The organism is Cupriavidus sp. 2TAF22, assembly GCF_052115045.1.
GTDB lineage: Bacteria > Pseudomonadota > Gammaproteobacteria > Burkholderiales > Burkholderiaceae > Cupriavidus.
Genome location: NZ_JBFRFX010000026.1, coordinates 1 through 56,665, shown reverse-complemented (window position 1 = coordinate 56,665; position 56,665 = coordinate 1). Strand labels below are relative to the sequence as shown.

Below are 56,665 nucleotides of genomic sequence, written 5' to 3'. Positions count from 1 at the left end.
GATGCGGGAAATGCACGCGTCCAGCAATTCAACCGGCGAGATTTCCTTGGTGCCGATCAGGCGGCGAAGTTCGACTGCGGAAGCCGAGGTCAGCTTGTCTTGCTCGTTCATGAAGTAGGGTCTCCTCGGGCCGTTTCGTCCTGGAACCGGCGGCCCGCGTCTGGAAGGTCAATCGAGCTTGATATTGGCGCGTTGCGCGATGGCGCGCATCTGCGGCATTTCCTTTTCGATCATGCTGGTGACTTGCTTGCCCGGCGCGTAGGAGGGCTCGATGCCGTTGTCAGCCAGTTTCTTGCGCGTAGCCGGATCGGCGATGGCCTCGGCCAGCGCCTTCTCCAGCTTTGCCTTGACTTCGGGCGGCAGGCCTCGCGGCGCGACGAGCGCGATCCAGGTGCTGGCGTCCATGCCGGGATAGCCGCTTTCCGCCACGGTCGGCACGTTCGGCAGCAGCGACGAGCGCTTTGCCGTGGTGACCGCGATAGCCTTGATCTTGCCGGACTTGAGTTGCGGGATGGCCGCGGCCACGGTGTCCACGCTGAAGGGGATCTGGCCGCCGATCAGGTCGGTCATGGCCGGAGAGCTGCCCTTGTAGGGCACATGGAGCATCTTGATGCCGGTGAGGTTCAGGAGCGCTTCGCCGGCGAAATGGGCGGTCGTGCCGGCGCCGAACGAGCCGTAGGAGTACTTGCCGGGGTCTGCCTTTGCCGCGGCGACGAACTCCTTGAGGTTGTTGACGGGAACGTCGTGGTTCGCGAGCAGTATCAGGCCGGTCGAGCCGATCAGGCCGATCGGCTCGAAGCTCTTCTGCGGGTCATAGGGGAGCCGCGGGTAGACAGCGGGGTTGACCGTGAACGTGGTGCCGGACGTCGCCATCAGCGTGTAGCCGTCCGGCGCGGACTTCGCGACATAACTCGCGCCGACAACGGTGCCGGCGCCGGGACGGTTGTCGACTATCACGGTCTGGCCAAGCCGTTCTCCCAGTTTCTGGCCGACCAAGCGGCCAACGACATCGGTGGCGCCGCCTGGCGGAAACGGCAGGACAAGCTGGATCGGTTTCGACGGGTAGCTTCCCTGCGCGGCGGCGAGGGCTGGCGCCAGGCCGGCCCCGGCGGCAAGGCCGCAAGCCATGAGGAGGGACAAGACGGGGCGGGCAGGGGATCGCATATTGATGCTCCGGCAGGATGGGTAAGCGACGCGCGACAGCGGTGCGCCGGGTAACACCATCATCGTACGATCAAGTTGGAATGAAATCGTAGCAATGTTTAGAACTATTGATTGCCAAATCGGCAATCCGTAGAATTGACCGCATCCCTGTTCATTTGCGCCGAGGCGCCCCCATGTCCTACCGCATCCTGCAGGAAACCGCCGTGCGCTACTTTCTCGAGGTGGTGCGCACCGGCACGGTCAAGGACGCTGCCCTGAAGCTGAACGTCGCGCCGTCGGCGGTGAGCCGGCAGATCGCCAAGCTGGAAAGCGAGCTCGATACCCTGTTGTTCGACCGGCGGGCGAGGGGGCTGGTCCCCAATGCGGCAGGAGAGTTGCTGGCGGCACACGCCAAGCGCACGCAACAGGACATCGACCGCGTGGCGGGCGATATCCAGGCGCTGCGCGGCTTGCGCGTGGGGCGGGTGCGGCTGGCGAGCGTGGAGGGCATCGCGCACGAATTCATTCCGTTGCTGGCGGCGAGCTTCAGGGAAAAGTACGTCGGGATCCGCTTCGACCTCGACGTCTGCCCGCAAGGCGACATTGCCCGGCGCATCCGCGATGGCGAGGCCGACGTGGGCATCACGCTGAGCGGGCTTCCCGAGCCGGAGATCGAAGTGGAGCTGCGTCATCCGGCCCCCGTGCTCGCCATCATGGCGCCCGGCCATCCGCTGGCTGGACAGCGCCAGATTTCACTGTCGCAGGTCGTCGAATATCCGCTCGCGCTGCCGCCCAAGGACAGCTCGCTGCGGCAGTTGCTCGACACCAGCTGCAGTCGCCAGGGCCTGCGCTACCAGACCGTCTTTTCCAGCAACCATCTGGACTCGCTGGCCGGATTCGCGGCAGCGGGGGGCGATGTCATCACTTTCTACGGCGAGCTTTCCGTGCGGGGCCGCCTGAAGGCCGGCACCGTCGCCGCCGTGCCGTTGCGCGACCGGGAGCTGAACGAGCGCTATATCGAGATCCAGACCCTGGCCAAGCGAAACCTGCCGCCCGCGGGGCGGGCCTTCGTCCAGCACCTGACGGAGGCCATCACGGCGTGAGCGGTGAATGATTGCCTTATCGGCAATCATTTATTCGATTAATTGCTCGCGACGCATATTCCGTTTAGCCGGGCCAGCGTGGAGAATCGGGGCACGGATTCTCTCCCTCCTGCTACCCCTACGGCTCGCCATGACCCAGATCGCAAATCTGCCCTTTTCCAAGATCCGCATCGCCAACGGCCTCGCCTTCCTCTCCGGCGAGTTGCCGCTCGAGGCCAACGGCAGCATTCCCGAGGGCATCGAGGCCCAGACGCACCTGGTGCTCGCGCGGATCGCGGCTACGCTTGAAGAGGCCGGCCTGACGCTCGGCGATGTGGTCTCGGCAACGGTCTATCTCACCGACAAGACGGATTTCGCGGGGTTCAACCAGGCGTATCGCGAGCATTTCCAGGATCCGCTGCCGGTCCGCACCACGGTCTGCTGCGACCTGGTGCTGCCGGCCCGCCTCGAAATCTCGGTGGTCGCCGCGACCCGCTCCTGAAACACGGACTACCGGCATGACAACGGACATCGTGGTACTTGGCGCCGGCATGGTCGGCGTGTGCACGGCAGTCGCGCTGCGCCAGCGCGGGCATGCGGTCGTGCTGGTCGACCGGCAGGCGCCCGGCAGGGAAACGTCATATGGCAACGCGGGCATCATCCAGCGCGAAGCGGTTCAACCCTATGCTTTTCCGCGCGAATGGATGGCCGTCCTTCGCGTGATCACCCGCCAGGGCAACGATGTCCACTACCACCCCGGCGCGCTCGCGGGCCTGCTGCCGACGCTGGCCCGCTACTGGCGCGAGTCCGCGCCCAAGCGGTATGCGGGCACGGTGACAGCCTACAGCGCGCTGATTCGCCACTGCCTCACCGAGCACGACAGGCTCATCGCGCTGGCCGGCGCGCAGGACCTTGTGCGCAAGTCAGGGTGGCTGCAGGCTTATCGCAGCAACTCGCCATTCGACCATGCGGCGCGCGCCGCGAGCGCGGTCGCGCGCGAGCACGGGCTCGATTGCCGCATCCTCGACCGGGCCGGGCTTGCCGCTGCCGAGCCGGCGCTGCACGGGACGATGGCCGGCGCGATCCACTGGCGCGATCCCTGGACCATCGCCGACCCCGGCGAGCTGGTCAGCCGCTACGTCACACTGTTCGAGAAAGAGGGCGGCATCGTCCGCCGCGGCGACGCCACCACGCTGAAGCCGGCCGGCACCGGCTGGACCGTGGCAACCGAAGACGGCCCCCTCACGGCGGCGCATGCCGTGATCACGCTAGGCCCTTGGGCGCCAGCCTTGACCAGGCCTCTCGGCTATCGTTTTCCGCTGTTCGTGAAGCGCGGATATCACCGCCACTATGCGGTCGAATCGATGCCGGAGCTGCCGCTGCTCGATGCCGAGCATGGCCTGATGCTGGCGCCGATGCAGCGCGGCTTGCGCCTGACCACGGGGGCTGAGTTCGCCCACCACGAAGCGCCGCCGACCCCCGTCCAGTTGCAGCGCGCCGAGCGCTACGCCCGCGAGCTGGTCCGGCTCGGCGCGCCGGTAGAGGACACGCCCTGGCTCGGCGCCCGGCCGTGCGTTGCCGACATGAAGCCCGTCGTGGGCAGGGCGCCACGCCATCGTGGGTTGTGGTTCAATTTCGGGCACGCCCATCAGGGCTTCACGCTGGGCCCGGTCACGGCGCGCCTGATCGCCGAACTGCTCGACGGCGTGCCACCCTATATCGATCCCCGCCCGTACGACCCGATCCGCTTCGGGGGCTGACGTCTGCAGACGGTGCGCCGCCCGCACCGGGAGCCAGTGCCAGGACTCGTCCGCGCATCGACGCTGTCGGCGCCAGAGAACGCAATTAACGCCCCAGAGAATTACCCACTGACAACACGCGCACGTTGTGCGCGGGCTTGCAACCGTCCTGGCTCTGCCTGGTGCCGGGGGCTGCCCAGGCGCATGTGGCACGGCAGCAAGCAGGCGAGCACGAGACAGTTGGCGACGGTCGTTTGCGTGATGCGAATGATTATGACAATCATCAGTAATTGACGGCGCCATCAACTAGACTTAGCCGCATGTATCGCCTGCCGAGCATCCGCGAGCTGGGAGGAGCCAATGCCCGCCTTCGCCGTTCCTGTTCTCGCCCCCCGCTTGCTCCCGAAGACGCGCGCACAACGCATCACCATTGTCGTGCGTATCGGAAGCGCCGCCCCTGTTGCGTACGCCCAGCCGGCAGAGGCCACGGAGCCATCCGGTACGCCATCCGCGCCGGCATCGGCGGCCATGCTGCCTCAGGTCACCGTGCGTGGCGACACTTCGCCCGACGTATCGCCGCCGCCTCATGCCACCAGGAATCACCATGCAGAACGTTGGAATCTTCCACCTCTGGTCGCAAGGCGACTTCGTCATACGCGCGGCCGCCATTGTTCTGCTCGCAATGTCACTGCTGTCGTGGATCGTGATTCTCAGCAAGGCGTGCGATCTGGTTCGCCTCAGGAAGAATGTGCATGACGCAGAAGGGCGCTTCTGGCACGCGGACGATTTCGACCACGCGCTGGACACGCTGGGCGCCGGCCAAGTCAATCCCTTCCGCGCGCTCGCCCTGGCCGGCAAGGACGCCATGCAGCGCCACCACGCACACCAGCCGCAACTGCATGCCCAACTGGATATCTCGGACTGGCTGACCCGCTCGCTGAAGATGTCGATCGAAGAAGCCGTGGCCCGTATGCAGGCGGGCCTTGCCATCCTGGCATCGGTAGGCTCCACCGCACCGTTCGTGGGTCTGTTCGGCACCGTATGGGGGATCTATCACGCGCTGATCGGCATTGGTGCGTCGGGCATCCCGACGGTAGACAAGGTGGCCGGCCCCGTTGGCGAGGCCTTGATCATGACCGCATTCGGCCTGGCCGTGGCCATTCCCGCCGTGCTGGGCTACAACGCGCTGAGCCGTGGCAACAAAGGCGTGATCAGCAAGCTCAACCGTTTTGCGCACGATCTGCACGGCTACTTCGTGACCGGAACACGCCTGCACCCCAGCGCTTCCCGCCGGGCCGAGGACGGGCCGGTGCGGCTGGCTGTCAGGAACTAAGCGGGTTTGGCGGTACCAGAGGGACACCCATGCAATCTGGCACGCTCCACGCCATATCCATGGCGCCGGTGCCTGCCGCCGCGCCGTGGTCTATCCTGAAGGCAGCCCGGCCTCGCCGGCTGGACGCCGGGCGCAGGATGGCCGTCATCTGTTCGGTATTGCCAGCCGTGCTGACCAGAAGCGAGGCAGGTGCCATGCTCAGGAACACCGTTTCAGCGCTGGCCGCGATCTTGGCGCTGGGGCTGCCGGCGTTCGCCGGCGCCGCCGCTCATCCGTCCGGCACGCTGGCCGTGACGTTCATCCATCCCGAGACCTATACCGATGCCTCATGGTCGCAGGGATACGGCAGCGACCGCCAGGTGCTTGAGGAAATCAACCAGCATCTGGCCCGGCTCGCCGCCCGCTCGCTTCCCGAAGGCTACGCGCTCACGATCGAGGTGCTCGACATCGACCTGGCCGGCTATGTCGACTGGCGCTACGCGTCGCAGATCCGGGTGATTCGCGACGCCACATGGCCGCGCATGAAGGTCAGGTATGTGCTCAAGCATGGCGACGAGGTCGTCGCCAGCGGCGAGGAGCGCATGTCCAACATGAACTTCAACTGGGGCGTCAATCTGTACGGCTACTCGGACCGGCTGCGCTACGAGAAAGCCATGCTCGACGACTGGTTCGAGCGGAGGATTGCCAAGGTCACTGGCCACGCCTGACCGGCCAGGGCAGGGCGTTCCAGGCCGGACGCGCGGCGGTCCCGGCACCGCGCGCAAGCGGATGCGCCATCCCTGGCGTCCCGGGCTGCGCACATGCCCTGGCCCGCACGACTATGCCTCGTCGATCTCGCCGAAGCGGGCGGCGAGGAAGTCGATCAGTGCTCGTACTGACGGCAGGAGGCCGCGGCGCGACGGATACACGGCATGAATGACACCGCCCCGCGGCTGCCAGGCGGGTACGAGGTGGACCAGGTGTCCTTGTCTGAGCTGATCCGTGATCAACATGGACGGCAAGCACACAACCCCGATCCCCGCCGTTGCCGCGCGAAGAAGCGTGAGCATGTCGTCTGTCACGAGCCTGGGTACATGCCGCACTTCGGCGAAGGCGCCTTCCGGGCCTTCCAGGCGCCATACGTGGCTGGACTGGGCCGGGCCCAGGTCAAGCGTGGGAAGGTGCGCCAGATCCGCGGGAGACCGCGGCTCGGCCTGGCCCGCCAGGAGCCGGGGACCCGCCACCACGCACCATGCACGCCCGGCCAGCACCTTCATCACGAGATCGCTGTCGTCTAGCGGCGGTACCCGTACCCGGATGGCAACATCAACGCGCTCTGCAATCACGTCCACGCGCCGGTTGGTGGCCTCGAGATGCACGGTTACCTTGGGGCACGCAGCCATGAACTCTGCCACCATCTCGCCAACTCTGGCGTGAAGCAGGGCCACCGGGCAGGTGACGCGGACAATGCCCTGGGGCTCCGAGCGGGTCAGGTCGATCGCCTGCTGTGCCGCTTCAGCCTCCACCAGCACCGCCTTGCAATGCCCGTAGTAACTGTGTCCGATCTCGGTCACCGAAAAGCGCCGCGTGGAGCGCTGGATCAGGCGCACGGCGAGTCGCTCCTCCAGCAAGGCAATGCGACGGCTGAGCTTGGACTTCGGGATCCCGAGTGCGCGACTGGCGGGCGCGAAACCTTGATGGTCCACCACCTGGGCAAAGTAGAAGAGATCGTTCAGGTCCTGTTGCATCGCGGCATCATCATCGTCCTATGGATAGAACACAGAGGATAAACGACGCTGCCTACCGGTATGCGAGCGGCATGCCTATGCTTCCTATCACCGCAGCCGGACAACCGGCCGACGAATCAGGAGCATCGGATGAAGAAGGTTCTGGGTATATATGGCAGTCCACAAGGCCACTGGGTCGGCGATGGCTTCCCCGTGCGCACGCTCTTTTCGCAGGCGAACCTTGGCAATCGCGCGAGCCCTTTCCTCATGCTCGACTACGCGGGCCCGGCTCACTTTGCGCCGACCTTCGGGCGCCGCGGTGTGGGCGAGCATCCGCATCGCGGGTTCGAAACGGTCACCATTGTCTATCAAGGTGAACTGGAGCACCGCGATTCAACTGGGCAGGGCGGAAAGATCGGCCCGGGCGATGTGCAATGGATGACTGCCGCAGCGGGGATCCTCCACGAGGAGTACCACTCGGAGGCGTTCGCCAGGCAGGGTGGCACGCTTGAGATGGTGCAACTCTGGGTCAACCTGCCAGCGCGCGAAAAAATGAGCGAGCCGGGCTACCAGACGCTGCTTGACGCAAATATCCCGCAAGTTGCGCTACCTCGAGGCGCTGGATCGGTGCGCGTGATTGCAGGGGAATTTGGTGGCGCCCTCGGGCCGGCGCGTACGTTCACGCCGATCGACGTCTGGGATGTACGCCTGCTGCAAGGGCATGGTGCCGAGTTCACGGTCCCCTCAGGGCGGAACGTGCTGATGATCGCGCTGCATGGCAACGTAACGGTCAACGGAACGCAGTCGGCGCACGAAGCCCAGCTGGTCGTCCTCGAACAGGCGGGCACCGGCTTCACGCTCGAAGCCGACAGCGACGCCACGATCCTGCTGCTCTCCGGCGAGCCGCTGGACGAACCGGTGGTGAGCTACGGGCCGTTTGTCATGAACACGCAGCGGGAGATCGAACAGGCTCTGTCGGACTATCGCAGCGGTCAGTTCGGGCGGATTCCCGCCAGCGTCGACTGATACCGCCGCCGATGTAACCCCGTTCCTGGCGTGTGGCAGGTCGTCACGCGCCATCGCCCGGCAGCCGGGCCGTTTCCGGCATGCCCAAACAACACTGTTCCAGGAGATTTACCATGAGCGCTCCCGTCAACTTCAACGGCAGGGCTCCGAAGATCGACCCTTCGGATACCGCCATGCTGTTGATCGACCACCAGAGTGGTTTGTTCCAGACCGTGGGCGATATGCCCATGCCCGAGTTGCGCGCACGCGCCGCGGCACTGGCCAAGATGGCCACCCTGGCCAAACTGCCGGTCATCACCACGGCGTCGGTGCCGCAAGGGCCCAATGGTCCGCTGATTCCGGAGATCCACGAAAACGCACCCCACGCGCGCTACGTCGCGCGCAAGGGCGAGATCAATGCCTGGGATAACCCGGAGTTCGTCGCGGCGGTGCGAGAGACCGGTCGCAAGTCGCTGATCATCGCCGGCACGATCACCAGTGTCTGCATGGCGTTCCCCTCCATCAGCGCGGTCGCGGATGGCTACAGGGTCTTCGCCGTGGTGGATGCCTCCGGCACTTACTCGAAGATGGCGCAGGAAATCACGCTGGCCCGCGTGGTACAGGCGGGGGTAGTACCGATGGATACCGCCGCGGTCGCCTCCGAACTGCAGCAGACCTGGAACCGGCCGGACGCGCAGGAATGGGCGGATGTCTATACCCGGATCTTCCCCGCCTATCAGTTGCTGATCGAAAGTTACACGAAGGCGCAGGACGTCCTGGCGCACCACGAAACTCTCGATTCTCAACGTTGATCCGAACACTTTCCTCCAGGAGTTGAAGATGACCAAGACCTACAAGCGGCTGGACAAGAACGACGTCGCCGTTCTGATGGTGGATCACCAGGCTGGGCTGCTCTCACTGGTGCGTGATATCGAGCCGGACAAGTTCAAGAACAACGTGCTGGCACTGGCCGACCTGGCCAAGTACTTCAAGCTTCCCACTGTGCTGACCACCAGTTTCGAGGACGGTCCGAACGGTCCCCTGGTGCCGGAGCTGAAGGCGATGTTTCCGGATGCGCCGTTTATTCCCCGGCCTGGCCAGATCAATGCGTGGGACAACGAGGATTTCGTCAAGGCGGTCAAGGCCACGGGCAAGAAGCAGTTGCTGATCGCTGGCGTGGTGACCGAGGTATGCGTTGCGTTTCCTGCGCTGTCAGCCATCGCGGAAGGCTACGACGTGTTCGTGGTCACCGACGCATCCGGTACGTTCAATGAAGTGACGCGACATTCCGCATGGAACCGCATGGCCGAAGCCGGTGCGCAACTGATGACCTGGTTCGGCGTCGCGTGCGAACTGCATCGCGATTGGCGTAACGATATCGAAGGGCTGGGCACGCTGTTCTCGAACCATATCCCGGACTACCGGAACCTGATAACGGCCTACACCACGGCGAAGGCATCCAGATAGACTCCGCCGATCGCTCAGAAACTGGCGATCTGCGGCGGGAATGGGGCCGCGCCCCGATCGGCCGACCGGGGCAGCAAGTTGCCCCGGGGCCGCGACTGCAAAGGAGGAAATCAAAGGAGGAAGTACTTCCAGGGTGCGCTACTTGCCTGCCGGTACGGCCGGCGCCTCCTCCGTGCGCGGTTGGTCAGCTACGATTCTGGCGCCGACATCGTTCAGCAGTCGCTGGAAATCGGGCGACGTCATGATGATCTTCCCGGCGGCGGCACGCAGGCGGTCGACGGCCTCGGCCGGCAGCGAGAACGACGTCGGGAGTTCATTCAGGTAGGCCAGTTCCTCCTTGTCGGCCAGCTGCGCGAACGATACGTCGATTGCATAGATTGTCGCGTCTGGCGTGCGTAAGGCGGTGGTTACCGCGGCGTCCTTGTTGGCGGCAAAGGCACGGGACTCGCGCACCCGGCGCATGGATTGCCACCGCGCCTGGTTGTCCTTCAACAACTCGGTCGCCTCGTAGGAATAATGGTCAATCGGAACGCCGGTGGCTTTCACCAGGATCTCCAGCGTGCCCGGCGGGGATTCCGATTTGTCCCATGCTGTTTTGGGCGTGGACAGGGAGTTGACGACAAAGACGACGATTCTTCGCGTATGGTCGAGCGGCGAAGGCTGGCGGATCAGATGCAGCGCCTCCATAATCTCCAGCGAATCCAGCACGCTACGCATGCCGAGGTTGTCTGAAACGCCGCCATCCACGATATGGATGTAGGGCCGGTCGGCGCTGTCTCCGAATTCCGCCTCCTCCCTCAGATGGCGGGTCGCGCGCGCAGCCGGCCTGGGCGGGTCGCTGGCGTCGAGAAACGGCTTGATCCAGCCGGGAGGGGCGTAGCCGCAATGGCCGCCATAGTTGTTGAGCGTGATCGGCGTGAGCACCACCGGCACTGCCGACGACGCCGCTGCGGCGCGGGAAAGCCGGATCGCACTCAGATCGGAACAGAGCACGTCGAATGTGGTCTGTGTAAAGGGCAGGCGGGCTCCTGTGGAAATGTCCGTGGCCGAGGCGATGATGAACGGACCGTTTCCGCGATTGAGGTCGCCGAACGTCGCGCCATGGAACAGGATCTCGTCATACAGGTCTGCCGCCAGTTCCGAGCGGCCCCAGCCGCTCGACCACAGGGACGGCCAGTAGGCAGGATTGAACGTGCGCAACGTAATCGTGCCTTGCACATCGCGCTTGAGGAAACGTTGTTCGTAGTCATCAAAGAGTTTGTCACCGTAGAGCCCATAGGCGAGCGCCGTGAAGCTTCCGCCCGACACACCGGTGATGACGGCGACATGGTCAAGCAGGCGAGACTTGTTCCCCTTCGGGCCGACAACTTCCGTATTGCGCAGGAACTCGAGGACGCCGTACGAAAAGGCGGCCGCACGTGTTCCCCCGCCAGAGAAGGCCAGGATTACCAGGTTTTCGTTGTCCGTTGAGTGTTGCGGGCGGGTAAGGAAGCGATAGCCGGTGTTTGGGTCGGCGTTGGCGATCGGCGGGTTGACCGGCCGGCTGGCGCAGCCGCCAAGCAGGAGCAACAACGCAAGCATCAGCACTGCAGGCGTCGGCAATCGTGTCATGGATCCTCCGAATCAGACGATGCAAGCCTCGCTATCTCGAGGGAGTGTGCAAACCGGGCTTTCTGGAAATCGGTTGATACCAGCAATTAGCATAGTCGGAAAAAACCGTGCGACCGCCACAGCGGGCGAAGAATGGTGGCGCAACCGCATGGAGAATCCGACGCTAACCTGGTTGGCGTCCCTCGGTTATCGGAACAATATGTCGTTATCCGCACTCCTTCGGCTTGTTCCGGGCTACCCTGCGGCAATGCCGGGCCGTCATCTTGCCTGTTACCGGCTTCCCGATGCGGACAGCGAATCGTAGTCCGGTGAGCGCATCAAGTCGTGCAACTGGCGGCGCCGCACGCCCATATTGCCGCCATCGAACAACGGGAAGGCCAGCGCATCCTGCAACATGCCAGCCAGGGGAAGGGCATGGTCATAGCTGTCGATGCCCACGACCCGCATCAGGTCGGTGATCACGCGGACTGCCATTTCCGAGCAGAAGACCTTGGCGTGCAACGCGAGTTCAAGCGCGCCGGGAGCGCCTGCGTCTATCGCGCTGCAGGCGCGCAAGCTCAGCGCACGGCACGCCTCGATGGCCATCTTTGCATCTGCCAGCGCATAGCCGACCGCCTGGTGCTCGATGATGTTGGCAACTCCCGCTCGCTTCTCTGTCCTCGCAAAGTGCAAGGCAAAGTCAAACGCTCCCCGCATTACCCCGACTGACATGATCCCGACCAACGCTGCCGTGCCGGAGAAGCTTGCCTCGACCAGGTCCTTGCCACCACCGACGGTGCCGATCACGCTGTCCTTCGGCACGCGGACATTGTCCAGGCGGAACTGCGGCGTATAGTGCGCCCGGTGTCCCATGGACTCGGTGCAGCCGTCGGGCACGATGCCCTCTCCCGGTTTCGCCACCGCCAGGATGCTGATTGCATGGTCAGGATCGGCTTGTGGATCCGTCCGGCATACCACGCACAGCAGGTCCGCGCCCTTGTTATCCCAGCCCGTCGCCGACGATACCCACTTCTTGGTGCCGTTGATGACCCACTCGTCGCCTTCCATGCGCGCCGTCGTGCGCACGCCCGCGCCGGGGGCGGGAGAGGAGAAATTGGCGCTGCCGCCGGGTTCGGAGTTCGCAAGTGCGGCCAGCGGGGCGCCTTTCCGTGCGAGGAATGGCGCGAAATAGCGCTCGTGTTGTTCAGGCGTGCCGGCTAGCACCAGCGGGAACAGGCCGAGCAGTGTGGCAAACATGGTGAGCGGCACGTTGACATCCACCGCGTAGAACTCCTCGGCAACGATTGCCATGTCCAGCATGCCGGCCCCTTCGCCACCGAATGGCTTGGGAATGATGCGCCGCAGGAAGCCCGCCTCGATCAACTGCGCATACATAGGCCTGGTTGCGGAGAATCGCGCCTCGGGTGTGTGCAGGTGGTGCGTGGCCGGCGCCACCTCGGACAGGACCTGCTGCGCAAAGCGCCTGGCGGATCGCCTGAGGTCGCATTGCTCGGCGGTGGGCGTGAAATCAATCGGCATGGCGGCTCCTTGTGACGGCAGGACGTGGCAGGACGTGGCAGGACGTCTATCGATTCGTAGTATCAGGCCGCCACGAAGGCAACGCTGGCGCCCGCGCATGCGTCTGACAGAAGTTGTCAGGGGCCCTCGCGTCGAGATCCTCCGCGGGACTGGCCGCGCGGCAGGTCAACGGTCTGCCTTGGTCCTGACAGAATCATTCTGCGGCGAAATCGGAGCGAACCATACTGCGCGGTTTCGCAGCCGGGTCTTCCCCGATCGCCAAAGTGTTGTCGGCGAGTTATTGCGCTGGTGTTGGCCAGCATGGAACCGCGGTACAGCGCTATCCGGCCCGTCCTTTGTGCTGGCCACGCGAGAGGATGGCGAGCGCGGTCGTGTCAAAAAAATCCCCGGTCGATGCCGGGGCGCAATGCACTGTCGCGAGTGGGCGGCGACAGGGCTGGAGATACCGATGATTCAGGTCAGAAGACGTGGCGGACGCCGACGGCGACGCCGAACATGCCTTTCTGCCCGGGCGTCTGGAAGTAGCCAGTGGCGAAGCTATCCTGGGTGCCGTCGAAGTTCAGGCCGGCATTGTGCGAGTAGGCCGTAGTCAGGTAGACGTCGGTACGCTTTGACAGGGCGTAGTCGGCGATGAAGTTGACCTGCCATGGATTGGCCGGATTCGTGGGGAGTGCCGTCGCCGTCGGCGTCACCGTCTTGACGTCGGCGTAAGCGTAGCCAAGCGTGAAGCCGAGGGCTGTCGTAGCCTGGTAGTTCGCGCCGATCCAGTAGTAGTCGTCACGCAGGAAGGTGGCGCCATTGCCGAAGTCCATCTTCGCCCATCGGTATCCGGCCATCACCTTCAGCGCGCCGGTAGCGTAGCTGGCGGCCGCGCCCGCCTTGCGGCTGCGTCCCGCTTGCCCGGACACGAGCGCAGGGTTCCACTGGTCATAGAAGGCCGTGAGGCCCAGCGTGCCGTCGAGATACGTCACCGACGCGCCGTAGCCGGCGTTGTCGCTGGCGTGGCCCGGCGTTTCGGTGGGCAGCGCGATGGGCGTGAGGCCGATCGCCGGTGCGCCGACGCCGAACGAATAGTGTGCCGCCATGCTGACCGGGCCCCACGCGTTGGTGTACTTCACCACATTGTCTTCGCGGTAGTTCAGGCCGGCCATGAAGACGTCGGGTTCGTAGAGGGTCGCGAAGCGGGTCGGGCTGAAGTTGACTGCGCCCTCGAACATGCTCGTGTACTGGCGGCCGAAGGTTACCTTGCCATACTGGCTGCCGATGCCCACATAGGCCTGGCGGTTGAACGCGCGGCTCTGTGCGGCAATGCCGGTGTCGATGCCGAAGCCGCTTTCCAGCACGAACAGCGCCTGCATGCCGCCGCCAAGATCCTCGGTGCCGCGCATGCCCCAGCGAGAGCCCGAGAGGCCGCCGTTGGTTGGCATCGAAAGGCGGCTGCCGCCCTGTTGCTGCGGCCCGGCAGCCACCCGGTTGACATATTCGATCGGGGCGTCAATGACGCCGTACAGCGTGACACTCGTTTGCGCTGCAGCGTGGCCGCTAAGCAGCGCCGCGGCAGCCGCCAGGGAAATGGCCGTTCTTTTCATTGCAGATGGTCTCCGTCCAATTTGTTTATTGCGCTTCCGGCTCTCCTCCGACCCGCCGGAAGTCATGTGACCGCACTCTTCATCGCTGGCACGGCGCCGGCGCTAAATCAGGCGGCTCTTCGCATTGGAGCGCGACAGCGGGGGGGCGCATGCCACCGAAATCGGGGGGGAGGGTTTTTACGGCCGCTGGCGATCCGGTTTCATGCGCAACAAGACGTTCGAGCTGACGCAGGGTCAGGCCGAACTGTTCGAAGACCGCGTCCTCGAGTTGGCAGCGATCGGAGAAGCCATAGCGGGTGACCATGGCATGGGAGGGCCGCCCCAGGCCAGGGAGGTCGAGCAGCAGGCGGAGGAGGCGGTGCGCGCGGACGGCTTCGCGGAAGCTGGAGCCTTCGGCGAACAGACGTCGTGACAGGGATGCCTTTGAAATGCCGGCAATGCCGGCAAACCAGTCCAGGTTCCAGTCTTCGAGTGGTTCGGTGAGGACCAGGCTGGCTAGCCAGCGCGTCAGCGGTCGGGATGCGGACGACCCTGGCCCGGGGTGGGCAAGAGCGTCCATCGCGACATCGATGCAGGCGGCGCCCTCATGGCCCAGTTCGATCGCGATCGGCGTGAAGGGCCGCAGCGTCAGGCGCTGGGTCGGCCGCAGCAGCCGGCTCCGGGCGCCGTGGCTGCAGCGGATCGTGCCCGCATCGGCGGAGATGATCGCCGTGGATGGGAACGCGAGGTTACGGATGGTGGTGCGCACGGACGTGTGCGCGCGGAGGAGCAACTGCATTGGAATCTGCTGGCATGTGCGCCGCACGGCGCGTGTCGGGGCAGCGCCTCGCGAAGCCGGGCGCCGTCGTCATCGGTCCATGACCTTGCCGGTGACCTTACCGGCTGCGTGGGCCTGCGTTCCAACCGCCTTCGGGGGGGCGCGCGACGGGCAGTGCCGCCCGTGTTGGATGAACCCGATCCACGCTGTAGAATCCAGCGTACACAAGCATCCTTCCCCGACCTCCCATCCGGGGCATCAATCGAGCATGCCAGAGACTCCCGCGAAGCCCGGGCCGCCATCGCCAAGGGCGACGCTCAGGCCAGTTATCGCCAGCAAGCTGGTGCCTCCGCACATTGGCCGCAAGACCGTGCCGCACGAGCCCTTGCTGGCGCGCCTGATGGCGGAGCGCCGCCGTCGCTGCTTCCTGCTGCAGAGCCCGGCCGGCTACGGCAAGACGACGACGCTGGTGGCATGGGGGCAGGCCTTGACTCCGCTGGGCTATCACGTCACGTGGCTGTCGCTGGATGCCGACGACAATGAGCCGTCCACGTGGGTGGACTACCTGCTGTCCAGTGTTGCGATTGTCGACCCGGCGATCACGCGCGACGCCATGCTGCTCGAAGGCGTCGGTACGGACCAGGAAGCCATCGAGCGCACGGTGATCGCACTGGTGCGAGGCATCGCCCGCTACCGCCGCGAACTGGTGATCGTGCTTGACGACCTGCACCACATCACCGACAGCCGGATCTGGGAAGCCCTGCAATGGTTGCTGGACTATGCGCCTTCGAACCTGCACCTCGCTTTTGCATCGCGCTCGGCGCTGCCCGTGTCGCTCGAACGTTTGCGCGCGGCCGGCCAGACGCTGGAGTTCGGCCTTGCGGACCTGCGTTTCTCGCCGGAGGAAGCCGAGCGCTTCCTCCGGGTGCAACTCGGCGATATTGAGCCGGCCGCCGCCCGGCGGTTGCACGCGCAGACCGATGGCTGGGTCGCCGGCCTGCAGCTATTGAGTGTCGCGCTGAAGAAGAAGCGCTCCGCCTTGTCCGCCGATGATCTTGATGTGACGATCCGGGAGTACGTGCGCGACTCGCAGACGTTCGCCGCCTACTTCGAGCGCGAGGTGTTGTCGCGGATGACGCCGGGCGAACTGGAACTGCTGACGCCAGCCGCCGCCTGCGACCGCTTCTGCGCCTCGCTATGCGCAACGCTGACCGGACGTGATGCCGAAGGGAAGGGCGGGGAAGAAGGGGCCCTGCTGGAGCGGCTGGAGAACGACAACCTGTTCATCGTCTCGACCGAGCAGGACGGTGCCGAGACCTGGTACCGGCTCCATCCCTTGCTGCGCGAGACGCTGCTGGTCCGCTTCCAGAGCTGGAGCACGGGGACGCGCCACGCCATCCATGCGCGGGCGTGGCAATGGTTCCTGGGCCGCGGACACCTCGACGAGGCCGTGCAGCATGCGCTCAAGGCTGGCGAGCCCGCGCGCGCGGCCGAACTGGCCGAGCGCTGTGCGCATTCGCTGTTTGCGCGCGGGGAACTGGCAAAGCTTGTCGCCCTGGTGCGGCTCCTTCCGCCCGAGCAGGTGCAGGCAAGCGTGCCACTGCGCATGTGGATGGCGCGCCAGCACCTTTACCACCGCGATTTCGCGGCCTGCGCGGCTGGCATCGAGGCGCTCCAGCGCGATCTTCCCGCCCAGGCCATGGCGGATCGCTTCACGCTCGTGGCCCTGCGGGCCGTGCTCGCCGTCCAGCGCGACGATGTGGAAGGCGCGATGGCGCTGCTTCCGCAATTGCTGGCGCCGCCGCCCGCGACCGACGGCATCACCCTCGCGGCCTGCAATAACCTGCTGTCGTGGATCTACATGCAGCGTGGGGAGTATGAGCGCGCGCGCGCCATCCAGCTCGACGCGAAGCGCCCCACCATCGACGGCGCAGCGCTGATGGGAACCTCGGCGGGTACCCTGCAAGGCCAGTGCATGGTCGGCCTGAGCCATGCGCTCGAGGGTCAACTGCTGCAGGCCGAGCGCATCTACCGTTCTGTACTGCGTGAAGCCGAGGCGCGCGGGCGGTCCTGCAACGACCCGGCGTGCATGGCGGCGTCGCTGCTGGGCGAGGTGCTGTACGAACAGAACCAGAACGAAGCGGCGCGGGAACTGCTGGAGAGTCGCGTCGACCTGCTGGAGCGTGTATCAATTCCGGATTCGGTGCTGCGGGTGATGATCGTCCTCTCGGGCGCCCACTGGCATGCCGGCAACCGGCTGGAAGCCTTCGCCTACCTGGATCGCCTGGAGGAATACGCGAGCGGCCTCGGACTGGACCGCTTGCTGGCCTACGCCCTCGGGGTGCAGGTCCAGCGGCGCCTGCTGCTGGGAGAGCTTGACGCGGCGAAGGCCTGCCTGGCGCGCCTGCAGGAAGTCGAGGCACGCCGCCCCCGAAGCGGGGCCGAGCGCTTCAGTGGCCCCGACTTCGCGCTGCGCGGGGCCACGGTCCGCTGGCTGCTGGCGACCGGAGACATGGAGCAGGCGGCGCTGATACTCAATCCGCTGATCGCACACTGCGAGGCCCACGGCCGCATGCACAACGTCGCCGCCCTGCAGCTGCAGCGTGCCGTCGTCGATGCGAAGCTGGGGCGTTCCGCCGCTGCCCGCGCCAACGTCGTATCGGCCCTGCATCTCGGTCATCGCCTCGGGCTGCTGCGCAGGCTGCTGGATGCCGAGCCATCGGCGATGGATCTGGTTGGCGAAATCGCGCGGCAGGAAACGCTCGACCCGGTGCTGACCTTCTACGTCGAGCGGCTACAGGCGGCGTTGCCGCCAAAGCCCGCCACGGACAACGCAAGAGCCCGCAAGCGAGCGGCATCCGTCGGCGTTGCCGCGCTCAGCGAGCGCGAGACCGATGTGGTGCGCATGCTGCCGGAGTTGATCACGACCAAGAAGATCGCGCGGGCGCTCGGCCTTTCGCCGGAGACGGTCAAGTGGCACCTGACCAATATCTACGCCAAGCTCGGCGTGAGCGGTCGCGACGAAGCGCTGGAGCGCCTGCGCGACGTGGACTGGGGAACGGACGACGACACCGGCGGCTGACAGGCAAGGGGCCCGCCGCCGGTGCATGGGCGGCGCTCCCTTACTGCGGACCGCCTGCCACGGCCACCACCTGGCCCGTGATGTAGTTCGACTCAGGCAGGCAGAACAGGTACACCGAGCCCGCCGCTTCCTCCGGCGTGCCGCCCCGGCCCAGCGGACAGCGCTGCGCATGGGACTTGATCAGTTCCGGATTGATGCCCACGCGGATGTCGCGGCCTTCGATCTTGACGGTGGCGCCGGCCTTCGCGTCGGCTTCGGTCATCCGGGTGTGGATCAGGCCGAAGGCGACGGCATTGACGTTCACCTTCAGCCGGCCCCATTCGCGGCTCAGCGCACGCGTCATGCCGATCACGCCGGCCTTGGCCGACGAATAGTTGAGCTGGCCGGCGTTGCCGTTGAGCGCAGACGTCGACGACACATTCACCACCTTGCGGAACACCTCGCGCCCGGCGGCGACATCGGCCTGGTGCTGCGCCTTCAGGTGCGGATAGGCGGCCCGCAGGATGCGGAAGGGCGCCGTCATGTGGCAGTCGAGGATGGCGTACCACTGCTCGTCCGTCATGCGCTGGACCACGTCATCCCAGGTGTAGCCGGCGTTGTTGACGATAATGTCGATGCCGCCGAACGTCCTGATCGCGGTGCCGATATAGCGCTCGGCGAAATCCGGCGCCGCCACGCTGCCTACGCAGGCCACGGCTTCGGCGCCGTTCTTGCGCAGCATCTCGACCGTCTCGTGCGCCGGATCGGCATCGAGGTCGTTGACGACGAGGCGTGCGCCTTCGCTCGCCAGTTTCAGTGCGATGGCCTGTCCGATGCCACGGCCGGAGCCGGTGACGAGGGCGACCTTTCCATCAAGCTTTCCCACGATATTTCCTTGTTCAGTATTTGGGTTTCACAGCGCGACGACCGCATCGCCGAGGACCTTCGCCTCGCCATACTGGTTCGTGGTCTGGATCTCGAGGCGCGCGCGGCGCTCGCCTTCGGCTTCGAAGGTCTCCACCACGCGGCCGGTGCAGGTGATCTGGTGGCCGAGGTGCGTGATACCGGTGAAGCGCACGCTGAAGTCGCGGATCTGGCGCTGGTCGACCCACTGCGTCAGCAGCCGGCCGAGCCAGGCCATCGACAGCATGCCGTGCGCGAACACATCGGTCATGCCGGCCTTGCGGGCGTAATCGAGGTCGATGTGGATGGCGTTGTGATCGCCCGATGCGCCGGCGAACAACGCCAGCATGGTGCGGTTGACCGGGGCCAGCGCCAGCGGGGGGAGGGTGTCGCCGGCCTTGACGGCGGCGAGGTCGGTCTTGCTCATGAGCTGGTCTCCTTGTCAGCCGTTGCGGTGCACTAGTACGCTGCGGAGGTCGGCGATGTGGTCGCCGTTCTGGTTGGTGACGCGCGTCTCGCGCACGAGGAAGGACAGCGCGCCGCCTTTCTTGTCATAGATGTCGCCGATGCGGCTCTCGAAGCGCAGCGTGTCGCCCGCATAGGCCGTGCGGTGGTAGTGGAACGATTGCTCGCCGTGCAGGACGCGCGACGGCTCGATGCCCACTTCCTGGCGCCAGGCGGTGGTCGGCTGGGTGAATTCCAGCGAGAACAGAAAGGTCGGCGGCAGCGGCAGGGTCGGGTGCCCGGCGTCGCGTGCGGCGGATTCGTCCGTGTAGATCGGGTTCGTCTCGCCGATGGCCTTGGCGAAGAAGCGCAGTTGCCCCGCCTCGGCGGTGGCGTGGAAGCTCGGCAAGACCTTGCCGATATGCGATTTGTCCAGCATCTCGATGTCTCCTTGATGTCCGTGAGCGCAGGGGTCAGGCCACCTTCTTGAACGCGGTGACCACGCAGGCGCCGCCCAGGCCGAGGTTGTGCTGCAGCGCGACCTTGGCGTCTGGCACCTGGCGGTCGCCGGCCGTGCCGCGCAGCTGGTGGACCAGCTCGTAGCACTGCGCCAGCCCGGTCGCGCCGAGTGGGTGCCCCTTCGACAGCAGGCCGCCCGACGGATTGACCACCCAGCGACCGCCATAGGTGTTGTCGCCGTCCTCGACCAGCTTCTCGCCTTCGCCGTCCTTGCACAGGCCAAGCCCTTCGTAGGTGATCAGTTCGTTCTGTGCGAAGCAGTCATGCAGCTCGATCACGTCGATGTCTTCCGGGCCGATGCCGGCCTGCTCGTACACCGATTGCGAGGCGGACTTCGTCATGCCAACGCCGACCAGGTCGATCATGGTGGGCGATTCGAACGCATCCGGCCGGTCGGTGGTCAGGGCCTGGCCGGCGATGACCACATCCGTGCGCAGGCCGCGCTTGCGGGCAAATTCCTGCGACACCACGATGGCGGCCGCCGCGCCACAGGTGGGCGGGCAGGCCATCAGGCGCGTCAGCACGCCTTCCCACACGGCCGGTGCGGCCAGCACTTCCTCGGGCGAGACCACCTTGCGGAAGATCGCCAGGGGATTGTTGGCGGCGTGACGGCTGGCCTTGGCGCGGATTTTGGCGAAGGTTTCGAGCTTGGTGCCGTACTTCTCCATATGGGCGAGACCAGCCCCCGCGAACATGCGGATGGCGCCTGGCAGATCGCAGTCCGGCTGGATCCGCTCGACGATTTCCAGGGTGCGGCTCATGGCGCGCGGACGGTCACCCCAGTGGCTGGCCAGCGCGCCCGGCTGCATTTCCTCGAAGCCGACCGCGATGGCGCAGTCCACGGTGCCGCTCTGCACGGCCTGGCGGGCGAGGAACAGCGCCGACGAGCCGGTGGCACAGTTGTTGTTGACGTTGACCACCGGCACGCCGCTCAGGCCCACGCGATACAGCGCGGCCTGGCCGCAGGTCGAATCGCCGTACACATAGCCGGCGTAGGCCTGCTGCACGTCGGCGTAGGACAGGCCGGCGTCTTCCAGCGCCTGGACGATGGCCTGCGCACCCATCTCGTCATAGTGGGCGCTCATGCCGGGCTTGGCGAACGGGATCATGCCGACGCCGGCGACAAACACATTGCGTGTCATGGGACTTCTCCTTGCTTCTGGAATGCGGGATTGTTGGAATCAGAGCTTGCGCGAGATCAGCTCGCGCATGACTTCGCTGGTGCCGCCGTAGATGCGGTTCACGCGCGAGTCGACGAAGGCGCGGCCGACCGGGTACTCCATCATGTAGCCGTAGCCGCCATGCAGTTGCAGCATCTCGTCCAGGCACTTGCCGAGCGTCTCGGTGGCATACAGCTTGGCCACGGCGGACTCTTCCAGCGTCAGGCTGCGGCGCATGTGCTCGCCGAGGTAGTGGTCCACCATCAGGCGTACGGCGATGGCCTGCGCCTGGATGTCAGCGAGCTTGAAGCGCGTGTTCTGGAAGTCCCACACGGTCTGGCCGAAGGCGCGGCGGTCCTTCACGTAGGCAAGCGTGTGCTCCAGCACGGCTTCGAGCCGCGCCGCTGCGCCGACGGCGATGGAGAAGCGCTCCTGAGGCAGCTCTCTCATCAGATACGCGAAGCCCTTGCCTTCCTCGCCGAGCCGGTTGGAGACCGGGACGCGGACGTTGTCGAAGAAGAGTTCGGCGGTATCCTGCGCATGCTGGCCCACCTTCTCCAGCTTGCGGCCACGGCGAAAGCCGGCACGGTTGGTCTCGACCACGATCAGGCTGATGCCCTTGGCCCCGGCGGTGGGGTCGGTCTTGCAGACCACGACGACGAGGTTGGCGGTCAGGCCGTTGCTGATGAAGGTCTTGCTGCCGTTGATCACGTACTCGTCGCCGTCACGCACGGCGGTGGTGCGCACGGCCTTGAGGTCGCTGCCGGTGCCCGGTTCGGTCATGGCGATGGCCAGGATGGTCTCGCCGGAGCAGGCGCCCGGGAGCCACTTCTGCTTCTGTTCTTCGTTGCCGATGCGGGCGATGTACGGGGCGATGATGTCCGAGTGCATGCCGATGCTGAGGCCGGAGAGGCCGCAGCGTTGATATTCCTCGACCATCACGGCCGAGTGACCGTAATCGCCGCCACCGCCGCCATACTCGGTAGGCAGGGTCACGCAGAGCAGGCCCTCGCGGCCGGCCTTCAGCCAGGTCTCGCGGTCGACCTTGCCGGCCTTGTCCCACTCGGCCTGCTTCGGCGCGCACTCGCGCTCAAAGAAGCGGCGGGCCGTGGTGCGGAACATCTCATGGTCTTCGCGATAGATGGTACGGATCGGTTGCAAAGCAGTCTCCTTACTTGGGTTCGGTATGGATGGGGGCCGGCTGGCGGTCCCAGTCAAAGCGGGGTGGCTCGCCGGCCAGGAAGGCGTCGACGGCGGCGGCGTGATAGGGGGCGGCGGCGGCGATCGCCTGTGCGCTGCACTCCAGGTCCGCCAGCGGGGCGTATTGCGACTCGAAGCTCTGGTTAAGCAGCCGCTTGCTCAGGCCCATGGCCTCGCGCGGGCCGGCGAGGAAACGGCGGGCGAACTCCCACGCCTGCTGCGAGAGGTCATCCGGCGAATGGATGGCATGCACGATGCCAAGCTGCTTCGCCTCCATGGCATTCACGCGGCGCGCGGTCAGCACAGTTCCTTCGCCACCGACATGCCGACCGCGCGCGGCAGCAGGTAGAACGCGCCGAGGTCCGGCACCAGTCCCACCTTGGCGAACGACATGCAGAAGAACGCGCGCGACGACGCCAGCATGAAGTCCGCCGCGAGCGCCAGCGAGAAGCCGGCACCGGCAGCAGCGCCGTCCACGGCCGCGATGACGGGAATCTCCAGGTTGCGCAGGCGCTGCATCCACTGGTGGGCGGACTGCACGCGGCGGCGCATCGCGTCGGGTGAGCGAGCCTCCGCGTCGGTGCTGGCGCGGACTTCCTGAAGCGACTTGAGGTCGCCGCCGGCGCAGAAGCTGCCGCCGGAGCCGGTCAGGATCAGGGCACGCACGCTGCGGTCGCCCTCGATGCGCGCAATCATGTCGGCGTAGTCCGCGCGCAGGTCGAGGGACAGCGCGTTACGGGCGGCGGGGCGCTGGTGCGAGAACTCGGCAACGCCGTCCTCGATGAGGAGCTGCGCGTCGCGCAGGCGGATCAAATCTGCAGCCATGGTGTCTTGTCCTGGTTTGGCGAGTCGTCGGGAGTCGCGCTGCGCGGGCTCCCGGGATGCATTCGATATTGGGGAATGGCAAGGGGTGCCAGCCCACCGGCGTTGGGGGGGGGCAGGCCGGATCAGTCGACGCCCGCACCCACCGTCTTCACCACGGTTTCCCAGCGGGCAAGATCGGCGCCGATGCGTTCACCCAGCCGGTCGGGCGGCAGGTATGCCGGCATGAACCCTTGCGTGCGGAAGTGCTCGCGGCTGTCCGGGGCGGTGACGATGGCCTTCAGCGAGCCGGTCAGGCGTGCGGCCACGTCGGCGCGGAGTGCGGCGGGCGCGCGGCCCAGCCCATCACCACGTAGCCGGGGACGCTTTCCGCCACGGTCGGCACGCCGGGGAAGTCGGGCGAACGCTGCGCGCCGGTGGTCGCCAGGGCGCGCACCTTGCCGGAACGGAGCTGCGGCAGCGACGTGACGGGCACGTCGAACATGAAATCCACGTTGCCCGCCATCACGTCGGTCAGGGCCGCGGCGCTGCCCTTGTATGGGATGTGGTTGAGCTTCACGCCCGACTGGCTGGCGAGCAGCGCGCCCGACAAATGGTTCGACGAGCCATTGCCGGCCGACCCGTAGGTCACCTGGCCGGGCCGCGTGCGCGCCGCCGCGAGCAGGTCCTTCAGGCTCCGGTAAGGCTGGTTTGCCCCGGTAACGAGCACGTTCTCGTACTCGCCGACCTGCGCTACCGGCGTGAAGTCGCGGCGTGCGTTGTAGCCCACATTCGGATAGATGGCCGGATTCACGGTCAGCGCGCCAACCGTGGCGAAGCCCAGTGTGTAGCCGTCGGCGCTGGCGTGCGCCACCTTCTGCATGCCGATCGAGCCACCCATGCCCGGCACGTTTTCCACCACCAACGGCTGGTGCAGGTCCTGGCTCAGCTTCTGGCCGACATAGCGCGCCAGCACGTCCGCCGGGCCGCCGGCGGGAAAGGGCACCACGAGGCGCAGCGGCCTGGACGGCCAGGTTTGCGCCTGCGCGGCCACGGGCGGCGCGCCGAGCGCAAGCGCCGCCGCAATCAGCGTGACTGCCCTGGAAAAGTCGGTCCCTCTCATGTGATGTCTCCTGTCTGTCGCCCTGGCGGAGCCGGCTGGCGCGCCTGATTCGCGGCGTATGCGGTGAAGCGGGATGGTCGGGCGCGGCGGGGCCGTGCAGCCCACCGGCGATGGGGGGTGTGCCCGGCACCGGCGCGGCGCGCGGGCGGAAATCCCCCCCCAACGTCGGTGGGCGGAGCCCCCACGCCGGCTGGTCTACTTGCCTCCAAGGCTGCAGTCCGCTGCGGCATTCGCTGAGTGATCCAAGAGAAGGAAGAGGGGGGAAGTGATGGGCGTTCTTTCAGGTATTCGCGTACTGGAATTCGAGGGCATCGGCCCCGGGCCGTTCGCGGCGATGCTGCTGGCGGACATGGGCGCGGACGTGATCCGCGTGGACCGGCCGGTGGCTGCGGCGGACCTGGGTCCGAAGATCGAGGGCCAGCGCATCAACGTGGTGGCGCGCGGCCGCAGCTCGGTGACGCTCGACCTGAAGCGCCCGGAGGCGGTGGAGGCTGCGCTCGCCCTGATGGAGAAGGCCGACGTGGTGATCGAGGGTTTTCGCCCCGGCACGATGGAGCGGCTTGGCCTCGGCCCGGCGCAGGCGCTGTCGCGCAATCCGCGGCTGGTGTACGGCCGCATCACCGGCTGGGGCCAGACCGGCCCGCTCGCCGCCAGCGCCGGCCACGATCTCAACTACATCGCGCTGTCGGGCGTGCTGTCGGGCATCGGTCGCGGCGACGATGCGCCGGTGCCCCCGCTCAATCTGGTGGGTGACTACGGCGGTGGCGGCATGCTGCTGGCCATGGGCGTGCTGGGCGCGCTGATTCATGCGCAACGCACCGGCACGGGCCAGGTGGTGGACGCCGCCATGACGGAAGGCGCCGCGCAGCTTGGCGCCGTGGTGTGGGGCCTGCTCGCCTCGGGCCACTGGCGCGAGCAGCGCGGCAGCAACCTGCTCGACGGCGGCACCCCCTGGTACGACAGCTACGCCACGCGCGATGGCCACTACATGGCCGTGGGCGCGGTGGAGGAACGCTTCTACCAGGAACTGGTGGAAAAGCTCGGCCTTGCCGGCGCGAACCTGCCCGACCGGAACAACCGTGGCAACTGGCCGGTGCTGCGCCAGCACTTCAGGATGGCATTCCTGTCCCGCACACGCGACGAATGGTGCGCCGTGTTCGACGGCAGCGACGCCTGCGTGGCCCCGGTGCTGAAGTTCTCCGAGGCGCCGCGGCACCCGCAGAACGTCGCCCGCGGCAGCTTCGTCGAGGTCGACGGCGTCACGCAGCCCGCCCCCGCGCCGCGCTTCTCGCACACGCCGTCGGCAATCCGCCGCAGCGCCCCGGCCCGTGGCGAGCACGGCCTGCAGGCGCTGCAGGCATGGGGCTTCGCCACTGACGCCATCGATCGCATGTCCGGCCTTGGGCTGGGCTTCGCCCCGGCCGACGCCGAACGACAGGCGGCCTGAGCGCATTCCTTCCAACGCAATCTGAATTTCCTGCCATGAGCCACGCTTACATCGTCTCTCCCTTGCGCACGCCGGTCGGCAAGTTCGGCGGCGCGCTCGCGCCGCTCTCCGCGGCGGATCTCGCGGCCCACGTGCTGCGTGCCGTCCTGCAACGCTCCGGCGCGCCGGAGGATTCCATCGACGAAGTCATCGTCGCGCAGTCGTACCAGTCCAGCGAGGCGCCGTGCATCGGCCGCTACGCTGCCTCGCTCGCCGGGCTGCCGGAAAGCGTCTCGGGCTACGCGGTGGACCGCCGCTGCGGCTCGGGGCTGCAGGCCGTGATCAACGCGGCGATGCAGGTGCAGAGCGGCGTGTCCGGTGCGGTGCTCGTCGCTGGCGTCGAGAGCATGAGCAATATCGAGTACTACAGCACCAGCATGCGCTGGGGCGCGCGAATGGGCGACGCGGCCATCCACGACCGCCTTGACCGTGGCCGCGTCAACTCGCAGCCGGTAAGCCGCTATGGCGTGATGGCCGGCGGCGCCGCCGAGACGGCCGAGAACCTGGCCCGCGACTACGGCATCGCCCGCGCGGAGAGCGATCGCTATGCCGCGCGCAGCCACCAGCTTGCCACCGAGGCGTGGAACGCTGGCCGCTTCGAGGAGGAGGTGGTGCCCGTGCCGGTGCCGCAGCGCAAGGGCGCCCCGATCCTGTTCCGCCGCGACGAAGGCATTCGCGAGGATGCCAGCCTGGAATTGATGGCCAAGCTGCCCGCGCTGCTGCGCGACGGCACGGTGACGGCCGGCAACGCCTGCCAGCAGAGCGACGCCGCGTCCGCCTGCCTGGTGGTGTCCGAGGACTACCTGAAGGCCCACCGGCTCGAGCCGATGGGGCGGCTGGTCGGCTGGGCCGGGGCGGGCTGCGACCCGCTGCGCATGGGCATCGGACCCGTGCCGGCCGTGGCGCGCCTGCTGCCGCGCATCGGCATGACGCTGTCGGACCTCGATCTGATCGAGGTCAACGAAGCCTTCGCGGTGCAGGTCCTCAGCGTGCTGCGCGCCTGGGGCATCAAGGACGTTGAGGCGGATGGGCGCATCAACGTCAACGGCTCCGGCATCTCGCTGGGCCATCCCATTGGCGCCACCGGCGTGCGCATCCTCGCCACGATGCTGCACGAGATGCGCCGGCGCGGCGCGCGCTACGGCCTGGAAACCATGTGCATCGGCGGCGGGCAGGGCCTGGCGGCGGTGTTCGAGCGCGTCTGAGCGGCGCGCTGCAAGTGATTCACGCATTCAAGGAGGAAAACATGACCCACGCTGAAGGCAACGCGCCGCGCGGCGCGTCCGAGCAGCCCTGGCAGGAGCAGGACGGGCGGCTGGTGCTGCTGGCCTATCGTCGCAATGGCGGCGACACGCTGCACTTCCCACCGCTGCCGTTGACGTCGCCGCAGGCCAGTGACACCGAGCTGGTCGCGCTGCACGGCACGCCGACGCTGTACAGCTACACCGTGATGCACCCGTCGCCCAAGACCGGCCTGCCGCCGATGCCACTGGGCCTGGCCGACTATCCGGAAGGTGTGCGCATCTTCGGTCGGCTGGTGTACCCGAACGGCCGCCGGCCTGCGATCGGGGACACCTTGCGGACATGCCTGGTGCATACCGCCGAGGGTCCCGTCTATGCATTCGAACCGGTGAGCACGGAGGGGAGCCGATGAACAAACCGATCTACGTTGCGGGCGTCGCCATGACCCCGTTCGGCCGTCACGACGGCTCGATGCAAGACCTGGCGCAAAGCGCCGTGCTCGGMGCCGTGGCCGACGCCGACGTCGACATGGCGGAAGTGCAGGCCTTCTACGCCGCCAACGTCTTCGGCGGCATGGTGCTGGGGCAGGTGCTGCTGCGCGACCTCGGCGTGACCGGGCCGGCCATCTACAACGTCGAGAACGCCTGTGCCAGCGGCGCCACCGGCGTCCACCTGGCCTGCCACGCGCTGGAAGCCGGCCGCTATGACACCGTGGTGGTGTTCGGCGTGGAGCAACTGACCGCGCTCGGCGGCGGCGCGCTGCCGCTGCAACGCAACGACTACATGACGTCGCTGTACGCCCGTGCCGGCATGACGCTGCCGTCGGTCTACGCCATGCGTGCGGCGCGCTACCTGCACGAGTTCGGCGTGAAGCCGGACGTGCTGGCCGAGGTCGCGGTGAAGAACCGCCGCCACGGCGGCCTCAATCCGTATGCGCAGACCCGCACCGGTGTCAGCGTGGACGAGGTGATGGATTCGCGCATGGTCTTCGATCCGCTCACGCTGCTGCAATGCTGCCCGTCGGCGGTGGATGGTGCGGCGGCGCTGGTGCTGACCACCCGCAAGCCGGCCACGCGCAGCAAGCCGGTGCGCGTGCTCGCCTCGGCGGTGCAGTCCGGCCGGCAGGAAATCGGCACCGAGGACATCCTCGCCGCCGAAATCACCGCGCGCACGGCGCGGCTGGCGTACCAGGAGGCCGGCGTCAAGCCTGCCGACATCGACATGGTGGAGCTGCACGACGCCTTCACCATTGCCGAACTCATCTACTACAGCGCGCTTGGCCTGTGCGAGCGCGGCGAGGCGCACGAACTGCTGAAGTCGGGCGCCACCACGCTCGGCGGCCGGGTACCGGTCAACCCGAGCGGCGGCCTGCTCGCCAAGGGGCACCCGCTGGGCGCCACGGGCGTGGCGCAGATGGTCGAGGCCGTCTGGCAACTGGAAGGGCGTGCCGGGGAAAGGCAGATACCGGGCGCGTCGCTGGCGCTGACGCAGTGCACGGGCGGCGGCATCGCCGGCGTGGACCACGCCGCGTCGGCGGTGCACATCCTCGGCCACTGATTGAAGGAGATTTCATGGACAAGCAGATTGCCGTCGTTACCGGCGGCGCACAGGGCATCGGCCTCGGCATCACGCGGGCCCTGCTCGAAGCGGGCCACGCCGTCGCCGTGTTCGACCTGAACGGCAAAGCCCTCGAAGGCCTGGGGGCCGAGCTCGGCCACCATGCCGAGCGCCTGATGGTGCTGCGCGTGGATGTGACCTCGGACGCCGAGGTGCAGGCGGCCGTCGCCCAGATCAAGGCGCGCTGGAAGACGCCCGACATCCTCGTGAACAACGCCGGCATCACGCGCGACAAGCGTTTTGTCAAGATGACGGAGGAGGACTGGGACTTCGTCATCGACGTTAACCTGAAGTCGCAGTTCCTGTGCGCGCGCGCCGTGGTGCCCGGCATGATCGAGCAGGGCTATGGCCGCATCGTCAATATCTCGTCGCGGGCATGGCTGGGCGGCTTCGGCCAGGCCAACTATTCGGCCGCCAAGGGCGGCGTGGTGAGCCTGACCCGCTCGCTCGCCATTGAGCTGGCGCGCCACGGCATCACCGCCAACGCCGTTGCGCCGGGCATCATCGAGACGCCGCTGTTCGYCACGCTGACCGACGAGCAGGCCGAGCGCCTGAAGTCGAGCGTACCGGTGGGCCGCATTGGCAAGCCGGAGGACATCGCCCAGGCGGTGCTGATGTTCGCCGGCCGCGCGGCGTCATACATCACCGGGCAGACGCTGTACGTCTGCGGCGGCCGCTCGCTGTCGAGCCCGAGCGTCTGAGGGAGAGGCAGATGACTATTCACTACCAGCAGACGGGTCACGTGGCGGTGCTGACACTGGACGCGCCCGAGTCGCTCAACGCCCTGACCGTCGAAGAACTAGTAGCGCTGCGCGAGCGGCTGGCGCAATGCCAGGACGACGACAACGTGCGCGCCATCGTCATCACCGGCGCGGGGGACCGGGCCTTCTGCACAGGGGCCAACCTGAAGGCGACGCTGCCGCCGTCCACCGGATTTGCCGCCGGCGCCTTCAAGAGCCGCGCCGGCGAGGCGCAGCAGGGCGGCTACACCCGCCTGCTCGATCTCACCGACCTGCAGATCTGGAAGCCGATGATTGCCGCCATCAACGGCTACTGCCTCGGCGGCGGGCTGGAACTGGCGCTGCAGTGCGACCTGCGCATCGCCGCCGCGTCGGCCAGCTTCGGCCTGCCCGAAGTCAAGGTGGCCAGCGTGCCCGCGGTGGGTGGCATGCAGTACCTGTTGCGCGCGGTGCCCGCCGCCCATGCGATGAAGATGGCGATGACCGGCGAGCGCATCGGCGCCGACGAGGCGCTGCGCATCGGCCTGGTCAGCGACGTGGTGGCGGCCTCCGGCCTGATGGAACTTGCGATGGCGCTGGCCACGCGCATTGCGGCCAACGGTCCGCTCGCCGTCCAGGCCGTCAAGCAGCTCGCGGTGCAGACCTCGCACCTGGCGCCGCGCGAGTTCGTCGCGCAGGCCAACCTGCAATGGGGGCTGCTGCGCGACAGCGCCGACCGCATCGAGGGCCGCACGGCCTTTGCCGAGAAGCGGCCGCCGGCATACCGCGGCGCCTGAGCAATACGGAGACAGCATTCATGAATTTCAACTTGACCGAAGAGCAGGAAATGATGGTGGCCGCCGCCCGGCGCATGGTGCAGACCCGCATCGACCCGGTACTGCGCAGTCATCCGGCCAACCAGCCGCTGCCCAAGGCGGCCATGCTGGAGATCTTCGCCGCCTTCGCGGAGCTGGGCATCACGGCCCCGCGCGTGCCGGCCGAAGCCGGCGGCGGCGGGCTGAAGATGCTCGACTACGGCATGATCTTCGAGCAGCTGCCGCCGGTGGTGGCGCTGTCGCTGGCCTCGCATGAGGGCACCATCCTGCGCATCCATCTCGGCTGCCCGGACCCTATCCGCGAGCGCTACCTGCCCGACCTGATCGCGGGCCGCAAGATCGCCTGCACGGCCAATACCGAGGCCAATGCCGGGTCGGACTCCGGCGCCATCCGCACCAAGCTGGAAGTCGACGGCGACGACGCTTACCTGACCGGCCGCAAGATGTGGATCACCAATGCCTCGATCTGCGACGTGGTGAACGTGTCCTGCACCACCGGCACGGACGAGAAGGGCCGCCCCGTCACGCGCCGCGCACTGGTCGACCGCAGCGAGGTCGATTTCGAGGTCCGCGAGACGGCCATCACCGGCCTGCGCCAGGGTCACCTGAGCGAGCTGGTGTTCGAGCGCACCCGCGTGCCACTGAGCCACGTGATGGGCGAGCCGGGGGACGCGGCAAAGACGCTGACGATGGCCTGGAATGGCAACCGTCCGCTCATCGGCCTGATGTGCGTGCATCTGGCGCAGAAGGCGCTCGACCTGGCGCTGGACTACACGAAGTCGCGCCAGCAGTTCGGCAAGCCGCTGGCGGCCCACCAGCTGGTGCAGCAGGACCTGGCCGATATCGAGACGGCCATCGTGTCGTCGCGCCTGCTCTGCTACTACGCACTCGACTGCATCGACCGCGGCCTGCGCGCGAACGGCACCTCGGCCATGGCCAAGCGCTATGCCACGCAGGCATGCGAGCGGGCCATCCACCTGGCGATCCAGCTGCACGGCGCGATGGGCATCAGCGAGGAACTGGGGCTGGAGCAGATGTGGCGCGATGCGCGCGTCTTCCAGGTGCCCGATGGCATGAACGGCATTCTCGCGCTGATCCAGGGCCGCGAGCTGACCGGGACGGCGGCGTTCCGCTGATCCAGCGATTTCTACCCAATACCTGCAGCACACAGAGAGACAGAGGGAAACACCATGAACGACAAGATGATGGAAGGCAAGGTCGTGATCGTCACCGGCGCGGGCCGTGGCATCGGGCGCGAGATCGCGCTGGCAATGGGCCGCAACGGCGCGAAGGTCGTGGTCAACGACGTGGGCGTGACGGTGACCGGCGACGCGAGCCAGGAAGACCCGGCGGAGGAAGTGGCGGGCCAGATCCGCGCCGACGGTGGCGAGGCCATCATCAGCCGCGAGAGCGTGGCCGAGGCCGACAGCGCGGCGCGCATCGTCGAGGCTGCCGTCGACCACTTCGGCCGCATCGATACCGTCGTCAACAACGCCGGCATCCTGCGCGACCGCATCTTCCACCAGATGACGCCGGACGAGTTCGACGCCGTGCTGCGTGTGCACCTGTACGGCTGCTTCAATATGAGCCGCGCCGCCGCCACGCATTACCGCAACCAGAAGAGCGGCAATTTCGTCCACATGACGTCTACCTCGGGCCTGATCGGCAACATCGGCCAGGCCAACTACGCCGCCGCCAAGATGGGCGTGGCGGGGCTGTCCAAGGCCATCGCGCTGGACATGGCGCGCTACAACGTGCGCTCGAACTGCATCTCGCCGTTCGCCTGGAGCCGCATGGCCGGCGCCATTCCCGAGACGCCGGACCAGGTCGAGCGCATCGCCAAGGCCAAGACCATGTCGCCGGCGGACATTGCGCCGCTGGCCGTGTTCCTGGCAAGCGATGCGGCGTCGGCTGTCAACGGCCAGATCTTCACCGTGCGCCGCAACGAGATCTTCCTGATGAGCCAGCCGCGCCCCGTGCGCGCCATGCAGCGCAGCGAAGGCTGGACGCCGCAGACGCTGGCGTCGCACCTGCTGCCGGCGATGGCGCCGTCGTTCTTCCCGGTGGAAGTCTCGGGCGCCGTGTTCGCCTGGGATCCGGTCTGAGGAGCCGACAATGGAATTCACGGTTCCCGGCGAATGGGTGGACTTCGGCGATGCGCTGCTGAAGTTCATCGACCGCGAGGTGGTTCCTCTCGAACAGGAACATCGCGCGCTGCTGTCCAGCGAGCGCACCTTGTACACGGAAGACGGGCGCTTCAGCCCGGAAGTGCTGGCGCTGCGCCGCCGCGTGCGGCTGCGCTCGGCCGAAACAGGCTTCTATACCGCGCTCGCGCCTGAGTCGCTCGGTGGCGGCGGGCTGGGCGCGCAGGCGGCGGCCTATGTGCAGGAGCGCCTCAATGCACACTGCGGCCCGGATCGTCCGCTAGTGCAGACGGTGGTGCTGCCGTCGCCTTTCACCAACGGGTTGTCACCGGTGCTGCGCCACCTGGACCCGGCCGTGCTGGCGTCGGTGCGCGACGAGCTGGCAAGCGGCGAGAAGACCATGTGCTTCGGGCTGAGCGAGCCGGATGCCGGCTCCGACGTGTTCGGCATGCGCACCCGCGCCGAGCGGGATGGCGACCATTGGGTGCTCAACGGCACCAAGCAGTGGATCACCAACGCCCCCTACGCCGACTACGCGATGGTCTTCGCGGTGACCGACGAGGCGAAGGCGCGTGCCCATAAGGGCGGCATCACCGGCTTCTTCCTGCCGACCGGCACGCCGGGCTTCTCGGTGCCCAGCGTGATCCCGACCATGGGCCACCTGGGCGGCGATATCGCCATTGTCTCGCTGGAGAACGTGCGCGTGCCGGATTCGCACCGGCTCGGCCCCATCGACCAGGGCCTGTCGGTGGCCCTCGATGGCGTGAACGCCGGCCGCCTGAGCATGGCAGCCTCCGGCCTGGGCCTCGCCCAGTGGGCGCTGGCGCAGGCGCTGGAGTACGCTAAGGTGCGCAAGACCTTCGGCACACCGATCAGCGGGCATCAGGCCGTGCAGTTCATGCTCGCCGAATGCGCGATGGACATCTATGCCACAAAGTCGATGATCCGCCACTGCGCCTGGCTGGTGGACCAGGGCCAGCCGGCCACCAAGGAGGTGTCGATGGTCAAGGCCTCGTCCACGGAGATGGTGGGGCGCGTATTCGACCGCGCCATCCAGATCCACGGCGCCATGGGCCTGACCAACGAACTGCGGCTGGAGGCGGGCTACCGCCACGCGCGCACGCTGCGCATTCCGGACGGCACATCGGAAATCCAGCGCCGTACCATCGCCCGCCAACTGCTCGGCGGCGATACGGCAATCTGAACGCATAGGCGGTACGCAAAATCCGCACATAAATACAGGAGGAGACCTGGTGATGCATTCCCCTATCATCGAACGCCCGACCGGCCCGCTCGACCTCGACCGCAGGTACGCGAAGGCCGGCCTGCCCGTGCGCATCCACACCCCTGATACCACCGTCTTCGAGAACCTGGAGTTCGCCGCCCGGCGTTATCCGCGCAAGACCGCGATCCAGTTCTACGGGGCCGCCCACACCTATGGCGCGCTGCTGCGCGAGGTGGAAGGCATGGCGGGGTACCTGCAGCAAGCCTGCGGCATCCAGCCGGGGGACCGCGTGATGCTGTTCAGCCAGAACTGCCCGCAGTTCATCGCCGCGTACTTTGCCATCCTGCGCGCGCAGGCGGTCGTGGTGCCGGTCAACGCCATGCTGCTGGAAGACGAACTGCGGCATATCGCGACCGACAGCGGCGCGGTGGCCTGCTTCTCCGCGCAGGAGATTGCGCCGCAACTGCTCCCGCTGCTTGGCGAGACGCCGCTGCGCCATGTGATCGTGCACGCCTATGGCGACGCGCTTGGCGATGACGACGCCGGCCTGGCCATTCCCGACTGGGTCCGCGTGCGCAGCACCGCCGGCAACCTGCCGCCCGGCGCCACGGGCTGGCTGCCGGCGCTGGCCGAAGGCCATCTGCCGCGTCCCTACACGGGCAAGCAGAGCGACCTCTGCATGCTGCCCTATACGTCGGGCACCACGGGCGCGCCGAAGGCCTGCACGCACGACCACCGTACGGTGATGAGTTCGGTGTCGGCCTCGCAGATCTGGCGCAAGACGAGCACCGAGGCATGCTACCTGGCCGTCGCGCCGATGTTTCACCTGCTTGGTCTGCAGAACGGCATCAACGGCCCGATCTTCATGGGCGGCACCATCGTGCTGCTGCCGCGCTGGGACGCTCGCACTGCCGCCGATCTGATCGAACGCCACCGCGTGACGTTCTGGGGTGCGCTGCCGCCGATGCTGGTGGATTTCTTCAGCCAGCCCGGCATCGAGAAGCGCGACCTGAGCAGCCTCTGCGTGGTCGGGGGCGGTGGCGCCGCCATGCCCGAGAATACCGCCGCGCTGATGCGCGAGCGCTATGGCCTGCAGTACCTGGAAGGCTACGGCCTGACGGAGACCGCTTCGTTCCTGTTCGCCAACCCGATGCACCGGCCCAAGCCGTCCTGCCTCGGCGTGCCCACCTATGGGGTGGAGGCCTACGTGATCGATCCGGAGACCCTGCAGCCGGTGCCGCAAGGCGAAGTAGGCGAGATCGTCGTCCACGGTGCGCAGATCATGCATGGCTACTGGAACAGCCCCAAGGCCAACGCCGAGTCCTTCATCGAACTCGACGGCAAGCGCTTCTTCCGTACCGGCGACCTCGCCAGCATGGACGAGGACGGCTACTACTTCATGCGCGACCGACTCAAACGCATGATCAACGCCGCCGGCTACAAGGTCTGGCCGGCAGAGGTCGAGGCCATGCTCTATCGCCACCCCGCCATCCAGGAAACCTGCGTGATCTCGGCCCGCGACAGCCATCGCGGCGAGACCGTGAAAGCGGTGATCGTGCTCAAGGCCGGACAGGAAACCACCACGGTCGAAAGCCTGCTGGCCTGGTGCCGCGAGCATATGGCGACGTACAAGGCGCCGCGCATCGTCGAGATCGTGCCGGCCATCCCCCGCACCGCCACCGGCAAGCTGGCATGGCGCACGCTGCAAGAAGCGGAACTGCGCAAATGAGCGCCATGGAGACCGAGACGCAATTCGACGACATCGTGACCGGTGGCAATACCGATGCGCCTTCGATGATGAGCGGGGAGACGGCGGCCGACACGATCCTTGGCCGGCCCGCGGTGCCGCCGGCGTGGGCACGGAACGGAGGGAAGCTCCGATGACATCCGCTTCCATGGCCCTGGAGGGCGCACAGGAAGACGTTCCGGCCGGGTTCGAGCCGCTGATCACGTCCGCCGGATTCCTCCATACCTGCGGCCAGTTCTACATGCACACGGACCAGCCCGTCGTGGGCTTCCGCGTGGGCCGGGAGCACCTGAACCTGATCGGCATCGCGCATGGTGGCTTTCTTGCCACGGTGGCGGACGTTGCGCTGGGCGCGGTGGTGCGGCGCGACCTCGCCGTGGCCGCCGCGCCGACCGTGCACCTCAGCATCGACTATGTGGGCGCGGTGCAGCCAGGGGACTGGGTGCAAGCGCACGTCCGGATCCTCAAGGATGGCCGCAAGCTCATCAATGCCGATTGCGATGTGCGCGTGGGCGAGCGCGTCGTGCTGCATGCCAGCGGGGCCTTCTTCGTCAAGGTGAGGGCGGGCAAGGCCGTCGCCTGACACCTTCCGGCCGCAGGATTCGCAACAGGAAAAAAGAAATGCACCTCACACTCAGCCTTCAGCGCGCCGTGCAACTGACACCGGATCGCACGGCAACCATTTTCCACGACCGCCGCCGCACCTATGGCGAGATGGCCGCACGCGTCGCGCGGCTGGCTTCCGGGCTGCGTACCCACGGCATGGCGACGGGCGACCGTGTCGCCATGCTCGCGCTCAATTCCGACCGCTATCTTGAGTACTTCATGGGGGTGTGGTGGGGCGGCGGCGTGGTGAACCCCGTCAATATCCGCTGGAGCGTGCCCGAGATGGCGTATTCGCTCGACGATTGCGACACACGCATCCTGATCGTCGACGACCATCACCTGCACCTGGTGGATGCGATCCGCGCGGCGTCGCGCTCCGTCAGCGTGGTGATCCACGCTGGCGACGGCGAAGCGCCTGCCGGCATGCTGTCGTTCGAAGGCCTGATCGCGGCCAGCGAGCCGGTGGCGGATGCCGGCCGGGGCGGGGCCGACCTGGCTTCGGTGATGTACACCGGCGGCACCACGGGCTTTCCCAAGGGCGTGATGCAGACGCACCTGAACCTGTGGTCGAGCGGGATGCAACGGCTGGCGGAAGCGCCGCCCGTGCGCGATGCCGCCGTGCTGCACGCCGGGCCGTTCTTCCACGTGGCGAGCCTGGGGCGCGCCATCGTACAATGGCTGGCCGGCGAGACCCACGCCGTGATCCCGTCCTTCGACGCGGCCGACGTGCTGCGAGCGATCCGCGAGGACGGCGTCGCGGAGATCGCGCTCGTGCCCACCATGATCCAGGCGACGCTGTCGCACCCGGACTTTGCCATCACCGACTTCTCCCGGGTACGGCGGCTGACCTACGGCGCCTCGCCGATTTCCGCCGCGCTGCTGGAGGAGGTCATGGCGCGTTTGCCTGGCGTCGAGCTGAGCCAGTCGTATGGCCTCACCGAGGCCTGCCCGGGCGTCTCGTCGAACCCGCCCGCCAACCACAGTGAGGCTGGACGCCAAAGTGGCCTGTTCCGCTCGGTGGGCCGTGGCGGCCCGGCCGTGCTGGTGAAGATCGTCGACGAGGCCGGCAACGAGGTGCCGCGCGGCACGGTCGGCGAGATCATTGTGTTCGGACCGAACATCATGGCCGGCTACTGGAACAAGCCGGAGGAGACCGCCAAGGCGCTGCGCAATGGCTGGCTGCATACCGGCGACGGCGGCTATATGGACGAGCAGGGCTATCTCTTCATCGTCGATCGCATCAAGGACATGATCGTCAGCGGTGGGGAGAATGTCTATTCGGCCGAGGTGGAGAATGTCATCGCCAGGCATCCGGCGGTCGCCGCCTGCGCCGTGATCGGCGTGCCGCACGAGAAGTGGGGCGAGGCGGTCCATGCCGTAGTGGTGATGCGACCGGGCATGACGGTGGATGAGGATGACGTCCGTCGGCACTGCCGGGAGTTCATCGCCGGGTACAAGGTGCCCAAGACCGTGGAGTTCCGTATGGCGCTGCCGTTGTCGGGGGCGGGGAAGGTGTTGAAGAAGGATCTGCGGGCGCCGTTCTGGGAAGGACGAACGCGGGCGGTGAACTAGACGGAACGGGCCGCGATAGCGGCCCGTTTTTCTTTCAGCCGGGCATGACGATGGCCCAGCGTTTGCTCGTTTGCTCCCCCTCCCGCAATACGTCGCAATACGGGAGGGGGAGCAAACCGTCAGGGTTCGACCACGTTGAACATCGGATCGAAGTCCTCCAGCATCCCGAGCAGCTTCACCACGCTTGCCGTATCCCCCTCGACCTGGATGGCACCCGTCTCGACGAGATGGCTGAACATCGCAGGCAGGCCGTCACCGGCCTGCAGCGCGGCCAGTGCCTCGCGTCCCAGTGACACGCTCGCCGTGCATGCCCCACGCGCCGCGCCGGGCAGGTAGGTCATGGTGGCGTTTTCCAGCCGCATGGCCCAGCATTCGCCCGTCTCGGGGTTGCGCCATTCGATCTCCATCTGTTCGCCGTTGGCCTGGTCGCCATCCAGGCGCACGGCAAAGTAGTCGAGCAGCAGTTCTAGCGGCAGGACCGACACCAGGTCGCGGCTGACATTCCTGCGGCGCAGCTTCGGCACGCCCTTGCGCAGTTCCTGCGCCCCCAGCAGGAAGGCATTGCGCCAGGTCGACGATTCGGCCGCGAAGCCGAGCTGCTCCAGCGCGTCCGCGCACAGGGCGCGGGCGTCCTGGTTGGCCGGGTCGGCGAAGACCAGGTGGTTGCTGACCTCGGCCACCCAGCGGTACTCGCCGCGCGCGAAGTCGGCGCGGGCCTTTTCCAGCAGTGCCTCGGCGCCGCCCATATAGGCCACGTAGCGCGGGCCGGACTGCTCGGGCGGCAGCGTGTGCAGGTGGGCGGGGTTGCCGTCGTACCAGCCGAGATAGCGCTGCACGATGGCCTTCACGTTGTGCGAGATGGTGCCGTAGAAGCCGCGGTTGGCCCACGTGCTGGCGAGCGAATCGGGCAGCTTCATGACCTCCGCCACCTCGATGCCGGTCATCCCGCGGTTCATCAGGCGCACGGTCTGGTCATGCAGGTGCTTGTACAGGTCCCGCTGCTGGCGCAGGTAGTGGCGAATGCGCTCGTTGCCCCAGGTGGGCCAGTTGTGCTGGGCGAACACCACGTCGGCGGTCGGCGCGTAGCGGTCGAGTGCTTCGTCCAGGTAGCGTGACCAGACGCGGGCGTCGCGCGCCTGTGCGCCGCGCAGGGGGCAGAGGTTGTGCATGGTCTGCACGCCGATCTCGGCCGTGTTCAGCGCGCGCAGGCCGGGGAAGTGCATGAACATCTCCGACGGTGCCTCGCTTTCCAGCGCCAGGTGGAAGATGATCTCGACGCCGTCGATGACGTGCGTCTCGACTTCCTGCTCGATGGTCATGGTCGGCGGGATCAGCGTGCCGGTGCCCACCGGGATGCCCTTGCCGATGCCGCAGTCGACCTGGCCGCAGGCGTGCTTGGGCAAAGACAGCCCGCCCTGGAACATGCCACGCCGCATCATGGCATTGCCGGCCAGTACGTTCTCCGACACGGTATGCCACATGAAGCCCTGCGGTGCGATGATCGGTACCTTGCGGGCCACGGCATCGGCTTCGTCCAGCACGCCGCGCGCGCCGCCGTAGTGGTCGGCGTGGCTGTGCGTGTAGATGAGGGCGCTGACCGGGCGGTCGCCACGGTGCTTGCGGTACAGGGCAATTGCTGCCTCGGCGGTCTCGGCGACGGTCAGCGGGTCGATGACGATCACGCCAGTGTCACCCTCGATGAAGCTGACGTTGGCGACGTCGAAGCCGCGCACCTGGTAGACGCGCTCGGTCACCTTGAACAGGCCGTGGGCCATGTTCAGGCGTGCCTGTCGCCACAGGTTGGGGTGGACGGTGGGTGCGGGCTGCGGATCATCGAGGAAGGCGTAGTCGGCCATCGACCAGACCAGCCGGCCCCGGGCGTCGCGGATCTCCGCGTCGGGAATGGTACCGATGAAGCCGCGCTGGGCGTTCTCGAAGTCGATATCGTCCAGAACCGGCTGGACCTGAGAGGTTGCGTTCATGGGAAAGCCGTGAAGTGTGACAAGGGGAAAAAGCAAGGAAAAATCAGTCGGCGGCCTTGGCGCCGGAGGACTGGATAAGCTGAGCCACGACTGGCTCGTTGGCTTCGAAGTCGCGGCGGAATTCCACGGCGCTGTTGCCGACCGGTTCGAGCGAGTAGGTCTCCAGGCGGGTCCTCATGGCCGGGGAGCGGGCGGCGGCGCGGGCTTCCTTTTCCAGACGGGCCAACACGGCCGGGGGCGTCTTTGCCGGCGCCAGCATGCCGACCCATCCGGCCGGGGCGAGTTCGGCATCCTGGAAACCGGCCTCGGTCATGGTCGGTACATTGGGCAGGCCCTTGGCCCGCGTGCTGCCCATCACGGCAAGCGGTTTGATCTTGCCGGAATCCATGTAGGGCCGCAGCGCTACCAGTGTCCCCACGCCCCAGGTGATCGCGCCGGCGGCGATGTCCTGTGCCATCGGCGATTCGCCCTTGTAGGGGATGTGCGCCATGTCGAGCTGCCTGCTGCGGCTCAGGTAGGCACCGACCAGATGGGCATAGGTGCCTTGCCCGTACGAGCCGTAGCTGACCTTGCCCTTGTGCCGGGCGGCCCATGCCAGCAGGCCCTTGACGTCGTTCGCAGGGACGTCGGCGGAGGCGGCGAGCACGAGATTGCCGACGCACAGCTCCGACACGAAGGCGAAGTCGCGCCGGACGTTGTACGGCACGGAGGCATAAAGGTAGGGCGTATTGATGAGCGGTGCGGAGTGGGAGATGAGCACGGTGTAGCCGTCAGCTGTGGCACGCGCTACGTTCTGCAAGGCCAGGATGCCACCGCCACCTGGCTTGTTCTCCACCACGATGCTCTGACCCATCTGCCTGCCCATCTCGTTGGCGAACGAGCGGGCCACCGCGTCGAGCGCGCCCCCCGCGGGCGCCGGGACCACGAAGGTGATGGGACGGCTGGGATACTCCTGGGCGAAGCCGGCGCTGCTGAATGCCAGCGCCAGGACTACGGAAAGTGTCTTGATGCGCACGAAGTGGCTCCTCGCTTGTGTTTCGGTTGGCATGGCTGCCGCGTGGCGGCAACCGCTTCCCGAAGCGTAGGGCCGGCCCCTGGCGTTCATCCCACCGGGGTTGGGGGGCGGGGATTTCCCCAACACCGACCGCGAAACGCCCGCGCCGATCTTTGCGAAAACACGTAGACCACAAGTCAGAAGAGTTGATTTGAATACGCACCGCAAACTGGTGGTGACACACAACTTCATTGACCTGCAGCGTTATCGTGTCGTTTCCAGCGGGAAGGTGCCGACCGGAGCGGTTGCGCTGGCGATGGCGTTCGAGTACGACGGCGGAGGCCTGGGTAAAGCCATATCCCCGGGCGGCCCCTCACCCGCCATGCAGTGGCCGAGGCATGCCAGCTCGCGCGTCAGCGTAGTGGCATCGAGAAACCCGCTACGCCGCATTCGTTGCGGCATGCCTTCGCGACGCACCTGCCGGAGGGCGGCACCGATGTGCACACGATCCAGTTGCTGATGGGCCATCGCAGCCTTGCCACCACGGTGCGCTCTTGAAGATCGCGACCAGCACCGTGCGCGAGCCGTGCTGCCCGCCGACAGCTTGCTTACTGGCGCGCAGCAGCCGCACGCCGACAGCCCCTCAGTTTGTCTTGGCCTGCGCCAATGCAGACAATACAGCAAGGCTCATCGCGCCGACGCCCGCCTTGATCGTGGGCTCCGGCACGGGAGCGAAGAAGGGGGAATGGTTCGAGGGCAGCGCCGTCTCCCCCGGCTTGCGCGAAGCGTGGTAGCGCTGCGGATCGTAGGCGCCGATGAAGAAGTACATCGACGGCACGCCGGCATTGACGAACTCCGAAAAGTCCTCGCTGCCAGTGATCGCCGGCATGCGCGTCACGCCCTTGCCGTAGGCGCTGCGCAACACGGCCTCGGTACGGGTTACCAGTTGCGCATCGTTGATGACGGCCTTGCCGCCCTCAGTAATGCGCACCTCGGGCTCGGGGGCGCCAGCCATGTCGGCCACCGCCTTGGCGGTCCGGTTGACGCCTGCCAGCATCTGCTCGCGCACCTCGGGTTTATAGGACCGGATGGTCCCGCGCAGGACCACGTCGTCGGGGATGATGTTGCCTACGGTGCCGCCCTGGATAGCGCCGACTGTGACCACGCCGAATTCCTTCGGGTCCTTCTCGCGGCTGATCACGCTTTGCAGGTCTACCACGAAGCGTGATGCCATCATGACAGGATCGATCGTCCTGTTCGGGGCGGAACCATGCCCGCCGCGGCCTTTGAAGCGGACTTCCAGGTCATCCGAATTGGAAGTGAGCGGGCCGGCATCGAAACCGATGAAGCCCACCGGCATGGGCGCCGTGTGAAGGGCAAAGGCGTAATCAGGCTTGCCGAAGCGCGTGAACAGGCCGGCCTCGAGCATGGCCTTTGCCCCGGAAACCAGTTCTTCCGCCGGCTGCGCCACGAACATCAAGGTGCCATGCCATTGCGCTTTCATCGACACCAGCGTCTGCGCGGTGCCCACCCAAGCCGCCATGTGCACATCGTGCCCGCAGCTGTGTGCGACCGGCGTGGGCTTGCCCTTCCAGTCAGTGACTGCTTTGCTGGCGTAGGGCAGTCCCGTCTTCTCCTCCATCGGCAAGGCGTCGAGTTCGGTGCGCACCAGCACCGTAGGCCCTGGGCCATTACGGAAGATCGCCACCAGGCCCGTCTTGCCGATGCCCTCGGTGACGTCGAAACCGAGCCTGCGCATCTCGCTGGCCAGCCTCGCGGCGGTGCGGGTCTCCTGGAATCCGAGCTCGGGGTGCGCGTGCAGGTCCATGTAGAGGGCGTCGAGCGCGGGGTAGGCCGACACCAGGTTGCCATCGATTGCGGTCTTGAGCTTCGCCACATCGATCTCGGCCTGGGCGCAAACCGTGCTGGCGAACATACTCAGCAACACACCGCCGGCAAGCTGCGATATCCGGGAAGAAAAGGTCATGCAAACGTCTCCGTTGATCTTGGTAGCGGGAGCGCGGCGATCGGCAAACACCGGCGTCACGTTAGTGCCTGGAGCACTAGGCTAGCTGATCGCTGTGGCGGATTCGCCCCCCGGAATGGGTGGCTGGGGATTGCCCTTACGTCAGGGCCACATGCCGCATGCCTTCACACGGCGCGCCAATGCCCCTCCCAGAACTTGTCGCGAATCTGGCGCTTGAGCACCTTGCCAACCGCGCTGCGCGGCAGGTCGGTCCAGAACTCAACCGACTTGGGCGCCTTGACGCCGCCGAGCACCTGCTTGCACTGCGCCATCAGCTCTTCGGCCATGACCTCGTGTCCGGGCTTGACCTGCACGATCGCCTTGACCGCCTCGCCCCATTTGGGATCGGGTACCCCGATCACCGCGCAATCGAGCACGGCCGGGTTGTTGAGGATGACGGCCTCGATTTCCGACGGGAAGACATTGAAGCCACCACTGACGATCATGTCCTTCCTGCGGTCGACGATGGTGATGAAGCCGCGCTCGTCGCGGATGCCGATGTCGGTCGTGTGATGCCAGCCGAACGTCGATACCTGCGCGGTTTCTTCCGGCATCTTGTAGTAGCCCTTCATGACCATGGTCGAGCGGACCACGATCTCCCCTTTTTCACCGGGGCCGAGGAGGTTGCCGTCGTCGTCCATGATCTCGACGCACGCCAGCGGCGTGCCCTTGCCGGCCGAGCGCAGCGCGGCGTCGTCGAAGCTGCCGTTCGGCAGCAGGTAGTCCTGCGGCCGCTTGAAAATCACCGGCATGCCGCATTCGCTCTGGCCGTAAACCTCGTGCACGACCGGGCCGAAGCGCTCCACCGCCTCGCGCATCCGCTCCGGGGCGATGGGCGCGCCACCGACCAGCAGGCATCGGAGCGAGGACAGGTCCGCGGTGGCAATGGCCGGGTCCGCCAGCAAGGCGTAGAGGACGGTGGGCGGGAGGAACATATGGGTGATGCCCTCGCGCTGGATGACCTCCAGCACGGTCTTTGGATCGAAGCCTGGCAACACCACGGTGCGGCCGCCCCGGATCGCCCCTGCCAGCGTGACGATGGCGGCCGCATGCGTGAGCGGCGCCACCGCCAGCACGCGCGAGGCGCGCTCCAGTTGCAGCGATTCGTAGACGTTGATCAGGGCGATCTCGTATGAGCGGTGGGTATGCTCCGCGCCTTTCGACGGGCCGGTAGTGCCGCCGGTGGGCTGCAGCAGCATGGTCTGGTCCGGATTCTCCGGCGGCGCGCGAAACGGCTCACGGTAGGCGTCGAGCCAGTCCTGCAGGCAGTCGCCATGCGCCGAGGGTTGGTCGATGCAGATGAACTTGCGCACCCGTGGCAGGCCGGCCTTCAGCGCCAGCACGGCGTTTTCGTACGCGCTGTGGAACAGGATGGCCTCGCAGTCGGCGTAGTCGAGCACGGCGATGTTGGTCTCTACCGCGTTGCGCGTGTGCACCGAGATCCAGGCCATGTCGGCCCGGTTGGCAGCGATCTGCAGCAGGCTGATGCGATAGTCGTTCGGCGCGTAGATCGCGATATGCGCGCCGGGCGACAGCGCCTTGTCGGCGTTCAGGCCATGGGCCACGGCATGCACGAAGCGCCTGGCCTGGGCAAAGGTGACGTGCGTGGCGCCGTCGATGAAGGCGAGGTCATCCGCGAAGCGTGAGGCGGCGGCGTCGAAGTAGTCTGCTAGGCGCATTGGGTTCTCCTTTGTGCTTCGCCGGCCCAGCCGCGGGGTAGGGCGGGCCAGCTGATGGTCTGGATGGGGGCTCGCCCGCCGTGGCGGGACGGCGTGCTCAAGGTGTGACGATATTGAATTGGGTGTCGAAGGTATCGAGCATGCCGATGAACTCGCCCAGCTTCTGGCCCTGACCCTCGAGCTTGATCTGGCCCTTACTGACCGCGGTCGGGAAGTCCAGGCGACGCAGGTTGATCTCGTCCAGCGTGGCCTTGGCCAGGCGCACGGTGACGTCGGCGTTCGGGTTCAGTTCGCCGCGCCGGTATGTCAGCACGCCGTTGTGCAGCGTCAGCGCGAAGGGCTGCTTGCTGTCCTCGAACACCCAGTTCAGCGTCATGTCGTGGCCCTGTGCCTTCCCGGCGTTCATGCGCACGGCAAGGTAGTCGAAGAACAGGCCAGGTTCCATCGCCTGGATCATGTCGAGGCGGGTGGCGCCCATGTCGTACTTCGGGACACCGTTGCGCAGTTCCATGGCTGCCGTCAGGTAGGCGTTGCGCCATGTGGCATTTTCAGTCTGGTAGCCGAGTTGCTCCAGCGCCGCCGCCTGCAGGTCACGCGCGGCCTTGTTGTCGGCATCGGCGAATACGACGTGGTTGCCGAGCTGCACGGCCCAGCGGTAATCCCCCTTGTCCATCGCGCCGCGCATCAGGCGCAGCACGGCGTCAGCACCGCCCATGGCGGCTACATAGCGCCTGGCGGCATCGGTTGGCGGCAACGGGTCGAGGTTTGCCGGATTGCCGTCGTAGAAGCCGAGGTAGCGCTGGTACACGGCACGCGAGTTGTGGCTGAGCGAGCCGTAGTAGCCGCGCGTGTACCACTTGCGGTCGAGGTCGCCCGGAAGCTTGTCCATCTTCTCGGAGATCTCGGCCGGTGTGTAGCCTTTGTTGATCAGGTTCAGCGTGCCGTTATTGAGGTATGCATACATGTCACGCTGGTCGGCCAGCATCGTGCGGATGCGGTCGGCGCCCCAGGTCGGCCAGTTGTGCGACACGAACATCACGTCGACCTTGTCGCCGTAGCGCTCCAGGCTCGCGTCGATGTAGGTGGCCCACGCCTTGGGGTCGCGCACCAGCGCGCCACGCAGCGTGAGAATGTTGTGCATCATCGGCGTCGTGTTCTCCGACATGCACAACGCCCGCAGCTCAGGGAAGAAGAAATTCATCTCGGCAGGCGCTTCCGTGCCCGGCGTGAGCTGGAACTCGACCTGGACACCAGCGATCCGGTGCGTCTCGAACGTGTTCCGGATCAGCACGGTCGGCGCAAGCAGGGTCTGCGTGCCGTGCACCGGCAGGCCCTTGCCGAGCCCGCCGTCGATCTGCCCGAGTTCGCCGTGCGGCAGCAGGACGCCGTACTGGAACTGCGCGCGGCGCATCATGGCGGTTCCGGCCAGGACTCCCTCGCTGATGGCTTCCTCCATGAAGCCGGCCGGGGCATAGATCTTCACCTTGCCGGAACGCACGTCAGCCTCGTCCACGACGCCGCGCACGCCGCCGAAGTGGTCGCCGTGGCTGTGGCTGTAGGCCACCGCCACCACCGGCTTGCGCGGGCGATGCTGGTAGTACAGTTCCAGCCCTGCGCGGGACGTCTCGGTCACGGTCAGCGGGTCGATGATGAACAAGCCCTCGTCGCCCTCGATGATCGTCATATTGGCCGCGTCAATGCCGCGGACCTGGTAGATGCGCGGCGCCACCTCGAACAGGCCGGCGTTGCGGTTCAACTGGGCCAGCCGCCACAGGGCAGGGTTGATGGCGTCGGACACCTTGTCGGTATCCAGGAAAGCGTAGGAGTCCAGGTCGATCACGACCTGCCCGGCCGCATTGCGGATCTTGCCCTTGAATGGCGCCACCAGGCCGCGCGTGACCGACTCGAAATCGGTGCGGTCGGTAAACGGCAAGGCCTTCACGGCCTCGGCGTTCTTCGCGGCGGTGATGGTGCTCGGCGGCAGGCTGCCTTGCGGGTTGGCGGCCAGCACGGGCTGGAACAGCGTCGCGCCGATCAGCGACGCCATCACGGCCAGACGGCAACGCGCGGTTGAAAAGCGATTCATACATCCCTCCAGTAAGTCTTCTCTATGCGGCAGGCGGGGCGTTCACCGCCGGATCAGCGACGCGATGAACTGCCGCCCCTGCTCGGTGTACGGCGGGGGCAACGGATCCAAGGCCTTTGGCGGGCAGCGATAGACGGCTCGCGCGTGGCTGAACGTGCGGAACCCGTCCCGGCCGTGGTAGACGCCCATGCCGCTTGGGCCGACGCCGCCGAACGGCAAATCCTCGACGCCGCCGTGAGCGAGCACGCCGTTGAGCGTCACGCCGCCCGACGTGGTGCGCGTCGAGGACGCGCGCTTCTTCCGTGGGGTCGGTGCCGAAGTAGTACAGGCCGAGCGGATGCGGATGCGCCTCGATGTACGCAAGCACCTCGTCGATGGAGTCGTAGGGCTTCACCGGCAACAGCGGCCCGAAGATCTCGTCCTGCATGATGGCCATGTCGTCGGTCGGGTCGATGACCAGCGCCGGGGCCATGCGGCACACCGTGCCTGCGTCATCAAAGGACTCGTTCGCCGGGCTCAGCTCGACGACGCGGGCGCCATGACGGGCCGCGTCGGCCAGGTAGCCCTGCAGGCGCCGCAGGTGCCGCTCGTTGACGATGGCCGTGTAGTCGGGGTTGTCGCGAAGCGTGGGATAGCACCGCGCCACGGTGTCGCGGGCCGCGTCGATGAAGGCTTCCACGCTCGCTTTCGGCACGAATACGTAGTCGGGCGCCAGGCAGATCTGGCCTGCGTTGCACAGCTTGCCGGCCATGATGCGGGCCGCGGCCTCGCGCAGGTCCGCCGACTGCGAGACGATGGTCGGCGATTTGCCGCCGAGTTCCAGCGTGACCGGCACGAGATTCTGCGCCGCGGCGGCCATTACCTTGCGCCCGACGGAGCCCGCGCCGGTGAACAGGAGATGGTCGAAACGCTGGCGGGTAAAAGCTTCACCAACGTCCTGGCCGCCTGTCACCACCGCGACCTCGCGCTCGTCGTAGGCCGAGCGGATCAGCCGCGCCATCAGCTCCGCGGTGGCCGGGGTGAATTCCGATGGCTTGATCACCGCGCGATTGCCCGCGGCGAGGATGCCGGGCAAGGCCATGAAACACGCGGCCATCGGGAAGTTCCACGGCCCCATGACGCCCACCACGCCCCGCGGCTGGTATTGCACCCAAGCCTCGCCACGCGGCACCGGGCGCGGCTCCGGCTGCATCCATTGCTCCACTTGCGCGCGTGCGTGCTTCAGCGCGTTCAGCGGGGAAAGCACCTCGGTCACGCGGGAGAAATCATGGCTGCGGTGGCCGAAGTCGGCGCCGATGGTCTCTACGATCTCCTGCTGGTGATCCACCAGCAGGCCGATCGCGCGGTCCAGCCAGTCGATGCGCTGCGCCGCACTGGCCGGTCCGGCTGCCAGATGCGCCGCCCGCTGGCACGCGACGATGGCGGCGATCCGGGCGTCGATGCCCGCGCTGGTGCAGGTGGGGGTATTGTCTTGCATGCTGTCTTCTCCTTGATCTCAGCCGGCCGTGCCGGAACGGCCGAGGATCAGGTCGGCGGCCTTCTCGCCGATCATGATGGCGGGGGCATTGGTGTTGCCGCCGATGATCGTCGGCATGATCGAGGCGTCGGCCACTCGCAGGCCCTCCACCCCGCGCACACGCAAATCCGGATCCACCACGGACGCAACATCCCCGCCCATGCGGCAGGTGCCCACGGGGTGGAAAGCCGTATCAGCCTGCTGGCGGATCATGGCGCGGATGGCGTCGTCGTCGCTGCCGTCGGCCGCGAGGTGGCCATGGTGCAGCGGCTTCGCGCCGAAGCGGGACAGCGGCGCCTGGTCCAGGATGCGCTTGACGATGCGCACGCCTCTCACCAGCACATCCATGTCGCGTTCATCGGACAGCATGTTCAGGTCGATGGCGGGCACCTCGCCGGGATCGGCGGACTTCAGGCGCAGCACGCCCCGGCTGTATGGGCGCAGCACGCAGACGTGGCACGAGTAGCCATGGCCGTACGGATGCTTGCGGTCGACGATGGCCGGCGCAAAGTGAAGTTGAAGGTCGGGATCGGCCAGTTCCGGCTGCGACTTGATGAACGCACCCGCCTCCACGAGATTGCTGGTCCACATGCCGGTGCGCACGCGCCGGTAGTAGCGGCGCAGTTCCATTGCCATGCGCAGGCCGCCGCGCAACGAGATGCCGAACAGGTCGGCGGTGGTCAGCCGCGCCGACAGCAGCGCGTCGACGTGCTCCTGCAGGTTGCGGCCCACTTCGGGCGCGTCGTGGATGACGGCGATGCCATGCTCGCGCAGATGGCCGGCCGGCCCGATGCCGGAGAGCATCAGCAGTTGCGGCGAGCCATATGCCCCGGCGCTCAGGATGATCTCGCGCCGGGCCCGCAGCACCTGCTCCCGGCCATCGCGCATCACGGCCACGCCGGCGGCGCGCTTGCCGTCGAACACGATGCGCAGCACCTGCGTATCCGTCAGCACATGCAGGTTGCCGCGTCCGCCGGACAGGTCGCCCTTGCCGCCCCGGCTGCCGTGCAGGTAGGCGCGGGCGGCATTCCACCGTTCACCGTTGCGCTGGGTGACCTGGAACATGCCCGCGCCTTCCTGGCGCGGACCGTTGAAGTCGTCGTTGCGCGGGTAGCCGGCCGCCTGCGCGGCCTCGATAAACAGGTGCGAGAACGGCGTGGGCGAGCGCACGTCGCTGACATGGAGCGGACCATGGCCGCCGTGCAGCGCGTCGTCGTCGCGGCCCGCCAGGCGCTCATTGCATTCGGCGCGCCGGAAGTACGGCAGCACGTCCTGCCACGCCCACCCGTCGCAGCCGAGCGCCGCCCAGCGGTCGTAGTCGCCAGGCGTGCCGCGGATGTAGATCATGCCGTTGATCGACGAGCTCCCACCCAGGCCCCGGCCGCGCGGCTGGAAGCTGCGGCGCCCGTTGAGTCCGGCCTCGCGCTCGGAGCGGTAAAGGTAGTTGCGCTGGCTGCGACGAGTGACGGTAACGGCCGCCGCCACCGGCGTCGTGACCAGTGCACTTTTGTCGTGCGGCCCTGATTCGAGCAGCGCGACTCTTCCGCTGCCTGCGTCGGCCAGACGGCCCGCCACGGCACAGCCGGCCGATCCGCCGCCAATCACGATGTAGTCAAACTGACTTTCCATCAGGTGCATTCCTTGTCCTCGTGAGATGTCCAGGCTCCGCAGCCCTTCACTGACCTGGCATGCGGATGCCTTCATACGCTCGACCATCCAGTGGCGTGTCATGGAACGGCAGCCTAGATGCCGCGCCGGTCCTGGTTGCGCACTTCCACCTGCCTCGGATAGACACGGCAGCAGGGAGGTCGCCCACTGGAAGATCCCGTTTCGCGTAAGAAGCGGGCGCGCGAATTCTTGCTGCGATCGGCTTCCCCGGCCGCCAACGCCAGAATTCGCACAGTAAGTGCGACTAGCCGGATACGTGTCTCTTGCCCCCGGCGTCACAGACGGATTGAAGCATTCGAGATAGGGGCGATACCCACCGGGCTTGGGGGGGGAATTGTGTAATGCGCCGAACGGGGCAATGTCGCGACAAGGGTGCTGGAATATCGTCAGCGAGCCACATTACGAATTGACCGGCTGCGCCAATCTCTGTGGCGTTGCTTCAGGCGCGAGGGCGGAACCTGATCCCGGAAACGGCGCTGGAGGCAGCGCTGGAGGGCGATGGAGCGCAGGCACAAGCTTTCGACATTGCCGGTGCCGCGCTGCTCATCAACTGACTGCGTGGAACGCCGGCAGGACTTCCGCGGCGATTTCTTCGATCACCTCGCGCGGCGGGCGCCCCGAGGCCGGTAAGTTCAGCGATACATGATGTGTCCCGCTTTCACGCATGTCCCGCAGCACGTCGACCAGGCCGCGCCGCCCGACGTGGTAGCCCAGTGGAATGGGCGTTGCGGGCGCGTCCGGGTTGGCATCCAGGTCCAGTCGCATGGCCACACCAAAGCCTCGGAACGCACCGGGCACGGCGCGCTCGACCGCGGTGCGCCACATCCGGTGCCTGGCGTGCTGGTCCTGCGGCTCGCGGTGATAGGTCATCCAGCCGCAGGCRTTCCGTGCGATCCAGTCGACGCTCTGGCCGCCTGAGCCAACGGCCAGCAGCGGGATGGCGGCTGGCGACGCCGGCAACAGGAAGAACGCCGGCGAATCGGGACCTGCGTGGTCAGGCGCGACTCGTGAGGGCAGGTTGACCGCCGCCGCGACGGTCTCCCAGTTGCGCCGGAACAGTTCCCTGCGTTGCTCGGTGTCCTTGCCGAACGCGGCGTACTCCGGTGGCCGGTCGCCGGAGCCCAGGCCGAGCATGAAGCGATTCTGCGACAGTGCATTGGTCGAGATGGCACCCTTGGCAATATGCAGCGGATGCCGCAGTGTCAGGACGATGGCGCCGCTGGCCAGGGCGATCTGTTCGGTCCGCGCAGCCAGCGCGCCGAGGAAGACCCAGGGATCGAGGTGGCCGACTGGATCCGGATAGTCGGCACTGTTGAGCGGCACGTCGCGGATCCAGAGCACACGAAATCCGAGCGTGTCGGCCAGGCGGGCCAGCCCAAGCTGCTCGCTGAAGTCCGCCACGGTTTGCCCGGCCCGGAGCATCGGCAGTGACAGGCCCACGGAGAGTTGCCGGTCACTGAAGACCCGCCCGAACGTGCCTGCGTGCTTGTTGTCCATCGCGCATTCCTCCTTTCGCGCAGCGCTTCACGGCGCCTTCAGCTCGGCGGTGACGGCGACCGCCACGGGCAGCCGGCCCGGCAGGTTGCGCACCCCGCACAAGGAACGCGCATGGCCGGCCCGGCCGGCGAATACCGCCGCCAGCAATTCCGAGGCGCCGTCGAGCACATACGGATGGCGCTCGAAATCGTCGGTGCACGCGACATAGCCTTCCACGCGCACGATCTGCCTGACACGTCCGAATCCCCCCAGGTAGCGATGCATCTGGGAAAGGGCATTGAGGGTGGCCAGCCTGGCGGCGAGCCGGCCTTCCTCGACCGTCAGCTCGCCACCGACCAGGCCGACCAGTTTCGGCTGGCCGGCGACCATCGGGCCCTGCATCGATACGAACAGCATCGCACCCGCCTCCACCACCGGCAGGTAGGCGCCCAGCGGCTGCATCGGTTCGGGCAAGGCAAGGCCAAGCGCCGCCAGGCGCTCCATCACGTCGTCAGCCATGGTTGGGCTCCCGCGTTATTGCATGACGCCGGCAAGGCATCATGCCACCCAAGGCAGGAGCACAATGCTGCCCCGGGCGTGTTGGCCGGCGATGCGCCGGTGTGCCTCGGCAGCCTGCGACAAGGGCAGCACGCTGTCAACCTGCGGCTTGATCTTGCCCTCCCGGATCGGGGCGAGCCAGGCGTCAAAGTCCTCGATGTCGCCCACCAGCGTGCCGCGCAACTGCTTCTGCGCGAAGAAGAAGTCGCGGATATCGAAGGTGACATCCGTGCCGGCCATGAAGCCCATGGCCACGATGATGCCGAGGGGCTTCACCGCGGCAATCGTGCGGGGCAGGATGTCGCCACCCAGGTTGTCGATCGCGACATCGACGCCGCGGCCATCGGTCCAGGCGTGCAGTGCTTCAACGAAATCCTCTTCCCTGGCATTGATGACCAGTTCGGCGCCGAGGTCTTTTGCGAGCGCGGCAGAGGCGTTGTCCTGCACGGTGGTGGCCACGCGCGCGCCGAGGGCACGGGCTACCTGGATGGCCATCATGCCGGTGCTCGACGCGCCGGCATGAATCAGCACCATGTCGCCTTCGGTGACTTCGCCGACGATCTGCACCGAGCGGATGGCGATCAGCAGCGCCACCGGCAGTGCCGCAACCTGCTCGACCGGCAGGCCGGTGGTGTCGCGCAGCAGCCAGGCCTCGGGCACGACGATGTACTGGGCATAGGTGCCCGGGATCTGGATGCCGGGGATCGCGTAGCTGGCCGCCGCGGTCACCGGGCGGATGCCGGCCTCGGCCGCAGCGGTCGGGTAGCCTGGCATGGAGATCACGCGATCGCCGGGCGCGAAGCGGGTTACGCCCTCGCCAAGCCCGGCCACTTCCCCGACTGCGTCGGATCCCAGGATGTGGGGGAACGGCAGCGCCGGGGCGATCTGCCCGAGGCGCACATAGTGATCCAGCCGGTTCACGCCGACGGCCAGTACCTTGACCAGCACTTCGCCCGGGCCGGGCGTCGGGGTAGCCATGTCTTCCAGTTGAATCTGCTCGGGTCCGCCAAAGGACCGGATGACTGCTGCTTGCATCTTGGAACTCCAATATCAGTGAATCGGTGCCTCGGTTCGAGGCACCTGGTGTCTTTGTCCTGTGTCTTTGCCCTGTGCTCTACGACCGGGGCCAGGGACAATGCCGCGACGGTGGACGAGCTTGACCAGAACCTGGCCCGGAGCGCACCACGCCGCGGCGTAGCAAGGCCTCGTCCCACGCTTACGCGAGCAGCACCGTGATGGCCTTTTCTTCGGTGTAGGCCAGCACGCCGGACAACCCGCATTCGCGCCCGATGCCGCTGGTCTTCATGCCGCCCCAAGGCAGCCGCGCATCGATCGGTGCCCAGCAATTGATGCCGATGGCGCCCGCCTTGACCGCATGCGCGACGCGATGGGCCCGTGCCAGGTTGCTGGTCCAGACGGTGGCGGCAAGCCCGTAGCGCGTATCGTTGGCCAGTGCGATCGCCTCGTCTTCGGAATCGAAGGCAATCACGACTCCGACGGGACCGAAGATTTCCTCCTGCGCGATGCGCATGCTGTTGCGCGCCTTCGCAAAGATGGTCGGCCTGGCGAACCAGCCGCGCGTGTGCGGCGCGACGCCACCAGCCAGCAACTGAGCGCCTTCCCTGATGCCCTCCGCGATATAGGCGTTGATGCGCTCGAATTGCTCGCGCTTGGCCACGGCACCCATCTGCACGCCTTCCGCCGCAGGATCGCCGACCGCGATCGATGCCGCCACCTCCGCCAGCGCCGTGGCAAACGAATCGGCAAGGCTGCGGTGCACCAGGATGCGCGAGCCAGCGGCGCAAACCTGTCCTTGGTTGAAGAACAGGCCCATCGCGCAGCCTTTCACAGCGGCTTCCAGCGGCGCATCCTCGAACACGATCTGCGGGCTCTTGCCGCCGAGTTCCAGTGATACGCGCTTGAACAGCGGCCCGGCAATGCGCTGGATCTCGCGCCCGACCTCGGGGCTGCCGGTGAAGGTGATCTTGTCCACGCCGGGGTGCTCGCACAACGCGCGGCCCACGACCTCGCCAGCGCCGGTCACGACGTTCAGCACGCCGTCAGGGAACCCGGCTTCCTTGCACAGCGCCGCAAGATGCAACGCGGACTGCGGCGTCTCCTCGGCCGGCTTCAGCACCAGGGTGCAGCCGGCGGCCAGCGCCGGCCCGATCTTCCAGCAGGAGTTGCGCCGCGTCGCGTTCGCACAGGTCTGCAAGCTTGCCGATCAACCGGCCACGTTCCGTGCCGGACATGCGCGACCAGATTCCGCCGTCCAGCTGAGCGCGCGCAGCCTGTACCGCACGGTCCACATCCTCGCGCGTGCCGGCGGCCATGGTAGCGATGACGCTCTCCGTCACCGGGCTGGTGACGTCGAGGGTAAGACCGCTGGAGGCGGCCACGGCCTGCCCGTCAATGAAGTGCCGAAGCATCGGGATCATCTTTTGTCTCCTGTTGGCCAGCCGCAATGTCTGGCGGCTGTCTGCCCGCGGGATCGAGGGCGAGCCGGCAGTCTCCCAAGGTCGCCGCAGTCCGGCCATTGCGAAGATTCGCAGTGCTGTTCCGCCGGCCAGCGGAGATCGGATAATTGACCGACCGCACGGTCGGTTATAAGATCGGTCGCGTTACGTGGCCGGCTGATCGCGCGTAGGGCGAGAACGGCGCGCAAAGGAGGCGACATGATCACGCAAAGCTATGAAGCAGTGCTGCTGTGCGCACAACGGGAGCTGCGCGATACGCTGCTGGCAAGCGGCCGTGCCCCGGCCAGGCCGGGCAGTCGTGAACTGGCTGCCGAGATGCTGCTGAACCTCGATGACGCGCAAGCTTGCTGGCGCGTGGCCGCGCGATGGCTGCGGGCGAGCTTTGCCGTGGATCGGGTCGACGCAGGCTTCCACACGCCCGGGCAGCGCTACTACATCCCCTCGGCGCAGGCGCTCGCGTCCGACGATGTGCCGCAGATGGCCGGCACGCCCATCGATACCCACGAAGCGGGCGTCGCTTCGCTATGGCTCACTGGCGAGCCGATCGCCTTCCGGGAAGTCGACAGCGATGCGCGGCTGAGCCGGTCGCTGCGCCGGGTCCTGACCCATGCGCACACCGCGTCCAAGCTCGCGACATGCGTGCGCCACCAGTCCAGACCGGTTGGCCTGATCTGCCTGGACCAGCTCGACCGGGTACGCAACTGGTCGGAGCAGGACGCGCTGCAGCTCAAGAGCGTGGCGGCCGACATTCTCGGCCCCATTCTCCATGCCGCGCGCCAGCTGGCTGCGCAGCGCGACGCGGCGTGCGGGGAGGGCGCGGCACCGCCTGCCGACGCCAGCCAGCTGACTGCGTCGGAGGCCCGCGTCGCGCGCCTGGTTGCGCGCGGCCTCAGCTACAAGGAAATCGCCCGCGAGCTGGAGCGCTCGCATTCCACCGTCGATCATCACCTGCGCAGTATCCGGCAGAAGCTTGGCGTTTCCTCGACGTCCCGCCTGATCCGCGTGCTTGCCGGGATTTTCCCGCAGCATGCCAACTGAGCGACAGGATGGTCCCTGTCCGGACCTTGAGACACTGGATACCCCTTGCAAGCCGGGTGGCCTGATGGGGCACCAGCACCGCAGCGAGATTTGTCCACCATTTGTCCATCATTTGTCCACCGCATGACCGGATAAGCCTGTGGACAAGCCGGGCGGGGACAGATAGCCAACGGCCTCCGAGGATTTGATCAATGTTCCGGCAAAGAGAGTAGCCGCAACCGAACCGCCGGATCTGGCACGAATAGTACGAATGCTCCTATAACTGGAAGGTGGACCGGAAGGCACCGGCCTCACTTGTCTAGGAGGAGCATCATGTGCCGCTGGCTGGCCTACTCGGGCAAATCCGTTCCGCTGGAAACGGTGCTGTTCCAGCCGGAACACTCGCTGATCGACCAGAGCCTGAATTCGCGGCTGGGTCAAACCACTACCAATGGCGACGGGTTCGGTGTCGGCTGGTACGGGCGTCACTCGGAGGTGCCGTTCCGCTACCGCTGCCTGCACCCGGCCTGGAGCGACACCAACCTGCGTGAGACGGCGCGGGCCGTGCGGGCGCCGCTGTTCGTCGCCCACGTGCGCGCGGCCACCGGCACGCCGACGCAGGAGACCAACTGCCATCCGTTCCGCTTCGGCCGCTGGCTGTTCGTGCATAACGGCCTGATCCGCGAATACCCCCTCGTGCGGCGCGACCTGATGATGGCCGTGGCGCCGCACCTGTTCCGCTGGATCGAGGGATCGACCGATTCCGAGGTCATGTTCTTCCTGGCCCTGACCTTTGGCCTGGAGCGCGACCCGTGCAGCGCGCTGGAGCAGATGGCCGGGCTGATCGAGGACGTCGGCCACCGCCACGACGTGCAGTATCCACTCAATATGACCGTCTGCGTGACCGATGGCCGGCAGATCGTGGCAGTGCGCTATTCGAGCGAGGCAGACTCGCGCTCGCTGTTCCACAGCACCTCGTTCCGGCAGTTGCGCGCACTCTACCCGGATGACCCGCGCGTCATCGCCGCCGGCGACGATGCCTTCCTGGTGCTGTCCGAGCCGCTGATCAATGTGCAGGGGGTGTGGGAGGAGATTCCCGAGGCGAGCATCCTGGTCGCCCGGGGCGGTGAGATCGAGCACAACCGCTTCCTGCCGCGGCTGCCGAACCAGTCGAAGTAAGGGGGCGGTCGGAGGCGAATCGGGAGCGGGATTCAGCGCCACAAGGGCGGGCAGGCGGTGGTGGACTGCTTGCCGGGCTGGCAGCTATTTGGGATAGACGCGTGAGTGCCGTTCTGGATGCTCGGCCACGGCCCAAAGCGCCGCAAGGTGCTCGCGATGACGATTCGCATGGTGTCCCCGGAGCGATTCGTCGAAATTTTCAGAAAAGTCTTGCCAGCCAACTGCGCGCGCCTTAGTATTCGGTCCCTTCGCAACACGAAGCGCGGCTGCAAAGCAGACGGGACAAGGGTTGCGGGGGCAAAGGTGAGGTTGGCGGTGCTATTGCTATAGGCGCGGCGAACCGGAGCAAAAAAAAGTTTTGCAAAACCTTTGATAAAACGTAGAAAGTAATTCATAATCTCGTTTCTCTGCTGCTGAAAACAAAGCAGCGACGCGGTAAGCAAAGCGAATCGCGGCAAGTTCTTTAACAAACAAACAACCGATAAGTGTGGGCGCTTGATAGCGGATGCCCGGTGCGCAAGCACTGGAGCTTACAAGTTATAAAGTGCTCGCACAGTAAAACATGTTCGGTTCTTCTTCGGGAGGATCGAGTCAGTTTTGCTCGCACAGTAAAACATGTTCGGTTCTTCTTCGGGAGGATCGAGTCAGTTTT

General features: G+C 66.7%; 52 protein-coding genes and 1 pseudogene (1 of these 53 cut by a window edge). 25 read left to right on the top strand and 28 right to left on the bottom strand.

The annotated features are described in order from the left end of the window. Positions 1-111, bottom strand: partial view of an amidase gene (locus tag AB4Z48_RS27305; RefSeq protein WP_441619759.1) — the 5' portion only. The gene continues 1,413 nt to the left of window position 1, outside the view; the window shows 111 of its 1,524 coding nt (coding positions 1-111); the start codon lies at positions 109-111; its stop codon lies beyond the left edge, outside the window. A gap of 57 nt (positions 112-168) precedes the next feature. Beyond that, positions 169-1,164, bottom strand: coding sequence for a Bug family tripartite tricarboxylate transporter substrate binding protein (locus tag AB4Z48_RS27300; protein ID WP_441619757.1), 996 nt, complete (start codon positions 1,162-1,164; stop codon positions 169-171). 173 nt (positions 1,165-1,337) lie between these two features. Here AB4Z48_RS27300 and AB4Z48_RS27295 point away from each other — a divergent pair, with 173 nt between their 5' ends. From AB4Z48_RS27295 to AB4Z48_RS27275, 5 genes are all read left to right on the top strand, one after another. Beyond that, positions 1,338-2,246, top strand: coding sequence for a LysR substrate-binding domain-containing protein (locus AB4Z48_RS27295; protein ID WP_441619755.1), 909 nt, complete (start codon positions 1,338-1,340; stop codon positions 2,244-2,246). A 130-nt stretch (positions 2,247-2,376) separates the two neighbouring features. Next, on the top strand, positions 2,377-2,727 hold the full coding sequence (locus AB4Z48_RS27290; RefSeq protein WP_441619753.1) for a RidA family protein: 351 nt from the start codon (positions 2,377-2,379) through the stop codon (positions 2,725-2,727). 16 nt (positions 2,728-2,743) lie between these two features. After that, positions 2,744-3,985: an NAD(P)/FAD-dependent oxidoreductase gene (locus AB4Z48_RS27285; protein ID WP_441619752.1), complete on the top strand. Its 1,242-nt coding sequence runs from the start codon at positions 2,744-2,746 to the stop codon at positions 3,983-3,985. A 583-nt stretch (positions 3,986-4,568) separates the two neighbouring features. Next, on the top strand, positions 4,569-5,297 hold the full coding sequence (locus tag AB4Z48_RS27280; RefSeq protein ID WP_441619750.1) for a MotA/TolQ/ExbB proton channel family protein: 729 nt from the start codon (positions 4,569-4,571) through the stop codon (positions 5,295-5,297). A gap of 194 nt (positions 5,298-5,491) precedes the next feature. Beyond that, on the top strand, positions 5,492-6,004 hold the full coding sequence (locus AB4Z48_RS27275; protein ID WP_441619748.1) for a DUF3016 domain-containing protein: 513 nt from the start codon (positions 5,492-5,494) through the stop codon (positions 6,002-6,004). Positions 6,005-6,115: 111 nt separating this feature from the next. Here AB4Z48_RS27275 and AB4Z48_RS27270 read toward each other — a convergent pair whose 3' ends face one another. Next, positions 6,116-7,024: a LysR family transcriptional regulator gene (locus AB4Z48_RS27270; protein WP_441619746.1), complete on the bottom strand. Its 909-nt coding sequence runs from the start codon at positions 7,022-7,024 to the stop codon at positions 6,116-6,118. 129 nt (positions 7,025-7,153) lie between these two features. On the opposite strand from AB4Z48_RS27270, the gene AB4Z48_RS27265 reads away from it, so the two are divergent. The 3 genes from AB4Z48_RS27265 (at position 7,154) to ycaC (ending at position 9,475) form a co-directional block, all read left to right on the top strand. After that, on the top strand, positions 7,154-8,029 hold the full coding sequence (locus AB4Z48_RS27265) for a pirin family protein (protein ID WP_441619744.1): 876 nt from the start codon (positions 7,154-7,156) through the stop codon (positions 8,027-8,029). Positions 8,030-8,142: 113 nt separating this feature from the next. Next, on the top strand, positions 8,143-8,820 hold the full coding sequence (locus AB4Z48_RS27260) for an isochorismatase family protein (protein WP_441619742.1): 678 nt from the start codon (positions 8,143-8,145) through the stop codon (positions 8,818-8,820). Positions 8,821-8,848: 28 nt separating this feature from the next. Then, the gene (gene ycaC, locus AB4Z48_RS27255; protein WP_441619740.1) at positions 8,849-9,475 is read left to right on the top strand and encodes an isochorismate family cysteine hydrolase YcaC; all 627 of its coding nucleotides are present in this window, start codon (positions 8,849-8,851) and stop codon (positions 9,473-9,475) included. 138 nt (positions 9,476-9,613) lie between these two features. On the opposite strand, the gene AB4Z48_RS27250 is transcribed toward ycaC, so the two are convergent. The 4 genes from AB4Z48_RS27250 to AB4Z48_RS27235 all read right to left on the bottom strand — a co-directional run bounded on the left by AB4Z48_RS27250 (position 9,614) and on the right by AB4Z48_RS27235 (position 14,971). Next, a complete protein-coding gene (locus AB4Z48_RS27250; protein ID WP_441619738.1) occupies positions 9,614-11,086 on the bottom strand; it encodes a patatin-like phospholipase family protein in 1,473 nt (490 codons plus the stop codon). Between the two features lie 270 nt (positions 11,087-11,356). Next, positions 11,357-12,604 (bottom strand): acyl-CoA dehydrogenase family protein, encoded by a 1,248-nt coding sequence (locus tag AB4Z48_RS27245; protein ID WP_441619842.1) that lies wholly within the window; start codon positions 12,602-12,604, stop codon positions 11,357-11,359. Positions 12,605-13,062: 458 nt separating this feature from the next. After that, positions 13,063-14,193 carry a porin gene (locus AB4Z48_RS27240; protein ID WP_441619736.1) on the bottom strand — a complete coding sequence of 377 codons (1,131 nt, stop codon included), beginning with the start codon at positions 14,191-14,193 and terminating at the stop codon, positions 13,063-13,065. A gap of 79 nt (positions 14,194-14,272) precedes the next feature. Further along, positions 14,273-14,971 (bottom strand): hypothetical protein, encoded by a 699-nt coding sequence (locus AB4Z48_RS27235; RefSeq protein WP_441619734.1) that lies wholly within the window; start codon positions 14,969-14,971, stop codon positions 14,273-14,275. A 247-nt stretch (positions 14,972-15,218) separates the two neighbouring features. Here AB4Z48_RS27235 and AB4Z48_RS27230 point away from each other — a divergent pair, with 247 nt between their 5' ends. Continuing rightward, a complete protein-coding gene (locus AB4Z48_RS27230) occupies positions 15,219-18,032 on the top strand; it encodes a LuxR C-terminal-related transcriptional regulator (RefSeq protein WP_441619732.1) in 2,814 nt (937 codons plus the stop codon). 40 nt (positions 18,033-18,072) lie between these two features. Here the strand turns inward: AB4Z48_RS27230 and AB4Z48_RS27225 are convergent, their stop codons facing one another. From AB4Z48_RS27225 to AB4Z48_RS27185, 9 genes are all read right to left on the bottom strand, one after another. Continuing rightward, positions 18,073-18,897 (bottom strand): SDR family NAD(P)-dependent oxidoreductase, encoded by an 825-nt coding sequence (locus AB4Z48_RS27225; RefSeq protein WP_441619730.1) that lies wholly within the window; start codon positions 18,895-18,897, stop codon positions 18,073-18,075. Between the two features lie 27 nt (positions 18,898-18,924). Continuing rightward, on the bottom strand, positions 18,925-19,341 hold the full coding sequence (locus tag AB4Z48_RS27220) for a MaoC family dehydratase (protein WP_441619729.1): 417 nt from the start codon (positions 19,339-19,341) through the stop codon (positions 18,925-18,927). Positions 19,342-19,356: 15 nt separating this feature from the next. Further along, positions 19,357-19,797 (bottom strand): MaoC family dehydratase N-terminal domain-containing protein, encoded by a 441-nt coding sequence (locus AB4Z48_RS27215; RefSeq protein ID WP_441619727.1) that lies wholly within the window; start codon positions 19,795-19,797, stop codon positions 19,357-19,359. Positions 19,798-19,831: 34 nt separating this feature from the next. Beyond that, positions 19,832-21,019: a lipid-transfer protein gene (locus AB4Z48_RS27210; RefSeq protein ID WP_441619725.1), complete on the bottom strand. Its 1,188-nt coding sequence runs from the start codon at positions 21,017-21,019 to the stop codon at positions 19,832-19,834. A 39-nt stretch (positions 21,020-21,058) separates the two neighbouring features. Continuing rightward, positions 21,059-22,198, bottom strand: coding sequence for an acyl-CoA dehydrogenase family protein (locus AB4Z48_RS27205; protein WP_441619723.1), 1,140 nt, complete (start codon positions 22,196-22,198; stop codon positions 21,059-21,061). A 10-nt stretch (positions 22,199-22,208) separates the two neighbouring features. Beyond that, a complete protein-coding gene (locus AB4Z48_RS27200; RefSeq protein WP_441619721.1) occupies positions 22,209-22,541 on the bottom strand; it encodes an enoyl-CoA hydratase/isomerase family protein in 333 nt (110 codons plus the stop codon). Further along, positions 22,535-23,062: an enoyl-CoA hydratase/isomerase family protein gene (locus AB4Z48_RS27195; RefSeq protein ID WP_441619719.1), complete on the bottom strand. Its 528-nt coding sequence runs from the start codon at positions 23,060-23,062 to the stop codon at positions 22,535-22,537. The genes AB4Z48_RS27200 and AB4Z48_RS27195 overlap by 7 nt, the downstream gene beginning before the upstream one ends. 122 nt (positions 23,063-23,184) lie before the next feature. Further along, complete coding sequence (locus AB4Z48_RS27190) at positions 23,185-23,367, bottom strand: hypothetical protein (RefSeq protein WP_441619717.1); 183 nt, start codon at positions 23,365-23,367, stop codon at positions 23,185-23,187. After that, complete coding sequence (locus AB4Z48_RS27185; protein ID WP_441619715.1) at positions 23,352-24,161, bottom strand: Bug family tripartite tricarboxylate transporter substrate binding protein; 810 nt, start codon at positions 24,159-24,161, stop codon at positions 23,352-23,354. The genes AB4Z48_RS27190 and AB4Z48_RS27185 overlap by 16 nt, the downstream gene beginning before the upstream one ends. Positions 24,162-24,429: 268 nt before the next feature. Between AB4Z48_RS27185 and AB4Z48_RS27180 the strand changes: the two genes are divergently transcribed. From AB4Z48_RS27180 to AB4Z48_RS27120, 13 genes are read left to right on the top strand one after another with little or no spacing between them, the layout of a single operon-like run. Next, positions 24,430-25,608 (top strand): CaiB/BaiF CoA transferase family protein, encoded by a 1,179-nt coding sequence (locus AB4Z48_RS27180; protein WP_441619713.1) that lies wholly within the window; start codon positions 24,430-24,432, stop codon positions 25,606-25,608. 35 nt (positions 25,609-25,643) lie between these two features. After that, positions 25,644-26,852, top strand: a complete 1,209-nt coding sequence (locus AB4Z48_RS27175; RefSeq protein ID WP_441619711.1) for an acetyl-CoA C-acetyltransferase — start codon at positions 25,644-25,646, stop codon at positions 26,850-26,852. Between the two features lie 41 nt (positions 26,853-26,893). Then, a complete protein-coding gene (locus AB4Z48_RS27170) occupies positions 26,894-27,301 on the top strand; it encodes a Zn-ribbon domain-containing OB-fold protein (RefSeq protein ID WP_441619709.1) in 408 nt (135 codons plus the stop codon). After that, positions 27,298-28,446 carry a thiolase family protein gene (locus AB4Z48_RS27165; protein ID WP_441619707.1) on the top strand — a complete coding sequence of 383 codons (1,149 nt, stop codon included), beginning with the start codon at positions 27,298-27,300 and terminating at the stop codon, positions 28,444-28,446. Before AB4Z48_RS27170 ends, AB4Z48_RS27165 begins: the two co-directional genes overlap by 4 nt. A 14-nt stretch (positions 28,447-28,460) precedes the next feature. Further along, positions 28,461-29,207, top strand: a complete 747-nt coding sequence (locus AB4Z48_RS27160) for an SDR family oxidoreductase (protein WP_441619705.1) — start codon at positions 28,461-28,463, stop codon at positions 29,205-29,207. A gap of 11 nt (positions 29,208-29,218) precedes the next feature. Beyond that, complete coding sequence (locus AB4Z48_RS27155; protein WP_441619703.1) at positions 29,219-30,022, top strand: enoyl-CoA hydratase/isomerase family protein; 804 nt, start codon at positions 29,219-29,221, stop codon at positions 30,020-30,022. A gap of 20 nt (positions 30,023-30,042) precedes the next feature. Next, entirely contained in the window at positions 30,043-31,197 is a 1,155-nt protein-coding gene (locus tag AB4Z48_RS27150) for an acyl-CoA dehydrogenase family protein (protein WP_441619701.1), read from the top strand. Between the two features lie 54 nt (positions 31,198-31,251). After that, positions 31,252-32,166, top strand: a complete 915-nt coding sequence (locus AB4Z48_RS27145; protein WP_441619699.1) for an SDR family oxidoreductase — start codon at positions 31,252-31,254, stop codon at positions 32,164-32,166. A 10-nt stretch (positions 32,167-32,176) separates the two neighbouring features. Further along, a complete protein-coding gene (locus AB4Z48_RS27140; protein ID WP_441619697.1) occupies positions 32,177-33,409 on the top strand; it encodes an acyl-CoA dehydrogenase family protein in 1,233 nt (410 codons plus the stop codon). Positions 33,410-33,461: 52 nt separating this feature from the next. Beyond that, on the top strand, positions 33,462-35,159 hold the full coding sequence (locus AB4Z48_RS27135; protein WP_441619695.1) for a long-chain fatty acid--CoA ligase: 1,698 nt from the start codon (positions 33,462-33,464) through the stop codon (positions 35,157-35,159). Next, positions 35,156-35,314 carry a hypothetical protein gene (locus tag AB4Z48_RS27130; RefSeq protein ID WP_441619693.1) on the top strand — a complete coding sequence of 53 codons (159 nt, stop codon included), beginning with the start codon at positions 35,156-35,158 and terminating at the stop codon, positions 35,312-35,314. The genes AB4Z48_RS27135 and AB4Z48_RS27130 overlap by 4 nt, the downstream gene beginning before the upstream one ends. Continuing rightward, positions 35,311-35,760 (top strand): PaaI family thioesterase, encoded by a 450-nt coding sequence (locus AB4Z48_RS27125; protein ID WP_441619691.1) that lies wholly within the window; start codon positions 35,311-35,313, stop codon positions 35,758-35,760. Before AB4Z48_RS27130 ends, AB4Z48_RS27125 begins: the two co-directional genes overlap by 4 nt. 38 nt (positions 35,761-35,798) lie before the next feature. After that, positions 35,799-37,355 (top strand): acyl-CoA synthetase, encoded by a 1,557-nt coding sequence (locus tag AB4Z48_RS27120; RefSeq protein WP_441619689.1) that lies wholly within the window; start codon positions 35,799-35,801, stop codon positions 37,353-37,355. Positions 37,356-37,474: 119 nt separating this feature from the next. Here AB4Z48_RS27120 and AB4Z48_RS27115 read toward each other — a convergent pair whose 3' ends face one another. After that, complete coding sequence (locus AB4Z48_RS27115) at positions 37,475-39,337, bottom strand: alkyl/aryl-sulfatase (protein ID WP_441619687.1); 1,863 nt, start codon at positions 39,335-39,337, stop codon at positions 37,475-37,477. 43 nt (positions 39,338-39,380) lie between these two features. Continuing rightward, positions 39,381-40,352 (bottom strand): Bug family tripartite tricarboxylate transporter substrate binding protein, encoded by a 972-nt coding sequence (locus tag AB4Z48_RS27110; protein ID WP_441619685.1) that lies wholly within the window; start codon positions 40,350-40,352, stop codon positions 39,381-39,383. A 366-nt stretch (positions 40,353-40,718) separates the two neighbouring features. Between AB4Z48_RS27110 and AB4Z48_RS27105 the strand changes: the two genes are divergently transcribed. Continuing rightward, positions 40,719-40,889: a tyrosine-type recombinase/integrase gene (locus AB4Z48_RS27105; protein ID WP_441619683.1), complete on the top strand. Its 171-nt coding sequence runs from the start codon at positions 40,719-40,721 to the stop codon at positions 40,887-40,889. 85 nt (positions 40,890-40,974) lie between these two features. On the opposite strand, the gene AB4Z48_RS27100 is transcribed toward AB4Z48_RS27105, so the two are convergent. The 9 genes and pseudogenes from AB4Z48_RS27100 to AB4Z48_RS27060 all read right to left on the bottom strand — a co-directional run bounded on the left by AB4Z48_RS27100 (position 40,975) and on the right by AB4Z48_RS27060 (position 53,778). Next, complete coding sequence (locus tag AB4Z48_RS27100; RefSeq protein ID WP_441619681.1) at positions 40,975-42,318, bottom strand: amidohydrolase; 1,344 nt, start codon at positions 42,316-42,318, stop codon at positions 40,975-40,977. A gap of 164 nt (positions 42,319-42,482) precedes the next feature. Next, positions 42,483-44,036: a class I adenylate-forming enzyme family protein gene (locus tag AB4Z48_RS27095; RefSeq protein WP_441619679.1), complete on the bottom strand. Its 1,554-nt coding sequence runs from the start codon at positions 44,034-44,036 to the stop codon at positions 42,483-42,485. 97 nt (positions 44,037-44,133) lie between these two features. Then, positions 44,134-46,122, bottom strand: coding sequence for an alkyl/aryl-sulfatase (locus tag AB4Z48_RS27090; RefSeq protein WP_441619677.1), 1,989 nt, complete (start codon positions 46,120-46,122; stop codon positions 44,134-44,136). 22 nt (positions 46,123-46,144) lie between these two features. Further along, positions 46,145-47,599 (bottom strand): aldehyde dehydrogenase family protein, encoded by a 1,455-nt coding sequence (locus AB4Z48_RS27085; protein WP_441619675.1) that lies wholly within the window; start codon positions 47,597-47,599, stop codon positions 46,145-46,147. Between the two features lie 18 nt (positions 47,600-47,617). After that, positions 47,618-49,267 carry a GMC family oxidoreductase gene (locus tag AB4Z48_RS27080; RefSeq protein WP_441619673.1) on the bottom strand — a complete coding sequence of 550 codons (1,650 nt, stop codon included), beginning with the start codon at positions 49,265-49,267 and terminating at the stop codon, positions 47,618-47,620. A gap of 585 nt (positions 49,268-49,852) precedes the next feature. Beyond that, the gene (locus tag AB4Z48_RS27075; protein WP_441619671.1) at positions 49,853-50,803 is read right to left on the bottom strand and encodes a TIGR03571 family LLM class oxidoreductase; all 951 of its coding nucleotides are present in this window, start codon (positions 50,801-50,803) and stop codon (positions 49,853-49,855) included. A gap of 27 nt (positions 50,804-50,830) precedes the next feature. After that, positions 50,831-51,301: a RidA family protein gene (locus AB4Z48_RS27070; RefSeq protein ID WP_441619669.1), complete on the bottom strand. Its 471-nt coding sequence runs from the start codon at positions 51,299-51,301 to the stop codon at positions 50,831-50,833. 39 nt (positions 51,302-51,340) lie between these two features. Continuing rightward, the gene (locus tag AB4Z48_RS27065; RefSeq protein ID WP_441619667.1) at positions 51,341-52,375 is read right to left on the bottom strand and encodes a quinone oxidoreductase family protein; all 1,035 of its coding nucleotides are present in this window, start codon (positions 52,373-52,375) and stop codon (positions 51,341-51,343) included. Positions 52,376-52,556: 181 nt separating this feature from the next. Beyond that, positions 52,557-53,778 (bottom strand): annotated as a pseudogene (locus AB4Z48_RS27060) (aldehyde dehydrogenase family protein). A gap of 237 nt (positions 53,779-54,015) precedes the next feature. Between AB4Z48_RS27060 and AB4Z48_RS27055 the strand changes: the two are divergent. Then, complete coding sequence (locus tag AB4Z48_RS27055; protein ID WP_441619665.1) at positions 54,016-54,855, top strand: helix-turn-helix transcriptional regulator; 840 nt, start codon at positions 54,016-54,018, stop codon at positions 54,853-54,855. A 312-nt stretch (positions 54,856-55,167) separates the two neighbouring features. Next, complete coding sequence (locus tag AB4Z48_RS27050) at positions 55,168-56,013, top strand: class II glutamine amidotransferase (RefSeq protein ID WP_441619663.1); 846 nt, start codon at positions 55,168-55,170, stop codon at positions 56,011-56,013. A 32-nt stretch (positions 56,014-56,045) separates the two neighbouring features. Here AB4Z48_RS27050 and AB4Z48_RS27045 read toward each other — a convergent pair whose 3' ends face one another. Then, a complete protein-coding gene (locus tag AB4Z48_RS27045; RefSeq protein ID WP_441619661.1) occupies positions 56,046-56,408 on the bottom strand; it encodes a hypothetical protein in 363 nt (120 codons plus the stop codon). Positions 56,409-56,665 lie beyond the last annotated feature (257 nt).

What these genes read in the sequence shown, in the direction of transcription:
- AB4Z48_RS27300 (WP_441619757.1), bottom strand. Translation starts at nt 1,164, where the DNA reads ATGCGATCCCCTGCCCGCCCCGTCTTGTCCCTCCTCATGGCTTGCGGC.
- AB4Z48_RS27295 (WP_441619755.1), top strand. Translation starts at nt 1,338, where the DNA reads ATGTCCTACCGCATCCTGCAGGAAACCGCCGTGCGCTACTTTCTCGAG.
- AB4Z48_RS27290 (WP_441619753.1), top strand. Translation starts at nt 2,377, where the DNA reads ATGACCCAGATCGCAAATCTGCCCTTTTCCAAGATCCGCATCGCCAAC.
- AB4Z48_RS27285 (WP_441619752.1), top strand. Translation starts at nt 2,744, where the DNA reads ATGACAACGGACATCGTGGTACTTGGCGCCGGCATGGTCGGCGTGTGC.
- AB4Z48_RS27280 (WP_441619750.1), top strand. Translation starts at nt 4,569, where the DNA reads ATGCAGAACGTTGGAATCTTCCACCTCTGGTCGCAAGGCGACTTCGTC.
- AB4Z48_RS27275 (WP_441619748.1), top strand. Translation starts at nt 5,492, where the DNA reads ATGCTCAGGAACACCGTTTCAGCGCTGGCCGCGATCTTGGCGCTGGGG.
- AB4Z48_RS27270 (WP_441619746.1), bottom strand. Translation starts at nt 7,024, where the DNA reads ATGCAACAGGACCTGAACGATCTCTTCTACTTTGCCCAGGTGGTGGAC.
- AB4Z48_RS27265 (WP_441619744.1), top strand. Translation starts at nt 7,154, where the DNA reads ATGAAGAAGGTTCTGGGTATATATGGCAGTCCACAAGGCCACTGGGTC.
- AB4Z48_RS27260 (WP_441619742.1), top strand. Translation starts at nt 8,143, where the DNA reads ATGAGCGCTCCCGTCAACTTCAACGGCAGGGCTCCGAAGATCGACCCT.
- ycaC (WP_441619740.1), top strand. Translation starts at nt 8,849, where the DNA reads ATGACCAAGACCTACAAGCGGCTGGACAAGAACGACGTCGCCGTTCTG.
- AB4Z48_RS27250 (WP_441619738.1), bottom strand. Translation starts at nt 11,086, where the DNA reads ATGACACGATTGCCGACGCCTGCAGTGCTGATGCTTGCGTTGTTGCTC.
- AB4Z48_RS27245 (WP_441619842.1), bottom strand. Translation starts at nt 12,604, where the DNA reads ATGCCGATTGATTTCACGCCCACCGCCGAGCAATGCGACCTCAGGCGA.
- AB4Z48_RS27240 (WP_441619736.1), bottom strand. Translation starts at nt 14,193, where the DNA reads ATGAAAAGAACGGCCATTTCCCTGGCGGCTGCCGCGGCGCTGCTTAGC.
- AB4Z48_RS27235 (WP_441619734.1), bottom strand. Translation starts at nt 14,971, where the DNA reads ATGCAGTTGCTCCTCCGCGCGCACACGTCCGTGCGCACCACCATCCGT.
- AB4Z48_RS27230 (WP_441619732.1), top strand. Translation starts at nt 15,219, where the DNA reads ATGCCAGAGACTCCCGCGAAGCCCGGGCCGCCATCGCCAAGGGCGACG.
- AB4Z48_RS27220 (WP_441619729.1), bottom strand. Translation starts at nt 19,341, where the DNA reads ATGAGCAAGACCGACCTCGCCGCCGTCAAGGCCGGCGACACCCTCCCC.
- AB4Z48_RS27215 (WP_441619727.1), bottom strand. Translation starts at nt 19,797, where the DNA reads ATGCTGGACAAATCGCATATCGGCAAGGTCTTGCCGAGCTTCCACGCC.
- AB4Z48_RS27210 (WP_441619725.1), bottom strand. Translation starts at nt 21,019, where the DNA reads ATGACACGCAATGTGTTTGTCGCCGGCGTCGGCATGATCCCGTTCGCC.
- AB4Z48_RS27195 (WP_441619719.1), bottom strand. Translation starts at nt 23,062, where the DNA reads ATGGCTGCAGATTTGATCCGCCTGCGCGACGCGCAGCTCCTCATCGAG.
- AB4Z48_RS27185 (WP_441619715.1), bottom strand. Translation starts at nt 24,161, where the DNA reads ATGAGAGGGACCGACTTTTCCAGGGCAGTCACGCTGATTGCGGCGGCG.
- AB4Z48_RS27180 (WP_441619713.1), top strand. Translation starts at nt 24,430, where the DNA reads ATGGGCGTTCTTTCAGGTATTCGCGTACTGGAATTCGAGGGCATCGGC.
- AB4Z48_RS27175 (WP_441619711.1), top strand. Translation starts at nt 25,644, where the DNA reads ATGAGCCACGCTTACATCGTCTCTCCCTTGCGCACGCCGGTCGGCAAG.
- AB4Z48_RS27170 (WP_441619709.1), top strand. Translation starts at nt 26,894, where the DNA reads ATGACCCACGCTGAAGGCAACGCGCCGCGCGGCGCGTCCGAGCAGCCC.
- AB4Z48_RS27155 (WP_441619703.1), top strand. Translation starts at nt 29,219, where the DNA reads ATGACTATTCACTACCAGCAGACGGGTCACGTGGCGGTGCTGACACTG.
- AB4Z48_RS27150 (WP_441619701.1), top strand. Translation starts at nt 30,043, where the DNA reads ATGAATTTCAACTTGACCGAAGAGCAGGAAATGATGGTGGCCGCCGCC.
- AB4Z48_RS27145 (WP_441619699.1), top strand. Translation starts at nt 31,252, where the DNA reads ATGAACGACAAGATGATGGAAGGCAAGGTCGTGATCGTCACCGGCGCG.
- AB4Z48_RS27140 (WP_441619697.1), top strand. Translation starts at nt 32,177, where the DNA reads ATGGAATTCACGGTTCCCGGCGAATGGGTGGACTTCGGCGATGCGCTG.
- AB4Z48_RS27135 (WP_441619695.1), top strand. Translation starts at nt 33,462, where the DNA reads ATGCATTCCCCTATCATCGAACGCCCGACCGGCCCGCTCGACCTCGAC.
- AB4Z48_RS27130 (WP_441619693.1), top strand. Translation starts at nt 35,156, where the DNA reads ATGAGCGCCATGGAGACCGAGACGCAATTCGACGACATCGTGACCGGT.
- AB4Z48_RS27125 (WP_441619691.1), top strand. Translation starts at nt 35,311, where the DNA reads ATGACATCCGCTTCCATGGCCCTGGAGGGCGCACAGGAAGACGTTCCG.
- AB4Z48_RS27120 (WP_441619689.1), top strand. Translation starts at nt 35,799, where the DNA reads ATGCACCTCACACTCAGCCTTCAGCGCGCCGTGCAACTGACACCGGAT.
- AB4Z48_RS27115 (WP_441619687.1), bottom strand. Translation starts at nt 39,337, where the DNA reads ATGAACGCAACCTCTCAGGTCCAGCCGGTTCTGGACGATATCGACTTC.
- AB4Z48_RS27100 (WP_441619681.1), bottom strand. Translation starts at nt 42,318, where the DNA reads ATGACCTTTTCTTCCCGGATATCGCAGCTTGCCGGCGGTGTGTTGCTG.
- AB4Z48_RS27095 (WP_441619679.1), bottom strand. Translation starts at nt 44,036, where the DNA reads ATGCGCCTAGCAGACTACTTCGACGCCGCCGCCTCACGCTTCGCGGAT.
- AB4Z48_RS27090 (WP_441619677.1), bottom strand. Translation starts at nt 46,122, where the DNA reads ATGAATCGCTTTTCAACCGCGCGTTGCCGTCTGGCCGTGATGGCGTCG.
- AB4Z48_RS27085 (WP_441619675.1), bottom strand. Translation starts at nt 47,599, where the DNA reads ATGCAAGACAATACCCCCACCTGCACCAGCGCGGGCATCGACGCCCGG.
- AB4Z48_RS27080 (WP_441619673.1), bottom strand. Translation starts at nt 49,267, where the DNA reads ATGGAAAGTCAGTTTGACTACATCGTGATTGGCGGCGGATCGGCCGGC.
- AB4Z48_RS27070 (WP_441619669.1), bottom strand. Translation starts at nt 51,301, where the DNA reads ATGGCTGACGACGTGATGGAGCGCCTGGCGGCGCTTGGCCTTGCCTTG.
- AB4Z48_RS27065 (WP_441619667.1), bottom strand. Translation starts at nt 52,375, where the DNA reads ATGCAAGCAGCAGTCATCCGGTCCTTTGGCGGACCCGAGCAGATTCAA.
- AB4Z48_RS27055 (WP_441619665.1), top strand. Translation starts at nt 54,016, where the DNA reads ATGATCACGCAAAGCTATGAAGCAGTGCTGCTGTGCGCACAACGGGAG.
- AB4Z48_RS27050 (WP_441619663.1), top strand. Translation starts at nt 55,168, where the DNA reads ATGTGCCGCTGGCTGGCCTACTCGGGCAAATCCGTTCCGCTGGAAACG.
- AB4Z48_RS27045 (WP_441619661.1), bottom strand. Translation starts at nt 56,408, where the DNA reads ATGAATTACTTTCTACGTTTTATCAAAGGTTTTGCAAAACTTTTTTTT.